The following is a 57,671-nucleotide window of genomic DNA, read 5'->3' on the forward strand; positions in this document are numbered from 1 at the left end:
GGTGCGCTGATGAGGAAACTGGTGCATTTGGCTTTTGGGATTTTAAAATCCCAAAAGCCTTTCGACCCAAATTATTTACTCGCGACCCCTTGACAGTTCAAGACAGTATCTACAATATTTTACGAATCTTTGATCGGCCGCATTGTCGGGAACATCACCGCATCGCGGATGCTTTGAGTATTAGTTAAAAGCATCACCAATCTGTCTACGCCGATGCCCATTCCCGCACAGTTAGGCATTCCCAAAGATAGCGCTTGAATAAAGTCTTCATCCATTGGATGCGCTTCGTCATCGCCGGCATTTTTCTGTGCTAACTGTTCCTCAAACCGCTTTCTTTGCTCTTTCGGATCGTTCAATTCTGAAAATCCGTTCGAGTATTCTGTACCGTTGATAAACAGCTCGAAACGTTCTACAAATCCCGGCTTGCTGCGATGTCCTTTTGCTAAGGGACTGACTTCAACAGGGTAGTCGATGATGAATGTAGGTTGAATTAGTTTAGGAACAACTAATTTGTCAAAAACTGCATAGAGGACGTAGCCTAAACTCTGTTGTTCTAACTTAGACAGGTGCAATTCTAGTTTGCTTGCAGAGGATATCGCACTTTCCAAGTCCAAACTGTCAAAATCCAGCCCACACTCGTCTCTGACAGCTTCTACCATCGTTTTCACTTGCCAGTGTTTGCCGCTGAAACCGGGATACTTTTCGCTGTAGTCGAACTTGCGTTCTAAACTAATCGTTTCCCCCTGGTTTTCAATTTCCTTGACATCCCCAAATACCGCCGCCGCTGCGAAACATATCACGTCTTCGACAACTGTTAAAATGTCGAAAACATCAGCATAAGCTTGGTAAACTTCTAAAGAGGTAAACTCTGGATTGTGGGTGCTGTCAATTCCCTCATTTCTAAATGCTTTCCCTAGTTCAAATACTCGCTCGAAACCCCCACAAATTGCTCTTTTTAAGAATAATTCTGGAGCCACTCGCAAATACAAATCTACCTCTAAAGCATTGTGGTGAGTGATGAATGGCTTAGCAGCAGCACCGCCGTAAATAGCTTGCAGTGTCGGCGTTTCTATTTCGTAAAAATTGGCTTGCCACAGATAGGAACGGATGCTTTGGACGATGCGGCTGCGAAGCATAAAACGGTTGAGCGCATCTTGGTTGCTTGCCAAATCCATTTCGCGGTGACGGCGGCAAACTTCGGGGTCGTTAATTCCATAATAAGAATCGGGAAATTGAATGGTAGCTTTTGATAAAAGCTTTAATTCCCTGACTAAAATAGAAAGTTCTCCCCTGGGGGTGCGGCAGCCGATACCTTCGACGCCGACAAAATCGCCGACATCGAGCAATTTTTTAATTTGTTCAAAGCTCAAACCAACTTCGCCGGTGACGATTGCTTTCTCGATTTTGAGTTGAATTTTGTCTGTGGCGTCTTTTAAATCGATGAAACCAATTTTGCCGCTGTCTCGCTTGGAAGTGATGCGGCCGGCTAATCGCAGGGAAATTTCTTCGGGGTCACTTTGTCCGTTTTCGAGTTCTTTTCCCGGCTGACTAAATATTTCGCGAACTTGCTTGGCTGTGTGCGATCGCGCGTAGGATTCACTGGGATACGGTTCTATGCCTTGCGATCGCAGTTCGTCTACTTTTTGACTGCGGACTTCGGCTTCACTCAGAGTCATTAGTTATTGCCTGATTAAAATTACAAATATCTGACATCTTGCACTATTCTGGCGATCGTGCGATCGGGCGTTGCTTTGAGCAACGCCCCACCATAAAATTCACTCTTTGTGGAACAGGCATCTTGCCTGTGCGTGACAAAGCTGCAAGATGTCAGAAACACCAAACTCTATCATAACAGGGTGGTTTTGAGAGCCAATTTGCCAAATAATTAAGTTACACCCTCTCGTAGCTCGATCGCACAGATCCGCACTCGCCCCAGAAATATCTCCGATAAAAATTTGCGATCGACTGCACAAAGCGACCGAAACATTAAAAAATTAAGTTGTCTGTCGATCGCAACAGGTGAGATGATATGTAGTGCAGCCTCACGGCAGTTCCACAGAAACTGAACAGCAGAAAGGCGAGCGATCGAACTCGGCTCATCGCACCTCTGTCAGAATCGACCACACACACTCTCTCTTAACATATAAAAACCAGAATTATGGCTGTTGCAACCCAATCACTCGAAGAACTCTGCATCAACTCTATCCGCTTTTTGGCCATCGATGCGGTAGAAAAAGCAAAATCAGGACACCCGGGACTGCCGATGGGCGCTGCCCCTATGGCCTTCGTGCTGTGGGATCGGTTCATGCGGTTCAACCCCAAAAACCCCAAGTGGTTTAATCGCGATCGCTTCGTCCTCTCCGCCGGCCACGGCTGTATGCTACAGTACGCCCTCATGTACTTGACCGGCTACGATAGCGTCACCCTCGACGACATCAAACAATTTCGCCAGTGGGAGTCCAAAACCCCCGGACACCCCGAAAACTTCATGACAGAAGGCGTAGAAGTTACCACTGGCCCCCTGGGACAAGGAATTGCTAATGCCGTCGGTTTGGCAATGGCAGAAGCTCACCTCGCTGCTAAGTTTAACAAGCCCGACCACAAAATTGTTGACCACTACACCTATGTGATCATGGGTGACGGCTGCCACATGGAAGGCATTTCTGGCGAAGCTTGTTCTTTGGCCGGACACCTCGGACTCGGCAAATTAATTGCCTTGTACGATGACAATCACATTTCTATTGAAGGCGACACAAGCTTGGCCTTTACTGAAGATGTCGGCAAGCGTTTTGAAGCTTACAATTGGCACGTTATTACAGTAGACAATACCGCTCTAGACGAAGATACTAACCTAGAAGCAGTTCACAAAGCTATTGAAGAAGCCAAAAAAGTCACGGACAAACCGTCCATGATTAAAGTCCGCACCATCATTGGTTACGGTTCTCCTAACAAGCGCAATTCTTACAGTTCTCACGGTGCTGCTTTGGGTACCGATGAAGTGAAAGCAACTCGCGATTTCTTGAAGTGGGAACACGCACCGTTTGAGATTCCTGATGATGCTTTGTCACACTTCCGCAAAGCAGTCGATCGCGGTGCTCAAGCTGAGCAAGAATGGCAGAAAGCTTTTGATGCTTATAAAGCAGCATATCCAGCAGAAGCTGCAGAATACGAGCGCACGGTTGCCGGCAAACTTCCCGAAGGTTGGGATAAAGTTTTGCCGACATACAAGCCGGAAGATAAGGCAGATTCGACTCGGAATCATTCTGGAAAATGTTTGAATGCTTTGGCAGGTGTGCTACCTGAATTGATCGGCGGTTCCGCTGACTTGGCATCTTCTAACATGACTTTGCTCAAGGGTGAAAAAGACTTCCAAAAAGGTCAGTACGAAGGACGTAACCTGCGGTTTGGTGTGCGGGAACACGGCATGGGTGCGATCGCCAACGGTATGCTTCTGCACGGCGGTTTAATTCCTTACTGCGCTACTTTCTTGGTATTTGCTGACTATATGCGGGGCGCAATTCGCCTCTCTGCACTCTCGGAAGCTGGAGTTATTTATGTAATGACTCACGACTCCGTAGCCTTGGGCGAAGATGGCCCGACTCACCAACCAGTTGAAACTTTAGCTTCTCTGCGAGTAATTCCCGATTTGTTGGTAATGCGCCCTGCGGATGGTAATGAAACATCCGGCGCTTACAAAGTGGCCGTTGAAAGCCGCACTCGCCCAACTTTAATGGCTTTGTCGCGCCAAAATCTGCCTAACTTGGCTGGAAGTTCGATCGAAGGAACCGCAAAAGGCGCTTACATTTTGTCTGACGACGGCGGCACCCCCGACATCATTTTAATCGGCACCGGCGGCGAAACATACCTCTGCGTTGATGCCGCTGAAAAATTGCGCGCCGCAGGCAATAAAGTGCGCGTAGTTTCGATGCCTTGCTGGGAATTGTTTGACTTACAAGATGCCGCTTACCGCGAATCTGTACTGCCGAAAGCTGTTACTAAGCGGTTGGCCGTTGAAGCAGCTTGTAGCTTCGGCTGGGGACGTTATTTGGGTTCCGAAGGCGACAGCCTCAGCATCGACACATTCGGCGCTTCTGCACCGGGCCCAGTTGCTTTAGAAAAGTTTGGCTACACCGTTGATAATGTGGTAGCTAAGGCTCAGGCGCTGTTGGGTTAATAGCAGCAGCATAATTTTTGGTGGGGCGGGCTTTGAGCTCGCCCCATTTTTTATAGAAGAAGGAAGAAGTTCGGCAAGGGATTCTGTAACGGATGTAACAGATGTAACAGATGGATGGAAGAAGGCTTTAGTTATCTAGGAGAGAAGGCTTTAGTTATCTAGAAGATAAGGAAGAAGGAAGGAAAAGCTAAAATCTAAAATCTCTAATCGGAATATTGGGTTTCACTTCGTTCTACCCAACCTAGAGCTCGCTACAGCTTGCGAATCATTGAGAATTGCTATATTAAGAGTTACGGAAGAAAAACCAGTTTCTACGACAATATTCGGTTTGGCAACAAGGCATCTAACCAGAAACCGGGTTTTTAGCCTCCGGTACGTTCAAGACTGTATCTTCCAAAAATTTGAGATAGGTTATAAGTCATTGGGTTAAATTACCAATTACCAATTCCCGCTTACCAATTACCAATTACCAATTCTCGATTACCCATTCCATTTATGATGATTTGGAAATTTTTAAATCACCTGTTATTTACCGGGAATTATATTCCTCAAGGCTACTGTTACCTTTGGCAGCGAGAGCTAGTCGCACTCCACATAGTCTCAGATTCTATCATTGCCCTGGCTTACTATTCAATACCCCTCTCGTTAATTTATTATTTTATATTTCAGCGAAAAGACTTGCCCTTTCGCAATATCTTTTGGCTGTTTGCAGCCTTTATTATCTCCGGCGGCACTACTCATATAATGGAAGTTTGGACGCTTTGGCATCCTGTTTATTGGGTTTCTGGCACTCTGAAAATTATTACCGCTGCGATTTCTGCTTACACCGCTTTTGCATTAATTCCTTTCGTTCCCCAAGCATTAACTCTGCTGAGTCCCACTCAATTAGGGATGATCGATTCAATACTGCAAAAAGAAATAATTGAACGCCGAGAAACGGAAGCTCGCTATCAAACTTTAACGGAAGCTTCGCCGGTAGGAATATTTTATGCAGATGCTGAAGGAGACTGCTTGTATGTCAACGAGCGCTGGTGTCAAATTTCGGGAATAACCTGTGATGAAGCTTTGGGGAAAGGGTGGTTGCAAGGCATTCATCCAGACGACCGCGATCGGGTTTTTTCTGAATGGTATAGCGCCGCGCAGGAGAAATTACCGTTTAAATCTGAGTACCGCTTTCAAGGCATTAATCACACTCAAATCAGTTGGGTATTCGGTCAATCTGTCGGTCAAATCGGAGAAAATGGGGAGGTTAAAAGTTATGTGTGTACTATTACTGATATTACAGAACGCAAGCAGGTAGAAGAGGAAAATCGACGGCTAAATGAAACTCTGGAGCATCGAGTTGCTGAGCGCACTGCTCAAATCGAAATTTCTAACCAACAATTGCAAAAAGAAATAGCTTACCGGGAAAAAATTGCGCTGACTTTGTTGGAATTGACGCAACTGCAAAATGCAATTCTTAATAGCGCTAACTACACAATTATTTCTACAGATCCCGACGGTACAATTAAAACATTTAATCGGGCGGCAGAACAACTTTTAGGTTATTCGCTAGAAGAAGTAGTGGGGAAAGTCACGCTAGCAATAATTCACGATCCTCTGGAGGTCGCTCAAAGAGCTGAAGTTCTTTCTCAAGAATTGGGAGTGAAAATAGAGCCGGGAATTCAAGTATTTTTTGCCTTGCCGTGCCGGGAAATCGCTGACGAAAATGAATGGACTTACATTCGCAAAGATGGTTCGCGGTTTCCAGTACTGCTGTCGGTGACTGCCTTATTTGATAGTAACGGAAATATTAACGGTTTTTTGGGTATCGGTCAGGATATTAGCGATCGCAAACAAGCTGAAAAAGAGCTGCGTGACCTAACCAGTGCCATGCAAAATGCGGTGGAAGGCATTTCACGGCTGGATATTGAGGGGCGCTACGTGAAGGTTAACCGAGCTTACGCTCATAAATGCGGTTACGAACCGGAACAAATGCTTGGCATGGAATGGCAGCTCACCGTACATCCGGGCGATGTTGAGATGATGCTCTCAGCTTATCAGGAAATGCTAATTTCTGGCAAAGTAGAAGTTGAAGCTAGAGGAGTCCGAAAAAATCGCTCGTTTTTTTATAAGCAATTAACGATGGTAAAAGCTTGCGACGCACAAGGGATTTTTAACGGTCATCACTGTTTTATGAAAGATATCACTGAGCGGAAACTAACTGAAACAGCTTTGCAGGAAAGCGAATTCAAGTACAGGCAAATAGTTGAATTAGCAGAAGAAGGTATTTGGGTAATTGACAGAAATAGCCTCACGACTTACGTGAACCACGCAATGGCGCGAATGCTCGGCTATAGTGAATTAGAAATGTTCGGGCGGTCGATTTTTGATTTTATGGACGAACGGGAAAAACCACAAGCTATTGAAAATGTCGAGCGGCGCAAGCAAGGTATTGGTGAACAACACGAATTTAAATTCAAAAGCAAGGACGGCAAAGATATTTGGACTGATATGTCTACCAGTCCAGTCATGGACTCCCAGGGTAATCTGCTGTCTTGTTGCGCCTTGGTTTACAACATTACAAGCCGCAAAGAAGCAGAGCAGCAAATGCTGCAACTGACAGAAGATTTGAAGCGTTCCAACGAGGAATTAGAACAATTTGCTTATGTGGCTTCCCACGATTTGCAAGAACCGCTCCGAGCCGTTACCAGTTACACTCAATTGCTGGCCCAGCGCTATCAAGGAAATTTGGACGATCGCGCAGATAAGTATATTAATTATATTGTCGATGGCGCCACTCGAATGCAGCAGTTAATTAACGATTTGTTGGCGTATTCGCGCCTGGGAACGAGGGGTCAGGAGTTTGAGCCGGCGGACTGCAACGCTGCTGTGCAGCAAAGTTTGTGTAATTTGCAAATTGCGATCGCCGAAACAAAAGCTGTAATCACCTGCGACGCGATGCCAACCGTGATGGCGGATGAATTTCAACTGGTGCAATTATTCCAAAATTTGCTCGCCAACAGCATCAAATTTTGTCGCCAAGATATCCCGTTGATTCATATCGCTGCCCGCAGGCAAGAGAGCGAATGGGTGTTCAGTGTCCGCGATAACGGCATTGGCATCGATCCGCAGTATGCCGATCGCATTTTTATCATTTTTGCGCGCCTGCACTCCCGCCGCCAATATTCCGGTACTGGTATAGGTTTGGCGATGTGCAAGCGCATTGTTGAACGCCACGGCGGTCGCATCTGGGTGGAATCTCAAGAGGGAAAAGGAGCGACTTTTTACTTCACTATTCCTATAATTAGTACCTGAAGCCTCAAAATTCAATTTTGTTTTTATACTTTAAAGGATACGCCGATTATGAGCGATCGAAGCACTGTTAGACCTATAGAGATTCTGCTGATTGAGGATTCTCCCAGCGATGCCGATTTGGCAATAGAAGTCCTCAGTCAGGGTAAAATATTGAATAACTTGCATTTTGTGGAGGATGGAGTCGAAGCAATCAAGTTTTTGCGCCGAAAAGAACCCTATCTCAGGGTACCTCGTCCCGATTTGATTTTGCTCGATTTGCATCTGCCAAAAAAAAGCGGTATTGAAGTGCTAGAAGAAATTAAAACTGACCCAAAGTTAAAATTAATTCCTGTAGTGATTCTCAGCACTTCAGCAGCTCCCGAAGATATTTTTAAGTCCTACTCGCTCCACGCCAACTGTTACATAACCAAGCCAGTAGACTTCGTAGAATTTACTAAAGTAGTCAGGTTAATTGAGGAATTCTGGCTGGCAGTCGTCAAACTTCCTCTAAATTAAACGAACAGATGCTTTGCTTATGAACGCTATAAAAGTTTTCAACCTATGGAAATTCGGCTGGTGGATGATACGCTTAGCGATGCTGAATGGACTTTATAAAAGCTGGCGACAAGCCAATCTTTAACACTTTGCAAATAGTATAAAATATGGTACAAGCAATAAATTTATTGAAGAAAGCCGGCTTTTCTGTTCGCCTTCTCGGTCTAATTTAATTCTGCTTAAGTTGATTTTGCCTAAAAAAATGGTGGTAAATATTGATATAAATTAACTCAGTCGTCAAGTTAAAAATGATTCCGGTGGTAATTATGACAACCTCAGCAGCCGATGAAGAGATGGTCAAGTTTTATGCCCTGTCAGCCCGGTGCTACATTGCTAAGCTTATCGATTTTAGTCAAGTCGCTAAGCTGGTGAGATCGATTAAGGATTGGTGGCTGGTGGTGGTGATAGTTCCCAAATAATAATTTTCAAGTTGAAAATGGTATGGGAAAGCGGAAAAGTTTAACCTAAGATTGGTAGAGTAAAATTTTTACAGTCAAAAACGTCTAAGCTATGTGGATTAAAATTCTGTTAGTAGAAGACAATCCGGCTGATGCTGATTTGCTTGCAGAACTGTTAGAAGTATCTGTGGGCGTCGAGTGGGAATTGGTGTCTGTTGAGTTCCTGCATGAGGCGATCGCACAACTGTGTAAAGAACCCTTTGATGTAGTTTTGCTCGACCTTTCTTTGCCCGACAGCCGCGGTTTGGAAACGCTAACTCGCCTGCGAGAAGTTGCTCCTGATGTGCCAATGGTGGTAATGACGGGCTTGGATGATGAGGCGATCGCCCTCGAATCAGTTCGCTTGGGAGCTCAAGACTATATTGTTAAAGGTCAAATTACTACTCAATTATTAGTGCGGACGATCCGCTATGCGATCGAACGTTCTCAAACCTTTCAAATGCTGCGGGAAAGCGAGCGCCGCTTTCGGGCGATTTTTGACTCATCATTTCAGCTAACCAAGCTGCTGACTCCCGAAGGAATTGTGCTGGAAGTGAACGAGACAGCCCTCGATTTTGCCGGATTGCGATCGGAGGGTATTGTGGGCCGCCCGATTTGGGAAATGGCGATTTGGGCCCAGTCGCCACAGGTTTCCGAACAATTGCAATGCGCGATCGGCAAAGCAAGTCGCGGCGAGTTTTTCCGCAGCGAAATCGACTTGTTAGGCAAAAGTGGCCAAATTATGACAGTTGATTTCTCACTGAAACCTGTTAAAAATGAGACAGGACAAGTTTTGCTGCTGATTGCGGAAGCCCGTGACATTAGCGATCGCAAACGAGCAGAAGCGGAAATTCTCAAAGCCCTCGCACGAGAAAAGGAACTTTCAGAACTGCGAGCTAAATTTGTCACAATGGTTTCCCATGAGTTCCGCACACCTTTGACAACCATCCAATTTTCCGCTGGATTGCTGCAAGATTACAGTTCTCAGTGGCCCCAAGATAAAAAATCTACTCATTTTGTGCGGATTCAATTAGCAATTAAACGCATGACAGAGTTATTAGAAGATATTCTCGTAATTGGCAAAATCGAAGCCAATACCTTGCAGTTTCAACCGGTTTCCTTAAACCTTGAAAAATTTTGCCGTCAACTGGTAGAAGAGCAGCAGCTCAACGACAGCAACCAACACCCGATCGCCTTTCAATATGAAGGCGGCAACTGCGAGGCTCAAATGGATGAAAAACTGCTGCAGCAAATCTTGGGAAATGTCCTCTCAAATGCCATCAAATATTCCCCCGTCGGCAGTACAGTTTCCTTGCACCTCAACTGTCAAAACAACGAAGCTGTGTTCCAAGTTCAAGACCAGGGCATCGGCATTCCCCAAGCCGATCGAGAGCGGATCTTAGAAACTTTTTACCGATCTCCCAATGTCGGCACTATTTCGGGAACAGGTCTGGGTTTAGCAATTGTGAAGAGGGCTGTGGAACTTCACGGCGGCCACCTCGCGATCGACAGTCAAGAAGGAAAAGGCACAACTTTCACTATTACCTTGCCTCTAATTTGCCCTCCCAGTCAATAACAACTGAATTATCAACTATACATATCCGCTACTTAACGATTAATTAAGCGCCTAACAAACAAACTTATCAAGTGTCTGAACCCAGAATTTTCCAACAAACTACTAACTAAAAGGAGCTATCACCGTGGCTAAGATTTTGGTAATAGAAGACGAAGAAGCGATTAGAGAGAATATTTTAGAGTTGCTGGAAGCCGAGAATTTTGAAGGAATAGGAGCGATTAACGGCAAAGTCGGCATCAAATTGGCTATCGAAAAAATCCCCGATTTAATTTTGTGCGACATGATGATGCCGGAAGTAGACGGTCACGGCGTCATCAAAGCTTTGCGCTCCGAACCATTGACGGCCACAATTCCGTTTATTTTCCTCACAGCTAAAGCCGATAAAGTTGACATTCGCAGGGGCATGGAACTGGGAGCAGACGATTACATTACTAAGCCGTGTACGCCGCAAGAACTGCTAAATGCCATTGCTATTAGACTTGAAAAACAAAAAACAATTAGCCGACAATCTCAAAAGACGCTAGACGAATTACGCACTAATATTAGTATGTCGCTGCCCCATGAATTGCGGACTCCTTTGAATGCAATTCTGGGTTTTTCTGAGCTGATTCTGTCAGAATATCAGGTATTAGAGGAATCAGATATCTTAGAGATGATCGGTCAAATTCAAACTTCCGGTCATCGCTTGTATCGGTTGATTCAGAACTTTTTGCTGTATGCAGAGCTGGAGATAGCAGCCACAAATCCCGAACTGCTAAAAGAGATGCGAAACAGCGAATTTAGCTGTGTAAAATCTTTGCTTAGTCAAAAAGCGCGGCAGCAAGCAAAACACGCGAATAGAACAGACGATTTACAATTAAACTTGCAAGATTCGTCGGTAGCGATTGATTCTGTCCGACTCGCAAAAATTGTTGAAGAACTATTGGACAATGCCTTCAAATTTTCTTTAGAAGGAACGCCAGTTTTATTAAGCACTTTAGTGAAAGATAAGACTTTTATTCTGTCTGTCAAAGACCAAGGCCGCGGTATGACTACCGATCAGATTGCACAGCTAGAAGCTTACAGGCAGTTCGATCGCAAACTTTATCAACAAGCAGGTTTGGGATTAGGTCTGGCTATTGTTCAACGCCTTGTAGAATTGCACGGAGGAGAATTTAAAATAGAAAGTTTGCCGCAGCAAGAAACCATAGTTTGCGTTTCCCTGCCTGTCTAAACAATGATTATACCAGTTTCCAAAAAGAATAAAACTGTAGGCAAACTCCCAACCCTTATGGCATAACTCATTCCCAATTCTCAAATCTCAACTCTCAAATGGTATTATGCAGGAGCGATCGCTCCTTTCAGACACCGCTGCATATAAATTTGAGCTACCTTATCATTAGGGTTGATTTCCAAGCAGGCCGAAAACAATCTTATAGCTTCGCCACACTTGTCACTATTGTAGAGTACCAAAGCTTGCTCAAAGATTGTCTTTGTCTCTAACTTTTTCTGTCGTAACTCTGGCGGATCGGCCGCAAATACTTCATAAAGTGTTACCATTCGCGATTTGCCTTTAACTGTTACGCGATCGATCAACCTCAAATCATAAATATCATTTAACTGTATAAAAGTATTGTGAGTAATTAACATCGAAACTTCATACTCTTTCGTCAAAGTTTCCACGCGGGAGGCTAAGTTTACCGCATCGCTAATCACCGTGCTGTCCATCCGACTTTGGCCGCCCACCGTGCCTAACATCAAAGAACCCGTATTGATGCCAATGCCAATTTGCAGCGGCGGGGAACCGACCTGATTACGACTAATATTATACTCGTTAAGCTCTTGTAGCATTGCAATTCCTGCTTTCACAGCATCGTCCGCACTGCCATCAAACAGCGCCATAATCGCATCACCAATGTATTTATCAATAAAACCAAAATTGTCAGTAATTGCCGGTTCCATCCGCGACAAATAACCATTAATAAATTGAAAATTTTCTTCGGGATTCATCCTTTCCGAAAGAGAAGTGAAATCGCGGATATCTGAAAACAGCACCGACATTTCTTTCTCTACCTGATCGCCTAATTTGACTTCCAGAATACTTTCATATCCCAGAAAGTGGAGAAATTCGTGCGGCACAAACCGCCCGTAAGCATCTGTTAATTTTTCTTCCGCTGCTAAAGCTTTTTGTAATTCGTCTGTGAATTGGCGGCGCTCGGTTTCTACCTCTTGACGTTCTGTGATGTCTTGAAAAGCAGCTATGGCGTAAACTATGTTTTTCCGTTCGTCGTAGATTGGAGTCGCCCAAACCTCGATCGGCACAATCCGATCCGACCCATGAACTTCTAGATCGTCCATACGCACAAATTCTCCCCGCAACGCCCGAACAATCGGTTGGCTATCTCTCGGATACAATTGATTAGTTCCAGCGTCGTAAAAATGATAAGCTTCAGGAAATTGGTCAGTACCCCCATCAAAAATTAAACCTTGGGCTAGTATCCTTTCGCCCCAAGAATTCATGTAAAAAGGTTTACCCTTACCATCCACTACAAATATTCCCACCGGCATCGCTTCCAGGAATTGAGTCAATCGGCTTTCGCTTTCTGACAGTGCCTCATTTAACTTTTCTTGAGCTGCCAAAGCTTTTTCTAAATCATTAGTAAACCTGATTCGTTCCACTTCCACCTGTCTTTGCAAACTAATATCCTTAGCAAAACCCTGATAGTAAAGCACTTCACCGTTAGCATCATAAACTGTGCGCGCATACTCAGAGATCCAGATAATGCTGCCATCTCGACAGTAAACCTGAGACTCAAACTCACACAGAGTACCGTGCTGTTTCAGCAGCGCCAGAAACTCTTGACGGCGGTTCGGTTTCACGTACAATTGCTGCTGAATATCATTAATACTTTCTATCAATTCTGATGCGGAATCGTAGCCGTAAATTTCTGCAAGAGCAGGATTCGCACTGATAAAATGTCCGTCTGGCGTCGTCTGAAATATACCTTCGAGAGCATTTTCAAATATCCCGCGATACTTCTCTTCAGCTTGAATTAGCGCCGCTTCAGCTTCTTTTCGTTCACTTATGTCACTAAAAGCAATAATCGCATAGGAAATTTCGCCTGTAGAATCATAAATTGGAGTTGCCCAACTCTCTACAGGAATAATCTTATTAGCTGTACGAATTTCTACACCCTCAGTCCGCACATTTTCGCCCCGAAGCGCCCGCATAATTGGCAATTCTTCCACGGGGCATCTCTGATTAGTACCGGTTTTATAAAATTGATAAATTGCTGCTTTTTGCTCTGAATTAATATGCGGCACAGTGCCTTTGCCAAATATATCCCGTGCTTTCTGGTTAGCGTAGAAAGATTGCCCGTTTGCATCAAGTACACACACGCCCAATGGCATAGCTTCTAGATATTGCGTCAAGCGACTTTCGTTTTCATGGAGTTTGGCAATCAGCATTGCCTGCTTGCGGTTTAATTTTACCAACTCCTGATTCATTTCCTGAAGTTCTCTTTGTTTTTCAGCTAATTGTTTATCTTGAAAATATTTATATATTGCCTCAGTGACAGTTAATTTTAAGTCATCACATTGCCAAGGTTTAGGTATATATCGGTACAATTTAGCATAGTTAATAGCATTGGCTACCGCCTCCAAATCAGCCTGCCCCGTCAGCATGATCTTGAGACAGTTCGGCGAGATAGCATGAACGCTCCTTAATAGTTCGTCTCCTTTCATACTAGGCATGATATGATCCGAAATAACCAAAGGAACTTCATACTGTTCTGCTAAAAGTTCTGACAGTAACTCTAAAGCTTCTTCGCCACTTTGAGCCGTTTCAATTAAATATTTATCTTCAAAGGCTTTGAGCAGGTCTATTTCCAGACTATCGAGTATAGTCTGCTCATCATCTACACAAATAATGACTGGTTTTTTCATAAATTTGCTAGACCAGACTTGATCGCTTCTATTAATTCTTGATTCCGCCAAGGTTTTTCTATGAAAGCATGAAGATTTGCTTGAGTTTTTGTGCGTTCGATTGCTTCTTGGTCTGCTTGTCCTGTCAGCATCACTTTCACAATTTGCGGATATTTTTGATGGATTTGAATCAGCAACTCATCTCCTTTCATTCCGGGCATCAACCAATCAGAGACAATCACTAGAATCTTAACCTCAGCTTCACATAGCTCTTCAATAATTTCCAGGGCTTCGGCAGCACTTTCAGCAAATTCGCAAAGATATTTACCGTTAAATGCCTGCTGCAGTTCAATTTCCAGACTTTCCAACACTCCTACTTCATCGTCCACACACAAAATTGCTGATTTAGACATCGCTAGTTTCCTTCTTTAGTGTGGCAGGGTGAACCCCCATGGGCAGTACACCGTTTTCCAAATTCTACATTCTGCGCGGGTAGACTGCAAATTTTCGCCCCATACTTCAGTCTCCGGCGCTTTAGCTACTCAGTTAAATTAATCGGCAAAGACACGGTAAATTCTGTTTTACCGGGCACCGACTCAACATCAATTTTACCCTGATGTTTTTCTATTATTTTTTTGACAATATCCAATCCCAACCCGCTGCCTTCTCCCGCAGGTTTAGTAGTAAAAAAAGGCTCAAAAATTTTCGGAATAATCTCCGGTTGAATTCCCTTACCGTTGTCAATGATTTTTACCAAAATGCTGGTATCTTGCTGTACGGCGTCAATTGTTAAAGTTCCTTGATTGTCCATCGCTTGTAAGGCATTGTGAATTAAATTTGTCCAAACTTGATTGAGTTCGTCGGGATAACACAGTACCACAGGCAATTGAGCTTGATAGTTTCTGACGACTTCCACACCCTGCTTGATTTGGTTTTGATAAAGAGTTAATACAGTTTCAATTCCATCGGTAATATTAACCTGTATTTTTTCCCCCTTTACATCATAACGCGCATAATTTTTCAGGGCAAATACCACTTTTGCCGCCCGTTCAGTAGCGGTAGCGATAGTTCGGGCGCTTCTGTGAATGCTAGCAAAGTCGTAGGCCGTTTTTATAATATTTTCGCTGTCAGGGTCTTTGAGCAACGGCAAGAATTCTTGCAGATTTTCCTGCAATCCGATATTGACTAAAATGCTAGCAAGGCTGTCAGCATTTTCAATCCCTTCCGACTCTAGTTGCTGCTTCACGCCTTTTTTAAATCCCCGTTTTTCTCGCGTAGATAAAGAGTAAGTTTGTTTGCTGGAACTGTACATCAAACTCATGAAATCCTGCTGGCGTTCGGTTGATAGTTCTTTAAAAAAAACTGGCAAACTTTCGAGATTTTTATCCAAAAAGCTGGTAATATTTCCAATAGACGATCTAATCGCCCCCAGCGGCGTATTAATTTCGTGAGCAATGCCCGCAATCAGTTGCCCTAAAGCGGCCATTTTTTCTGATTGCACTAATTGATTCTGAGTAGCTTGCAGTTGGTCTAAAGTGAGGGTCAGTTCATCGTTTTTTTGTTGGAGTTTTTTTTGCAACTGGCACATTGCTAAATGGGTTTCTACCCTAACTAGAACCTCTTCCACCTGAAAGGGCTTGGTAATATAATCTACCCCGCCCACAGCAAAAGCTTTGACCTTATCTAGTACGTCATTGATCGCGCTAATAAAAATCACCGGAATGTTGCGAGTGCGTTCGTCAGCTTTGATTTTTTCGCAAACTTCATACCCGTTCATTTCGGGCATCATAATATCCAGCAAAATCAAATCGGGAGGCATACCTTTTGCCGCCGAAAGCGCTAACTCGCCGCTAGGTACTGGGCGCACTTTATAGCCCTTGCCATTCAAAATTCCGGCTAGCAGCCGCAAATTAGCTGGGGTGTCGTCAACTACTAAAATATTACCGCGCTCGGTGCTAAGAATGTCGTTATTCATGTGATATTGCTTGAGATATTAACTTTAAAACTGTGTCGTACTCAAAATTTTCTATACAATTTGCGATCGCACCTGCCGTTACTGCATCCTTTAATCGAATTTGCTCTATCAAGGTATCAATTAAATCCATATCTGCATTCAGTATCGCTAGCTTTAAATTAGCTACCAGTGAATCAGGCAATTTTACGAAATCAGCCGCACTCATAGCGCGATCGCCCTCTTTGATTGCCGATAAATTAGTTTGACCCGGATCTTCATAAATATAGCGCACTCCGATATGTTTGTGCATCGCATCAAAAATATCGGCTTCCCGGAAAGGCTTTCTCATAAAAGCATCGCAGCCCGCCGACAAAATAACTGCCCGTTCTTCCTCCAAAACGCTCGCTGTCAGCGCAATAATCGCAGTAGCTTGACCTTTAATAGTACCTTTAATGTATTGCGTAGCTTCGTAGCCGTCCATCACAGGCATTCTCATGTCCATCCAAATTAGATGCGGTTCCCAACTGTCCCAAATCTCAATAGCTTCTTGACCGTTAGTAGCTTCTTTTAGTTCAAAACCCAGAGGATAGAGGATTTTAATTAACAGTTGACGGTTGAGCGGTTTATCGTCTACTATCAAAATTCGATAGGTGTGTTGGTTGGGAACTAGGCCAATAACGTTCCGGCTGGGTTTTGGGTTTTCAATATCAGCCGCATCGACCGCAATAACTTGAATTTCAAACTTAAAATTAGTTCCCTTGCCCACAGCAGAAGAGACGCTCATTTTCCCGCCCATTAATTCCACAAATTTGCGGCTGATTGGCAACCCCAAGCCTGTACCTTCTTGCGAATCTTTCCCTGTCTTGGTTTGCACGAAAGGTTCAAAAAGAGCGTCTAATTCATTGGTAGCAATACCGGAACCAGTATCTTCGACTTCAAAATGAAGTAAGAAGGAAGAGGTAGAAGCTGAATCGTCATTTGGCGTGGCAATAATCTGGTTGTTCGAGTGACTGAATTGAGATATTTTAAGACCATTAAGTGCTGGAGTTTCTGTATTTAGTGATAGTTCGGGGTGAGCAAATTTTCCCTCTTCTACCTGCTGATTTCTGCCTAATGGCTGCTTGCTAACTCTGACGGCTACACCCCCCTCATGGGTAAACTTAAGAGAGTTATTGAGCAGATTAATTAAGATTTGTCGCAACTTTACCTCGTCGGCTTCTACATATTGCGGCACGTCGGGACTGCGGTCAAAAACTAACTGCAACTGCTTGTCATCTGCTTTGAGTTCAAACATATCTTCCAAGTCGTTTAGCAGGCGATAGAGGTCAAATTTTTTGGGATTGAGGGTGGTGCGCCCGGATTCAATTTTAGATAAATCGAGCACGTTATTAATCAGGGTGAGCAGGTGTTCTCCGCTGCTGCTAATTATGCTAATGTTTTCTTGATGTTCTGGGCATAGAGTTTGGCTGCGAGTCATCAGTTGGGAAAAGCCGAGAATTGCATTGAGAGGCGATCGCAATTCGTGGCTCATGTTAGCAAGAAAGGTGCTTTTAGCTTGATTCGCTACTTCCGCTTTGTCTTTAGCTACAGCCAATTCTGCTGTCCGCTCTTGCACTCGCTGTTCTAAAGTTTCAAAAGAGTGTTGCAGTTGTTGAGCCATGCTGTTAAATGACTTGGCTAATTCCCCCAATTCGTCGGAGCGTTCACTTTCTACGGTTGTGTCCCATTCACCTTTAGCAATATTTTTTGCTGCTGCATTTAAGCGCAAAATAGGGTTTGTTACCCACCGAGAAGTCAGAATGCCGATCGCCACAGCTACTCCTAAAGCTGCGAAACAAAGCAAAACCGCTGTGCGGGTATTGGCATCGATTTCTTTGGTGAAATCTGCTTCGGGAACAACTACGACAATCAGCCAGTCTAAACCTTTGCCGTCTTGGAAGGGCAAGACTTTTAAAAATTGTCGCTTGTCATCTATTTCAAAGCTCAATAACTCGGATTTTTTAATTTGATCTAATTTTTTAAAATTTGCAGTCAAATATTTAGCTGTCGCTTGAGTAAAAGGGTTGCTGCTTTCTTCTACTTTAAACAATTGTCTTTCATTACCTTGAGTGCGAAACGGTTTTTCTCTAGTGGAAGTTGCTAACAAAGTACCCTGGCGATCTATAATAAAAGTTTGACCAGATTTGCCAACTTTGAGACTGTGGAGAAATCTCCCAAGATGGTCGAGACGCAAGGCAGTAAATAAGACTCCTTGTAGCTGATTTTTTTCGCTGTATACTGGTTGGAGAGCGCTGATAATTAAGGTCGGCTCTAGCAAGGAAACATAAACCGAACTCCAAGTAAGTTTCCCAGCTTTTACGGCACTTTTATACGCAATATTTTGCCTATTGTCAAAGTTTTCGACAATAGTGGCAACTGTAGTGCGATCGCCTCGCTCGTTCGTATTGTAAGAATAAAAATTTAACCCAGTAGATGTTTCTATCACATTAATCATTCGGGAGCCGTTAGACAGTTGTTCACCGGATCTATAATCTCCCTTATTGTTGCCAACGGAGGTAAAATTGATATAGGGATATAATTGTACTTGCCGCAAAAGATATTTCTCCCAAGCTGATAAGTTTTCCATCTTTAACAAGCCGAGCTTGACAGCATCCAGCTTGGTTTGATTGATTTGATGGGGAGTTGTCAGGTAAACTTGCAGATTTTGCTCCACACGCAAACTGACCTCGCTCATTAACTGACTGGCAAGGTTATTAACTGCTTTTTGTCCGTTTCTAAAAGAAAGATATCCTACGAGTCCCACGGCTCCCACGATTTGCAGTACAAATGGAACTATGAGAACAGTTCGCAGCGGTAATTTGTCTAAAATTTTAGAAACCATAAAATTGAGAGGTTTGGTGAACTTAGTCTAGAACCGTATTTGCACAACCGATCTTAATAGCAGCACCATTTATTTACTGCCGCTTAGCTAGGGGGAATTGATGCGGGCTATTTTAGCTGTGGTAGATGCTCGACCCCGCTCGAATGTGAACCTAATGTTTACTCGATTAAAGTCTATTATTTTACCCATTGTCGTATTATTGTTACCATTTAGGTAAAAGTTGCAGTCTCTGGCTTCGAGAACAGCCTGATATTTGATCGCGGGGGCGAGTTTAACCCGCATGGGTCAAGCGGTTTGGAGGCAGACCAGGAAATTTGCGATCGGCACTCGCCATTTTCCGCAAGACGTGTTATACTGTAAACAGTCGAGGGCACGTAGCTCAGTGGATAGAGCATCAGGTTCCGGTCCTGAGGGTCGGGGGTTCAAATCCCTCCGTGCTCATTTAAATTTATAAAATGACGGATTTTGAGAGACAGGGGACAAATTTTTGCCCCCTGTCTCAATTACTGTAATTTAAGCGTCAGTGTCAAAAATCGAATCGCCGCTGTAGTCGCAGGTCGCGGACTGATTGCGCCCCTGTTTCTTGGCACGGTACAGTGAACGATCGGCGATCGCAATCAAGTCAGCCGATGATAGTTCCGACGTCGGAATCAAGTTGGCGATACCCATACTAATAGTAACAACATCGCTCACATCAGAGGTTTTGTGAGGAAGATGTAAAGCTTTAATAGCAGCGTGAATCCGTTGGGCCACCGAACTCGCTCCTTCAAGATCAGTATTAGGCAAAATGATGGCAAATTCTTCTCCGCCGTAACGCGCCACCAAATCCGCTGGACGGTACACCACCTCTTGCACAGTCTGAGCAAGTTTGAACAGACAATCATCCCCCATTTGATGACCGTAGCAATCATTATAACGTTTGAAATAATCCACATCAAACAACAAAAGAGAAATAGGTTTTTGTTCTCGGTATAGCCGCTGCCATTCATGCTCTAAGCGGTCATTAAAACAGCGGCGATTAGCAATTTGAGTCAACCCATCAATATTTACCACTTGTTCTAAGAGGTGAGTAGCGCGGGCTAGCTCTTCGTTAGAGAGTGCCAGTTGTTGATTAATTTCTCTCATGCGCGCTTGGGCCTGCTGCCTTTCTGCCAATTCCTTCTGCAACTTATGAAAAATATCCGCTTGCTTAATGGCGATCGCTAACTGATTAGCAATTTGTTTAACAAGGTCAACTTCAAATTCTTCCCATTGCCGAGGAGCAGAACATTGATGAATACATAACAACCCCCACAAATCTTGTCCATTGAGCAACGGCGCAACTAAATTAGCCCGAACCGGAAATTGTTTCCAAAGAGCGCGGCAATAGTGTTGAAGGTCAATCTTCTTGATATCTTCAACTACCTGCATTCTCCATTCTTTATATGAATCAAGACCTTGTTCACCACCACATGGGTCGTTAAATTGATTTCTGTTTACCAATTTACATCCTTCACCTACAGATTCTGAAACAAACTCACCATATCCAAATTTACTGTCAGGATCGAACTTAAATATGCCGACGCGCTCGGCATCAAGAAACAGGCGAATCTCCTGCGAAGCAATCTCAAAAATTGTAGACAAATCAAGAGATTGACGAATGTGTAGAGTAATTTCTTGAAGTAATATCGCCTTGTCGTACTGTTTCCGCAGAGCTATTTCCGCTTGCTTTTGGGCGAGAATAGCTGCCTCTGCTGCTTTTTTTGCTTTAATAATTTCACCTTCGTACAGGATACGCTGGCGGATACAGAGCAAGATGCAATCGTTGACGAAGTTTCCCCCCTTCTCCCGACGCCTAGCGTTGATCAGCATAGGTATATCACTACCCTGCTTTGACCTTAATGAGAAGTAAATTTCCTCTACTTTACCGTCGAGCTTCAACAGGGGGAAGAAATGGGTTTGAAAAAAAATCCGGCTGGCCATTGGCAGAATGGAGTCCATTTTCCGTTCCCGCAGTTCATCGGTTTCGTATCCGAGTAATTGCAGTAATGTGGCGTTGACCATTAGGATCGTACCATCGTCAGCAAACGAGAGGAATCCACAGGGTGAGGTGTTGAGTAGCTCGTCTATCTGGTAGGTCATGTTTGCCATACAAATCAGGTAGTATGAGGTGCACTCAAATACTCCTTAATCATGTCGATCGTCTCTTGTGGATGACTCAGGTGCGGGCAATGTCCCGTAGCTTTCATCAGCCGTAGCCTACTTTTAGGCAGGTGGCGGTGGAGATAATGCCCTACCTCGGTGGGAGCTACCATGTCATCTCTACATTGCAATATCAGTGAAGGTACTGACGCATTCGGTAAATCACTGCGATTGTCAGAGTAAAAAGTCACCTCGGCAAAGCGACTTGCAACCACCGGATCGGTGGAGCAAAAGCTTGCCTCAAGTTCCTCACTTAACTCAGGACGATCCTGATTCTGCATCACCATTGGCGCCAGAAAGCTTGCCCAACCAATGTAATTTTTCTCCATGATATCGAGGAGCTCCTCAATATCTTTGCGCTCAAACCCTCCGTAATAATTTGGTAAATCATTGATGTAGCAGGGTGAAGGCCCTACCAAAATCAAGCGATTAAAGTAATTAGGAGCTTGAATTGAGGACAGAAGGCCGATCATACTGCTGACAGAATGACCGACAAAAATCACATCCGTCAACGCCAATTCTTCACAGATATCGAGGACATCCTGAACATAGCCATTGAGGTCGCTGTACCGTTCATAACTGTAGGCACTAATATCAGACTGTCCCGAACCTACATAATCAAATAGGAGGATTTTGTAGTCCTTCTCGAAGGCCGATGTTACGAAACGCCACATATTTTGATCGCACCCAAATCCATGAGCAAACATCATGGTCTGGGTGCCTTGTCCAAACACTTTTATATTATTCCGCCGTAAAATTGTTTGAGTCATTTGAGCGACACGAGCATTAAATTAATTATAAGACTTTTGCGCGCTTTGATGAGGGAGGATTGCTGATTCCACATAGTGGTAGACAACAATTCAGGATGTCGGATTAATTGAGTGGCAACCTCAGCAATGACCGGCTTCCTCAACATATACTGCCCAATTTCCTAGGTGCTCGCTTGTAACTATTCCCATTTCGCTGGGGTTTCCATTTCTTCGGCAATTGTGCTCAGATTTAAGCCCTGTGTGATTACAACTATGGGTTGGGCAATTCCGCGATCGCTCGCTCGGAACGCTGGCTAAATCGCGGACAAGTGAGGGATCAATTTTGAGCGACTTCACCAGAAAATTTTTCAGATTGTTAAAAACAGCATAGCCAGGCCCAAAATCATCGACATAAATCCCAATACCATGCTCGGATCATTGGCTCAAAAGATGGTAGGTAATGTCAACATTAAGCCTCATTGCCGTTCCCGTAATCTCTAGCCCTAGATATTTTGGCTTCATCTCGGTGCGCTCAACAATGCGATCGCTCTTAGCGATTAAAGTCGGTTGGCTGAGTTGACGTGCTGACAGATTCACCGTGATATTAGGCAGAATTAGTCCTGCTGCTAGCCACTGCTGATATTGCCACCAAGCTTGCTCTAAAATCAATTTGCCCCATAGCCAAATCAATCCAGTTTTTTCGGCGATGGCAATACATAGATGGCAATGAATCCAACCTAGTTCAGGAGAATACCCTCCTACTATAACTTTAACACCAGCAAGGCTACCTGTTTGCGAATCGAGCTGAGGTTGATCATACAGCAAGGATTCGCCTTCCAAGCACAATTCAAGAGATTTGCGATCGCCAGGGTATTAGATTTGGGCGAAGGTATTGTTGCTGTGTAAAAACTATAGGTATTGGGCCCAATTCCTTCACGTAATATAGGGAAATATCTGCATTTTTGAGCAATCTATCGAGATTCATTCCATCTTGTGGATATAGGGAGATGCCAATACTGGTGGTGATGTGTAAAGAATGATTTTTTAGAATAAAATTAGTGATAATATTTTTGTAGAGGTAATCCCTCCTGGTTCCCCTAATCCAGGAATAGTAGGGATAGGCACGGCCCGGCACAAAGCTGCTAGGCTAGAAAGATTTTCTGTTATTTCGAGGGTTCGATGGAGAGAGGATTTTTTGATTTTTTATACGTCATTGAAATATACAATTTAGATGCACAACAGCTTACACCTAGATTTTTACCACAACCTATTTACTGGGATTGCTATAGCATAAGGCGCTGATACAGAAGGCAATAAAAGCTCATATTTCAGCAATTAAGAACCTCCAAAAAATTGTCGCGGTTGCTATAAATATTCACAAACTCCTCAAATTAAAAAAGTTGGGTTTCCTAGCTCAACCCAACCTACTTTTAACAACGATGAATTACTGTTAACTCTCAAATATCCTCATCGTCTGGACCTTGCACACCCTGGAGAATCCGCGATAGCTCACTCTTCTCATTAATCGTAATCCGAGTCGGAGAACCGCTGATAATCCGTTCGTAACCACGGAACGAATCTTTAATTTGTGGGCCTCTTTCAGTAATTGTGTATTCCCGAATTCCTTTGTCATGCCACGAACCGCGCATCTTAAACACATTAATTGCCCGCGACATTTCTCCTCGAATCTCTACATACTGCAGCATAATAATCGTGTCAGTAATCGTAGAGATATGGGAGTCCGTAATCGAATTAGAACCCATAAACTGGTCGCTTGTATTCGTAAAAAAGCCGGTTATTTCTTCCTGCTTCGCAAAACCTGTCACTCCGATCACAAATTGCCTGAAAGCATTATTGCTGACACCCCTAGCTAAGGCAGACAGCGAGTCTATAGCAATTCGAGAAGGTTTGAACTCAGCAATTTCTGATTTAATAGTCTGCAAGTGGTCTTCCAAACCGGCAGATTCCGGGTAAGTACACAGCAGCTTCAGCATTCCTTTCTGTTCCATTTCCTCAAAATCAATGCCCCAAGAATAAGCATTGCGGAACAACTGAGCCCGCGACTCTTCATAGGCAAAAAGCAGCGCCCGATTACCGTTCATACAAGCATTCTGCAAGAACTTGCTCACCAACAGCGTTTTGCCGGTTCCCGTTGCACCCGTAGCCAAAATAATCGAGTCTTTGAAAAAGCCGCCGCCGCACATCTCGTCGAGAGTTTTATCGCCTGAAGAAACCCGCACGTTGGAAGACTTTTGAGTTAATCGCATCGCCCCCAATGGGAAAATATTAATTCCGTCATTAGTCATAGTAAAAGGATATTCGCCCTTCATGTGAGTTGTACCCCGCAACTTCAAAATTTCGATGGTGCGGCGGCGGCGTTCTCCTTCCAATACGTTGCGAACAATCACCACATTATCCGACACAAACTCTTCCACTCCAAACCGAGCAACCGGGCCGTATTCTTCCACCCGTTCCGTCGTCATAACTGTAGTTGCTCCGACTTGTTTGAGGCGTGCAACTAAGCGAAAAATTTCTCGGCGCACCACCGATGCAGCATCGTACTGCTGAAATACGGCGGTCACTGAATCTATAGAAACCCGCTTGGCTTTGTACTTGCGAATGGCGTACTGGATTCGCTCGATTAAGGCAGATAAATCAAAATTCCCTACGATATCTTGACCTTCCGGGTCCGGGGAAGCGTCCAAAATAAATAGCTTGCCTTCCTCGATTAACTGTGCCAGATCCCAACCGAAACTGCAAGCATTTTTAATAATATCTGCTGGAGATTCTTCAAAAGTTACGAACACTCCAGCTTCGTCAAAATGGGTAATTCCGTTATAGAGAAATTGTACGGCAAATAAAGTTTTTCCCGTTCCTGACGTGCCGCTGACTAGGGTGGTTCTGCCGAGCGGCATTCCGCCGTGACTGATGTCATCAAAACCCTCAATCATCGTGCGAATTTTTTCAACTCCTGCCGTTCCCAATCCTTCTCGTTGAACCGTTTGACTAATTTCATTCATGTCGATTTTTGTCAACTCTCAGTATTCTTTAGTTGTCACTCATTAACCGCCGATCATGAGTCTTTGTACCCAGCTTTTAGTTTTGGCTCTTGCTCAATAACTAATGACTGCTGACTGCTGACTAATGACCCCCGCCCAAAAACCGATACCGTGCCACGTACTCCTGTCGTGGAAAGATAAAAATTTTAGACTTTTGTTCAACCTCCCAGATTCATCTGTTGAGTAAATCTAAAATATAAAATCGTTCGACTGAGCGCGACTCGACGCTTCGACGCTCGCGCTCGCCGAACGTTTCACGCCAAACCGAAGTCTCAAATCTAAAATCGACTGACTCTCACCTGATTATCTTATGAATTCAGGTCTTCTTCGCGAAGTTCTTCATAGAGCAAGTCTAATCCTATCAGAACTTTCTCGCGATCGGACAAATCGCCAATAATTTTTCGTACCGGCGGCGGCAGGATTTTGGCCAGCGTTGGGGTTGCCAATATTTTGTCCTCTTCTGCTAGCTGAGGGTTTTTGAGAACATCTATGACTTTCAGCGCGTAGACGCCTTGAAATTCTTGTTCTAGGATGTCCTTTAGGGTTTTCAAAGCTCGCACGGAGTTGGGAGTATTCCCCGCAACGTACAGCTTCAGAACGTAGGTTTTCTTCAGAGGACTCATGAACTTTTTTAAATGTTGAGTATTAGTTGCCAGATGTTAGTTGTAGTTGTTATTTGTCTTAAATCCGCTGTTCTTTGTTATTTTATAATAATTTCCGCCTCGCCCTCGCGCGGCCGTTTGTCGGCTCCTTTCTTTTTTGTTAGATTCTACCTTCTACCTTTTCTTTCTTAAATTATGCCGAATCCCTTCTACATTCTACCTTGAGAGGTTTCTTTCGGAATCGATCGCCGATACATCTCGCACATATGAGCGATCGCGTCAATCAGGGTCAAGCGGTAATCGAGCAATATTTCCTCGCTGCGCCCTTCTATTTTTAGCTGTTTAGCAAACTCGTCCATCAATTCCATGTGAATTTCTACAATTTGAGTCACGGGAACGTCAGCAAAAAAAGCTAAATTCACAAATTCATCTATTTGATTGTTGACCGCAGTATCTTGAGAAAAATAATTCAAAACGATGTCGCGATAACTCGACTTGAGTTGCTCCAAAAACTTTTGTTTCTCTGGTCCCGACAGATTTCTCAAAAAAATGTGGGAATTTCTTTTATAATACACACCTAAGTATCCTAATCGCTCCCGTAATTTTTCCGCCAGCCGCCGCTGCTGTCGGCTGAGCAAACTTTGAGCAGTCAATTGGGCTGTCGCATCGACCGTTACGGATTGATAATTGACAGGAACCGGAGTTGAAAGCTTCAGAAATTGTGCGATCGCCCGATCGATACCTGCAGCTATTTCGCTCGATCGAGCGATTGCCAGTTGCACCTCACCAGGGTGATAAAAAAAAGCACAGCTTTCGTCTTGACTCTTGTTGGCGGTACTGGCTGCGGCCTCAAAACCATCTGAATATGGTGCTTCGGGCCTGCCATGTTGCGCGTGAGGCGAAAAAATCACAGCAGGCAAAAAGAGCGATCGTTCTTGCAGCTTGCCCAGAAGCGATCGCAGATCCCCATCCATCTCCAAAACCAAACAATCAAGGTGATAATTGTGCTTAAGGAACCCCAAAAGCTCCACTGCCGACTTAATGTGCGTTAAAGCATAGCGTTCGCCTCTCAAAAGCTCGATCGCAGAGGCTGCGATTTCCTCAGAGCGGACAAAAATACCGATAGAAAGTTGAGGAAGCAAAGCTGTAGGTGCACCACCTAAGTTGCCTGAAAGTGCTGGATCGCTCAGAGTTGATATCTCCTTTACAAAAAACTTAACATTTTAACAATCATCTCAACATTTATTTTAACCAATCTTAACCGCAAAATAAGTGATGCGCTTCTAGCAGAGGAAGAATCAAAGTGTACTCCTTGGTTGTTGTGTCAAGCACCCTGAGCGTGATTTCTGCAATTAAGCTTAAGCCTTAAAATAATTGCTAGTCGCCTCAAATCAGGCGTAGGCATCGAACTCCCCGGTCTCGGTGCGGATACCGAGCCTGATAGCGAACTGATATAAAACAAATAAGATACAGAAATTCGCAGCTACATTGAGCATCAAAAATATTACTGCTCTCGCGAGCAGACTCTCAGGTTTGTTATGCCACTCACCACCCCCAGTATCAAAAATTTTATCGAGCCAGTGCCGCTGTGCCTCCAAACGGCTGCGCTAGAATCGCTGCAGTCAATTTTCAGCTCCTGCAACTGCGATCGAGTCGCAGTAGTCAACGAACAGCTACAGCCGCTGGGATTAGTGTACCTCCGCAGTCTTTGGGCTTGGGGAGCAGATCGCACAAACGACGGGCAGCAACCTTTGTCAGAAAGCCCGATCGCGATCGAACCAGTCACGGCATTACCCGCCACTATGAGCGTCAGGGAATTCTGGCAGTACCTGCAAACAGAGGAACAGAACACCCCAACCCGGCAAAACCGCCAAACCGCCGGCATTTCCTCAAACAGCCCGATCGCCCTCACAGATGCCAGTGGTCAATTCTTAGGAATGCTAGACAGCCTGAGCCTGCTGCAATTCGCCGCACTCAACAGCAGCTCGCTCTGCAGCCTCACAGAGCCGGCAACAGCCGTCAAAGAAATCGAATTAAAAAAACCAATTTCCGAAGCAATCGCCACGGTCCTAGACGCTCAAGTGCGCTTTCTAGAAGCAGGATTGAAACCTTCGGAAAACCTGAACTCCCTAGTCGAACTACTGGAAAAACTGCCCCTGCCCCTAAGATTGCAAACCCCCACCGCACAAATAGTCAGCCAAAACGCAGCGTGGCGGATTTTGCTAGGAGCAGGCCCAGAACCAGTTCCAGAACCAGCAGCAAATTTGGGTAAACACTCGGCCCGCAAACCAAGCCATTTAACAAGCGAATACAAGAGCGTGCAGTTAGAGGGCATCACCAAAGAATGCAGGAGCCTAGTAGGAGCAAGTAGATCGAGCGATTCCCTGCGGGATAGCTTCGCCGCGCGTGATTCAGCAGCCACCAGTTGCCCGCTGCCCCTGTACGCTGCCGCCTCCCCCTCAACATTAACCGCTCCAGCTTGGTGTCCTATGGCCGGCAAACCAGACACCTACATTTGCGAGTGTCCCGTACAAAAAGGGCAAGAACGGATCTGGCAATTTGTCAAACAACCGCTCTCAGACCAGCTAATTTTAGTAATGGGACAAGATGTCACCGAAGAACATTTAGTCGCCAAAGAACTAGCAGCGAAAAACGCAGATTTAATCCACCTCAACCGACTAAAAGACGAATTTTTATCCTGCATCAGCCACGAACTAAAAACCCCGCTCACCGCCGTCCTCGGTTTGTCCAGCCTCCTCAAAGATAAATTGATCGGAGAACTTAACGATCGCCAAACACGCTACGCCAAACTAATCCATAAAAGCGGGCGGCATTTGATGACAATTGTTAACGATATATTAGACTTGACCCGGATGGAAACCGGGCAGCTAGAACTAATTCCTGAACCAGTCGAAATAGCATCAACCTGCCAAAGAGCCTTTGAACAAGCAAAACAACTGCAACAGCAAGAAGAAAAAAATCCTCCCGCCCCCAGCAAAACGGACGGTACAGAAAACGCAGAACCCTCGACCCAAATAGAATTTACACTCGAAATAGAACCGGGACTGAGCCACTTAATTGCCGACGAACTGCGGCTGCGGCAAATGCTGGTTAACCTCCTTTCCAACGCCCTAAAATTCACCGAACTCGGCGGCAAAATCGGATTGAAAGTAAATGTTTGGCAAGGCTGGATCGCATTCACAGTTTGGGACACTGGCATAGGCATCCCCGCCGACAAACAGCACCTGATCTTTCAGAAATTCCAACAGCTAGAAAGCCCCCTCACCAGGCGCTTTCAAGGAACCGGACTGGGACTGGTACTGACTCAACGCCTAGCTCGGCTCCACGGCGGAGACGTTTCATTTATTTCCTCCGAAAACCAAGGCTCTCAATTTACCCTGCTGCTGCCACCAAATCCTCCGGGAAACAGCAGTGAAGAAGTCCCGGTACCCGGAGCCGCTGAGGAAGAATTATTAAAACCCCAATATCCGACTCTGACGGCCAATTCTCGCTCTCGTTTAGTATTAATAGTCGAAGCAGTTCCCAAATATATCGAAGATTTAACCAACGTCATCTCAGGTTTGGGCTACCAAGTAATAGTCGCCCGTTCCGGCACCGAAGCGCTGGAAAAAGCTCGCAGGTTCAGTCCCGAAGCGATTTTCCTCAACCCGCTGCTGCCACTGCTGTCGGGTTGGGACGTGCTGACGCTGCTCAAGAGTGACCCGGATACCCGATCGATTCCGGCGATCGTCACGGCCACCAGAGGCGAAAAAGAACGGGCCAGTGTCAACAGGGCCGAAGGCTTTTTGAGCTTGCCGGTGGAAGAACCCGCTTTGCGGCGGCTGCTGACAGACTTGATCGGCCACAGTAATGGCAGTACGGGCAAAGTGAAGAGTTCTTTAACCGTGTTGTGGCTCAGCCCGCAAAACAGTTCCTCTCAAGGTTCCGCTTTACTGCTTAACCCCAACTACTGCCGGGTTTTAGAAGCAGACGACCTCGGCCAAGCAGAACTCGTGGCCAGAATTTGGCGGCCCGATGCGATCGTTTTAGACGGTACAAGTCAACTGCAAAACCCCTTAGCTTTTATCGAACAGTTAAGTCGGTCTAGAAATTTGGGTTCTCTTCCCTTGGTGACTTTAGACCCTCGAACTACCCAACTGGCCAATCAAGTCAAAGGATTGTCGGTATTTCCCTGTTTAGCCACTAGCAGTCCCGACGACAGTGAAACTTCACCAACCGGGTTAATGCCAAGTGCTTTGTGGCAAGTGATTCAAGTTGCTGCTGGCATGAGTTGGAAGCCCAGCATTTTATTTGCCGACATTTCGACTTTACCCGATTTGCACTCCTCTTCTGGGGGAAACCCGACGGAAGAATTGGAAGATTGCGATCGATCGACAAATGCCGAGATTCCCCTCCCCAATTCCCCGTTTTCTACTCCCAACTTTCAAGCTTTGATTCAGTACATCCACACGGCAGGATTTCGAGGGTCGATCGCTCTCTGCTGGACAGAAGTTTTGCAGCAGTTGCAATATCAAAGCGTTGACTTAGTTTTGCTATGTTTGCGAGATGCCCCCTCAGAATCCCCCGCTATGTTGCAGGCTCTATCGAACCTGCGTCAAATGGCAGTAAAACTGCCAATTTTAGTCTGGGATTATCGGTCTGCTGTAAATTCGGAATCCGAGGCGATCGACTTTCTCCTGCAAGAAGTATCTGCCAAAATTTTGCCTTCTTCCTTATCGGCAGCACAATTGTTAGATCGAATTCAACAGAGCATACAAGGGTAGCATCGGTTAACAAAAATTTACCCCATTATATTTACAATTACTCATGACCTCGCCTAAAATGACTCATTCATCATAAAAGTCGTTTGTAAGCGATTGACTGTTGGGTGGGGGCGGGTTTACTAGATTATTGGTTTTAGCTCAGATGTTGCACCACTTTCAATAATCCTTTTATGAAAAGGCTTTCCTGCCTGTTACACAAAAAAATTCATCTCTTGTGGAACGGGCCGGAGATCCCGTTCTTGAGAATGGTGCAAGATGTAAGTTTGAGGCAATTGTGATTTGTAAAGCCCGCTCCTACATCGCAAATTATACAATAACGCATCAGACGGACATGATATTAATTGTATAATTTGTGCGATCGAAGGGGCGGGTTTTACCAACTATCTATGTTGAAAACTAAGTATCTCATAAACCCGCCCCGCCCATACTACTGCTGTCATCAAACCAGGATTAAATAAACAATTGGAGGGAAATCTATGACGACAAGTACGCCTAAAATTTCGGAACTCGCCGTCATAGATTCGAGGGTAGAAGATTACTCAACTCTCACCGCCAGCCTCAAACCGGGAACAGAAGTAATTGTACTCAACCCCGAAACAGACGGCATTGCACAAATTGCCACCGCACTTAAAAACCGTACCGATATCAAAGCCGTTCACATCATCTCCCACGGTGAACCGGGTAGTTTGTTCTTAGGTTCAACAAAATTAAATTCAGACAATATCGACAGCTATCAAAAATCTCTCGAACAGTGGTTCTCGCCATCAGTTACAAATAACAATGGCAGCCAGACACAGATTTTGAACGCGGATACAGGGGCGATCGATGTAACGGCGAAAAATTCATCCATACTATCCGAGTCTGGCGTCCCCATTTCAAATTCGCCACCCGAAATTCTCCTGTACGGTTGCGAGGTTGGCAAAGGAGAGAAAGGCAATAATTTTCTCTCAAAATTCAGCGAACTCACAGGTGCAGATGTTGCAGCTTCCGACGACTTAACCGGGAATGCAAAATTAGGAGGCGACTGGATATTAGAAAAAGCAACCGGAAATATTGAAACGCCTTTAGCTTTTCAAATAGGAGTGATGGCAGCTTACCAAAGTGTTTTGGCTAATTTTAATGCCACAGACACAGCCACTCTTGCTAATGCAATTAATACTTCGGCTGACGGCGATACAGTAACTTTAGCCAACAACATTACTCTCAATGCTGACTTGCCAATTATTACTAAAAATCTCGATTTTATCGGCAACGGTTTCGGAGTTAGCGGTAACAATACCAGGCGAGTTTTTTGGATAGGAAACGATATTGCTCAGCCTCCGACTCTGACAACTCCTACTGTTAATTTTACTAATCTGAGAATTACCAACGGATTAGCTCAAGGCGGAAATGGCGGTAACGGTTTTACGGGTGGAGGTGGAGGTGCGGGATTAGGAGGCGGCGTTTTTATTCTGAATGGAAGTGTCACGTTTAATCGAGTAACATTTGATGGCAATAGGGCGATCGGCGGTAACGGCGGCAACGGCATTGCTGGCGTCAACGCTGGCGGTGGCGGCGGGGGAATGTTTGGCAACGGCGGTGACGGCGGTGCAACTGGTGGAGGGGGAGGTGGCGGTTTAGGAGGCAACGGTGCAAACGGTACGGCCAACGGCGGTAACGGCGGGAGTGGCGGTTTTCTTGGAGGACTTGCGGGTGTAGGCAGCACAGGCTTAAGTCCAGGTAGCGACGGCGGTAACGGGGCAGGTGGAGGTGGTGGTGGCGAAGGCCCTTATATTAACCTCGGGTTTGCTGGGGTTGGTGGTTTTGGCGGTGGCACCGGTGGGGGTGGTCGCAACGGTGACGGCGGCAGCTCGTTCACCACTGGGCCGTCCTTAAACTTTGGTGGGGGCGGTGGTGGTGCTGGTGGTACCAACGGTGGCTTTGTTGGCAGGCGCGGCTACGGTAATTTAGGAGGAGAAGGTGGTGGCAGTGGTTTTCCTAGTTTTTCCTTTCCAATAGGCGCCGGCGGTGATGGTGCTGGCTCTGGCGGTGGCGGTGGTCGAGGTATAGGAGGTGCCATCTTTATTGCATCTGGCTCTCTTACTATCGCCGACAGTACATTCACTAATAATGTGGCTACAGGTGGCGCAGGTGGTATGGGCACCGCTGGCAATAATGGTTCAGCAAATCTCGGTTCAGGAGGCGCGATCGCTATCCACAATCATTATATCGGCGGTGAGTTGAGAGATGCTAATGCAATTGTAACTAATAGCAATTTTTCAAACAATACAGCCAACAATTTAGCTGGCAATGGTTATAGTATTGGCGGTGCCATTCTGGTCTTGGGAAACCTCAGCTTGACCAACAGCAATATTTTCAATAATACGGCTAATTCAGGTGGTGGCATTTCTACTTTTGGTGGCACTACCACCGTAACTAATAGCACTATCTCCGGCAACACTGCTAGCGCTCCTCCTACTGGGGACACATTTATTAATGGAGGGGGTGGCATTGTGACTGATGGTCCAGCGAGACTCACCCTGATTAACAGCACTGTCTCTGGCAATACGGTAATTGCTAATACTAGCAATCCAATAAATGGTCGGGGAGGTGGGGTTTTGTTGATTGGAGGAATTTTTAACTATACAGCAAGTTTAATTAACAGCACTATTACTGGTAATACAAGTACAGATGGTGGCGGAGTTTTTAATTTCGGTTCTACCACCAATGTCAGCAACACTATTATCGCGGGTAATACTGCTACAACAAACCCAGATGTTTCTGGAGATTTTATCGGCAATAACAATAATTTAATTGGCAATCTTACAGGCAGCACAGGCTTCAATACCGCAGGCACTGACAAATCTTTCGCTACCCTCGGCATTACCAATATCAGTCAAGTTCTCAATCCAACTTTAGCTCTAAATAACGCGCCAACTGGTTCGCCTTTAACTCACGCATTGATTCCCAGCAGTCCTGCGATCGACACTGGAAATAATGCTAACATTCCCGCAGGAATTACTACCGACCAACGCGGGACTGGTTTTCCGCGCATTCAAAATGCTACTGTCGATATCGGTGCGTTTGAATTGCCACCGCCGATTATTTCTGTATCAGAAAGCGGTGTCAATATTCCCGATAATACTGGCAGTTTTAATTTTGGTGCGACTCCGATCGGCACTCCCATTACTAAAACTTTTACTGTTACGAATACGGGTGCAGCTAATGCAATTCTGACGCCTTTAATCGCCCCTGTTGGCTTCAGTTTGACCAGCAATTTCGGTGCGACAACTCTCGCCCCCGGTGCATCGACAACCTTTGCACTGACCTTTCCCGGGGCAATCAATATCAGCAGTAGGCTTCAGTTTGCAAACAATGTTAGCGGTCAAAATCCGTTTGATTTTACGATTAGCGGTAGTGTGGGGAATATTCCGACGGTTAGTTCGATCGCCCCTGCCACACCTAACCCGACAAATGCTGCTACGGTTAACTATACCGTCACTTTCAGCGAAAACGTTACCGGAGTTGACGCCACAGATTTTACAGTAACGGGGACGGGGGTAACTGGAAGTGCGATCGCATCTTTAACAGGCAGCGGCAATACCTACACAGTAACAGTCAACACAGGCACTGGCGACGGCACTTTAGGATTAAATCTTGTCGATGACGACAGCATCAAAAATGCTGCAAACCTGCCGCTAGGCGCTACGGGTGCGGGAAATGGCAATTTTACAGGACAGAGTTACACAATTGACAAAACTCCTCCGACTGCCAGTTTGACTCCGATTGCTGCGATTTCTGTGGCGGGCGGTATCAGTCAAAATTTAACTGTGACATACAGCGATACAAGTGCGATATCTTCCTCAACTTTCGACAGCAGCGACATCCTCGTCACAAATACCAGCGGTTTCAGTCAACAGGGAACACTGGTAAGTTTCGCACCTGCTGGGGATGGTACGCCTCGGACTGCAATTTATCAAATTCTACCCCCAGACGGCAGTTGGGACAGCGCCGATAACGGCACTTACAGCGTGCAGTTGCAAGCAAACCAGGTAAGCGATACTGTTGGCAATTTAGCGGTGGGCAACATTTTGGGAACTTTCGCTGTGAATGTTGCACCTCCAACTCCAACACCGACTCCGACTCCGACTCCAACGGAAACTCCAACACCGACTCCGACTCCGACTCCAACGGAAACTCCGACTCCAACGGAAACTCCGACTCCAACGGAAACTCCGACTCCAACGGAAACTCCAACGGAAACTCCGACGCCAACCCCAACTCCGACGCCAACTCCGACGCCAACGGAAACTCCGACGCCAACGGAAACTCCGACTCCAACGGAAACTCCAACTCCGACGCCAACTCCGACGCCAACGGAAACTCCGACGCCAACGGAAACTCCGACTCCAACGGAAACTCCAACTCCAACGGAAACTCCGACGCCAACGGAAACTCCGACACCCACTCCGACGCCAACCCCAACTCCAACTCCGACTCCGACGCCAACTCCGACTCCGACGCCAACGGAAACTCCGACACCCACTCCGACGCCAACCCCAACTCCAACTCCGACTCCGACACCCACTCCGACGCCAACTGATACTCCAACTCCAACGGAAACTCCGACGCCAACGGAAACTCCAACGGAAACTCCGACTCCGACTCCAACGGAAACTCCGACTCCGACTCCAACGGAAACTCCGACTCCGACTCCAACGGAAACTCCGACTCCGACTCCAACGGAAACTCCAACTCCGACTCCGACGCCAACGGAAACTCCGACGCCAACTCCGACACCAACTCCGACACCAACTCCGACACCAACTCCGACACCAACTGATACGCCAACTCCGACTGATACGCAGACGCCGACACCAGCGGAATTTCCCGCGCCGACGCCAACGCCGACTCCAGCCGATCGCACTTCAATTGACTGTATTTGCGATAACATCGATCGTCCCGATCTCGATCGACCTAATTCTGCCGATAATATTATTAACAGCAACGGCGGCACCGAAATTCAGTTGGGCACTGCGGGAAATGATGCTTTTTTCGGCAGCCTAAATCCGAATTTATTTGCAGCGACAACAGGCGACGACAATTTGATTGGCGGTGAAAGCAACGACACTTTAAACGGTAATGAAGACAATGATTTTATCGACGGGAATAAAGGAGATGATCTGCTTTTTGGTGGTAAAAATAGAGATATTATTATCGGCAATGAAGGTCAAGATACGAGCTATGGAAATCTCGGCAACGACTCACTTAATGGTGGAGAAGAAGACGATTTAATTAATGGCTGCGAAGGTGATGATTTTATCGATGGTGGCAAGGGAAATGACAGCTTGTTTGGCGGTAAAAATAGCGATCTAATTCTCGGCAGTCAAGGTGAAGATTCACTTTTTGGTAACATGGGCGACGATACTGTTTGCGGCGGAGAAGGTAACGATTTATTGAGGGGGTATGAAAATAACGATCTGTTAGATGGCAGTGCCGGAAATGACTGTATTTACGGTGGCGAAGATAGCGACACTCTGATCGGTTGCAGCGGTAACGATACTTTGAGCGGCGACTTGGGGAACGATCGCCTCTGGGGCGGCACAGGTAACGATGTATTTGTGTTAGTTTCCAATGGGGGATTCGATACAATTGGCGATTTCACTGTCGGTGAGGACAAGTTGGCATTAGCACCGGGATTGACGTTTGATATGCTGAGGATTACTCAAGCAGAAGGTGCGGCTTTTATTAGTTTGAGCAGTGGCGAAGGTTTGGCAACTATTTTAGGGGTGCAAGCCAGCGCGATCGCCATTAATATAATCTAGTCCTGCGAGGCTTATGTAGAGAATTATGGGTTATCATAGGCGATCGAGAAACCCTTATATTTTTTTCTGGGGCTGTACAGTGCCTAATCGCATTCCTTTAATATCTCTGCTACTCGCACTCGGTTTGGGGGCAATGCCCGAGCCTGCTGTTGCACAGGCACTCCTGCCTTACACCCTGCAAATCGACTCGGCCCAACTCGAACAAACGGCCTTGAGCCTTGCAGAAGAAGCCGTCCAGCTAGCCAGACTCCAGCAGTACCAACTCGCCGTACCTAGAGCCGAACTCGCCACACAGTTAGCCCCCAAAAATGCTCAAACTTGGACTTTGTTAGGTAGCTTGTACCTTCAAGTCGAGCAGTTTGACAAAGGCATTGAAGCTTTGGGGCAAGCTCAATCTCTGTCGCCAGAAAATCCCTCAATTAAATTTGTCTTGGGAGAAGCTCACTTTCGCAAAGCGAACTACGAGAAAGCAGCCGAATATTTGCAAGCAGGGTTAAAGTTAAAACCAGATACTCCAGGTGCATTATTTGATTTAGGCAATGCTTTTTATAAGCTGAAGCAGTTTGATCAGGCGATCGCCCAATACGAAAAAGCCTTTGCTTTAGAAAAAAATCTGTGGCCTGCTGTCAACAATATCGGATTAGTAAAATACGAAATGGGGGATGTTGATAGCGCCATCAAACGCTGGCAAGAAGCGATCGTGATCGACGACAAAGCAGCCGAAGCAATGCTAGCTTTAGCAGTAGCATTGTACACCAAAGGTGACAAAGAAAAAGGCTTAGCGATGGGAGAAGCAGCTCTGAAACTCGACAAACGCTATGCTACCGTAGAATATCTCAAAGAAAACCTCTGGGGCGATCGTTTAATCGCAGATACCCAAAAGTTGCTAGCCACTCCTGAAATGAAAGCAGCACTGGCTAAAATTCAAGACGCCCCACCCCCTCCCCAACTGTCGCCTTAATTGTAGTTAAGTTTGTAGTGAGGACTTGAGTCCTCAAAGCCTTTTTTAACTGAGAACCAACTATCTTATTCAAGACTAAGACCAAAAAATAGTTGAATACGCTATGGGTAGGGGTAAGGTGCGCGTACAGCGCACCCTACAGATAGAGTTGGTGCGTAAGTTCTATTATTGCCACGAAGCAGTCGCTGTCTTCAATTCTCCAATCTAAAATCTAAAATCTAAAATCTAAAATCGCATGACCCCCCTAAGCTGGACAGAATTAGAAGCCCTCACAGACTTTGAAGTCGATCGCGTCAACGGGCCAACCAACGCTCAAGCCTGCTTGCGCCTCTTTGGTAAAACCGAATCCGATGTGCGAGTCACCCTGTACCGCGATAACCATGCTTGGTGTCCCTACTGCCAAAAAATCTGGCTGTGGCTGGAAGAAAAACAAATCCCCTACCGCATTGAGAAAGTTACTATGTTCTGCTATGGGGAAAAGGAAAGTTGGTACAAGCGCAAAGTGCCATCGGGAATGCTACCGGCGATCGAACTAGACGGCCGCATCATCACCGAAAGCGACGATATCTTAATCGCCCTCGAACGAGTCTATGGCCCCTTGGGTTTGGGCATGGAAAACCCGGCAGTAATACCCATGCGACGGTTAGAGCGACTGCTATTTAGAGCCTGGTGCTCTTGGCTGTGCTACCCAGCAAGTTCAGCCAAAGTAGAACAACACAACCGCAACCAATTTATCAGCGTCATCGCCCAGGTAGAAAAGGCTCTCGGCAGCACCCCCGGGCCTTATTTCCTCGATGAATTTGGCACTGCGGATGTCATCTTTACGCCCTACGTCGAACGGATGAATGCCAGTCTTTACTACTACAAAGGCTACTCAATGCGGGAAGAAAACCCGCGCTTTGCTGACTGGTTTGCAGCGATGGAAAGCCGCCCTACCTATCGCGGCACTCAGAGCGATTTTCACACCCACGTCCACGATTTACCGCCTCAGATGGGCGGGTGTTATGAAAACGGCGAACCTCAGATGCTACTCAATAAAGCCCGCGTGGATAATGGGCCTTGGGCTGGACTGCCGGATGTGATGTATCCAGAACCGGAAACCTCCCGCGCTGAAGCACTTCACCGCGTCATTAAGCACTGGCGCAACATCGTTCGAGTCAATCCTGCTGATGACAACTTATTTGATGAGGCTTTGCGTTGTGCTTTAACTTTGATGATGACTGGCGAAGTTTGTACGCCGCCGAGTGGTTCTGATGCGGCTTTGCGGTATTTGCGCGATCGGGTGAATGTGCCCCGCGATATGTCGATCTACGCGGCCAAGCGATTGAGGGAAGCGTTGGAGGAAACGGCGGCTTTGGTGGGTGATGGCCAAGGTTCTCCGATTCTGCTGAAGCATCGGCGAGATCAAGATCCGGCTAATTTTGTGTAGGGGGCGTCTGGTGGATTTGCTCAAAGGTTTCTACAAACACGACATCAGAGATTTGTAAGGTACGATCGGATTATTTCCTAGACTGTTTCAGAGGCTATGGGTATGGTTTCAGTATCCAACAACCAACCAATCATTATTCGTACAGAGCGCGGACTGACAATTTCAGGTACGCGCATCACTCTCTATGATGTGATGGACTACCTGACGGCTGAGTATCCCCCGAAGTTTATCCGTTCCTTGTTTGACTTAACCGACGATCAGATTAACGTTGCTTTATCCTACATTGAGGCAAATCGTGCAGAAGTCGAAGCAGAATATCAAATTGTTTTAAGGCAAGCTAAGGAAATTCAGCATTACTGGGAAGAACGCAATCGCGAACATTCAGCCCGCGTTGCAGCGATGCCACCCAAACCCGGTCGAGAGGCTCTTTGGGCAAAACTTCAAGAGCAGAAAGCCAAACACGAACTAGAAGCATGAATTTTCTCATCGATCACAATCTCGGAGGTCATGCAGAGATTTTATTAGGAAATATTGCGAGTCAAGGCTGGTTAAATCTACTCCCAATTCGTTTTGTCACTTTCAAGCAGATGAATTTGTCGATCGACAGTAACGATCGAGTTGTTTGGCGACTTGCTCAGGCAAATCAGATGATTTTGCTTACTGCAAACCGCAGCATGAAGGGTGAAGACTCCCTGGAACAGGTGATCCGAGAAGAAAATACAGTGGATTCCCTTCCTGTAATTACAATTGGAGATGCCGATCGATTTTTAGCCGATCGAGTCTATCGAAATCGTTGTGTTGACCGTATTCTGGAAATCTTGCTGGATATCGAAACCTGGATGGGCGTTGGTCGTCTTTTTGTTCCGTAAGGTGAGCCAATAAGTAAGGTAGTGCTCCTAGCCGAACAAGCCAAAAAAACAGAGTTTCCAACACTATCGAGTATTTTTTATGAAAGTATCTATGTCAACAGAGATGGAATGCTCACTTTACCACCAAGATATCTATTCCGTTCGCTGCAACCAGGTTGTTAGCCTCCTAAGCCTCCTGTCAATACTTTTTGGCTTTAGGAGTGATCGTCAAGACTTACGTTGCCTCTTTTTGTGAGCAATTGTCAACTTCCTATTCTGAAATAGTCCGGTGGACTCCAAGCATAATCCCAAAATTCATTTGGAATGATTTCAGATAATGCAAAAATATACTGCCATTCTGCATAGTAAGCATTTACGATGTCCACGTCTTTGATATATGTAGCATTTTCTAAAGATCGCGTAGCATTATTAGTAAGGTTAAATGAGCCAGTCCAAACTGCTCTGGGTACGATCTCAATATGTCCCTCGTCAAAATCAGGCTCATTTCCAGTTACTGCGTCAATATCACAGAAAATTAAGAACTTATTGTGCATCCTGGGGAAAGCAGGTTTCTTTTCCCTATTAAAGTTTCCGACCCATCTAACAGGCTCAGATTCCCAACTGCTGTGGGAGTTCAGTGATGCCAATAAACTCCCCCACCGTTCACCCGTATCTGTCAAACCAGATGGGCCTAGAGGTAAAGAAGCATACATTTTTCTTAAATTATTACTTGACCAGTTGCCAGTATCAGGGCGTAAAAAGTCTTCTTTTTGAATAATGATAGAAACCCGTTTTCTACTGGATAGAGCATTAAGGATTCCTTCATGGGTTAACCAAGCAACGCATCCAACTACAACAGGATACTCGTTAATTTTACAAATCAATTCATTTTCTATATTGCGGAAATACACAGAAATTTGGGCGTCTGAAGAAGTAACGTTATTAGGTTGAGCAAACTTTTCAGCCGCCTCAGCCTCTCCAGCGTGACCACCATCAGGAATAATCCAATTGTTTAAGTTATCTTTTGTTGAGGTCATGGGCTTGTACGTGATAACTCTTCTCCCACAGTAATTTTAGCGCAGTGATTCACAATATCCACCAATTTGCTAGGGGGATTTTTGCGATCGCCATTTTCTCCAAACTGGAGTATTGCTATCTATATATATGGAGGGGTAAAAAGTTAAGCTTAAAAACTTAACTTTATAACTGATATTCAAGTAGCCTCGACGAACAAACCGCTTCGAGCAAACTCCTCTTCTTCAGGAGTGAAGACTGGAGCTTCATCCACAAGGTCAGGGTCAAAGTAATATGTCTCTTGTAGGAATTGTCCCGTGACGATCGCCTCGTCCAACTCCTGGATGTAATCTTGAGCAACTAAGCATACCTCCTTGATGCCTTCTGAGTCCCTCTTATCCAACAGCTTATGCAATATTGGTCTCACCCCTGTCAGTCGTGCTGCGGGCTTGAGGATACCGTAGAGGCGGTACATCCGATCGGTGGCAATGCTGATTTGTTTGAGGGCTTTGGCTTGTGCTAGCTCAGACTCAATGCTGGGCCAATAACGGGTGGTGTAGAATGCTTCCTCATCCTTTTGATACCACTCCTCGGATCGCGCAATTGATGAAGAGACAGTGTTGTGCAACTTCCAGAAGAATAAGCGCAGGGACGGGCCATCTACTACAGTGGACAGCTTTGCCTCCATTGATACCTCAAAGCTATTCAGACGCGGGTCGCGCCCAAGCACGAGGTACTCCACAGGGTAAATTTCCACCTCTTTATTCTGCACGACGTAGGCGTTGAGGTGGTGGCGGCAGTAGGGGCAGGGATACATATTGGCAAACAGGTTGAAGAAGTGCTTGAAGATGGTCACCAGAGTTTTTTGCTGTTCTGGGGTCTTGGTAGAGACTATCTCAGCCGTAGTGTGCAAGAAACGCCACACCGCAGGGCCAATATAGTAAGGGAAGCTGACCCGCATTTGTGAATTCTTTACTTCAGTGCGATCGATATACACATCGATGAACGCCACATATTGCGAGAGTTCCCCAGACTCCCGCCCCGACTCCAAGCGTTCGCGCCGTTTCTGTATCCCATTGAGGTAGTGGTGCGTCAAGCGCCATGCCTGTTGAAGCATCAGCTTCTGTTTAGGAGCGCATTTGGGAAAGCCTTCTGCAACATCCGCCCCATAGCGCCCAAATTCCCCTGACGTTTTAGTCGCTTCGTACCACTGGTTTAAAGCTGCTTCATCAGGCACCGTGTTGAAGGGAATGTCTGCTTCGGTAATGACGCTGAAGGCAGCCAGCAACTTCGGCATAAAGTCTTCATACCAATATGCTAGTGGCATCATCGCACCATCTATTTGCTCTAATGCCTCCGACAGGATGACGCGGTTCCACTTCTTCAGGTACTCTGTGGGATCTCCCTCGGATTTGGCTGGTGGCGCTGCCATGCTCTCACTCAGCTCCAGGTTTCGCAGTCGGTTGAGTTCGTTGATGGCTAGCACACCCTCGGCAATGTCACGCAAGTTGAGACTATCCTTTTTGATGGTCATTGCCAACTCGACTGCCGCCCCAAACTTCTCCTTGGCGGTGGCAGACTTATCCCGCGCCTGGAACATGGCTTGTTCTTGGGCCAACATTTCAGGAGTTTTTTCTATGGTTTTCCAGTTCTTGATGCGATGCTCTAGTCGGGCATATTCATCTTCGAGCGATTTAACTACAGCATCCAGTAGAGGGTTGCACGCCGACTCTACTACACCCAATCCTTTATAAAGCGCGATCGTACTCCTGACAAATCGCACAAAATCAGCAATTTTGTATGGCAAGTCTCTCACGCACAGGTGAGTCTCGTGGTTGGCACAGAAACTCTCGCGGAAGCTCCGGTAGGCTGCTCCCTGGATCAGACGAAACAAACCAATCTGCATCTCCAAGCGGGATGTACCGCGCTTCTTCTCAGCTTGTGGGTGTTGGGCGAGTAGTTCTTTTAGCCGCGCTATTTCTCGATTGCAAGCGGTAGGTGGTTCTTGTAGATCTTCTAGATTAGGTTCAATAGTGGCAGAAGCTGCCTCGTTGACAGCAGTGGTTATACTTTCGAGCGCAGCCACTGTACTATCTGAAATCTCGGTTGTCTGTGCACTGACAACCGGAACCGGCAAGTCTTGAGATTCTGTTGTGATATCTGACTCATCGGGTACCAGTGTGCAGAATTCCTCAAAGTCAATTAAGGCATTGCCGTCATGGTCTGCCTCTTTGATGATCTCATCGAGCTCTGGCTCTGTCAGCCCAAACGGGCTCATCACATCCTGCATCTCGTTTTTACTGATTTGACCGGTACCGTTTTCATCAAATACACTAAATGACATTTTGAGACGACTCTGGCGATCGCCTTGCTCGGACACCATCAGGATTTTGAATTCCTCAAAATCGATACTGCCCGACGAGTCTAAGTCCACTTCCTCGATCATTTCGCGCAGCTCGGTTTCGTTAGCACTCTGTCCTAGCGATCGCATCACTTGACCGAGTTCTTCAGATGAAATAGCACCGCTCCCGTCCGCGTCCAATACTTTGAACACTTCCCATAACTTTGCCTCCTCTTCTTCTGTCATGACTTTTTTTTCAATATCCACAGATGTCATACTAAATTTTCCCTGATTCTTTTATTTTATGTATATTAATTATGGCTAATATAAGTAGGCAAGCGCCAAAAAACAATAATCTTTTGTAAGGTCTTGCCGGGGCTGGTTTCGCCTAGTATCTATACTAAGAGAGATGTTATTAGTGCAAAAGCTGGTCTACCCTGTAATGTTTATTTAAACCCACTTATTTTAATTCCTGATAACTTACATAACTGTTACAAACGATACTATAACTATCCATAGTTGCCAGCGTCATCGCAATGGTTGGGCGTTTTAGTGGGTAAATTAAATAGTGAGAAAGCCATCTGTATTTAAGTCAATCAAGAGTTTTTATTGTTAACCTTTGACAGTTGACTGTGAGTCGATAAACTCAAATTAGCGCTGATATATCGAAAATACATATAGTTGCCACTTGACTCAACTTTGTAATTGCCATGAAGCACGGATTTGAGCTGAAGCGGTTAGAGTGCGATCTAGACTGAAGGGCGAAATCCTTTTGCATCAGGATGTGAGTTAAAAGTAGACGCAATATTCCGTCATAGTTGAGTGAATTTAAATCATCTATGATAAGTAAATCCACCTAATTAAACGTAAAATACTGATCGCGCAAAGGCTTGCTGTGTATCTCTTCTTCCTTCTTCCTTCTTCCTTCTTCCTTCTTCCTTCTACTTAGCAATCCCATTTCATTTGTGAACAATTTTTATGCCCTGCACGCGATCGAGTGGAGGAGGGGGTTTTAACGATTTCCCCCCTTCCCCTTATAGTTAAAAATCCCTCAGTTGAGCAGTTTGAACCGGAACTTCTTTAATCTGGGCACCGCGGCGCACCTTCAGTTGCAGAATTTGACCGATTTTGCTGTTTTCCACCAAATTTTGCAACTGTTCGGGTTCAGTTACTGCCTCGCCGTCAATTTGAACGATGACATCCCCCTTGCGAACTCCTGCTTCCTCAGCAGGCGTATTTGGCACAACTCGCATCACTAACACCCCTTGGACTTCCGGCACAATCAAAGGAGCATTGGGGTCAGAATTATTCTCTCTGGCCATTTCAGGAGTCAAAGCAATCATCTGAATCCCCAAAAACGGATGGCTGACTTGTTCTCCCTTGGCTAACTGCGCGTAGATGGCCTTGGCTTTGTCGATCGGAATCGCAAACCCAATACCCATTGCATCGGCTCGAATCGCCGTGTTGATGCCAATCACTTCTCCTCTGCTGTTTAACAGCGGGCCGCCGGAATTGCCGGGATTGATGGCGGCGTCGGTTTGAATGAAATCGAGCCGCTTGTCGGGAATGCCGACGGCTGCACTGGAGCGTTTGAGGGTGCTGATAATGCCCAAGGTGACGGTGTTGTCAAATCCCAGGGGGTTGCCCACAGCGATCGCCCAATCTCCCACTTTCACCGCGTCGGAATCTCCCAAGGTGGCCGTCGGCAGGTTTAATTGCTTGGTATTAATTTTGACAACAGCCAAATCTGTTACTTCGTCAGTACCTTGGACTTCTCCTGGAAATGTCCTGCCGTCGTTTAAGGTGACAGTCACTCGATCGGCGTTGTCAACTACGTGAGCGTTGGTTAAAACAATTCCGCTTTTGTCAATGATGAAGCCGGAACCTTGACCCCGCAAGCGTTCTTGTCTGGGGGTCAGGCTCCGCAAATCTTCTCCCAAAAATCTGCGGAAGAAGGGGTCTTCCATTAAGGGGTCGATGTTGCGGCTGACAGTGCGCTCGGTATCAATGCGGACAACTGCCGGCCCGACTCGATCGACTGCAGCCGTCACAAAACTGGCCGTATCCGCCGGGAGTTCCCCGCCCCGCAGCGCTAAAAGTTGCGGATTCGGGGGGGTGACGGGGGAACTCTGGAACTTTAAGTTGGGCGGATTTGTGCCATCAGCAGCGGCAGCGGGTGCAGCATTGATACCGAACGCACTCAGGGCGATCGTCATTCCTAAAATTAGGGCGAACCAACGAGCACCGATGCGAGGTGCGGGGCGAAAAAACTTAAATAGTCGCATAGCGTCAATCTTTGTTAGTCTGGGTTAGTCTGGTAAAGGTGTGCGATCGTGCGGGCTCAATAATCTGCCGCTATGAAGATCCTAAATATATTTTGACAGTTACAATACATGAGTCACCAGCCCGCACCCACTCAACATATTCTGAATTCTAACTTTTAAATTTCCTTCGTAACCCCAATGATTCTATCTGATACTTCTACTGACAAATCCTTGCCCTCCAATTCCCACCACCATCACGACGATAAATCAGCCCACCCTCACCATCACGATGAAGAATCGATGCGGCGGCTGGTAAATCGCTTGTCTCGGATTGAGGGACACGTCCGAGGTATTAAAACAATGGTGCAAGAAAACCGTCCCTGTCCCGAAGTTCTCGTGCAAGTTGCTGCGGTTCGAGGCGCGCTCGATCGCGTGGCGAGAATCATTCTTGACGAACATTTAACTGAGTGCATTGCCAGAGCCGCTAAAGAAGGTAATATCGATACGGAAATCGAAGAGTTGAAAGCGGCTTTGGATCGGTTTTTGCCTTAGCCGCTGCCAATTTTTACCTCCATATAACAAAACCTGCAAATTAGACAAAACTTGCAAGCGATGATTTATGGCTCATTTTTTAAGCATCTTTCACAAACAGGGGAAAAGCATCACATATTCTCCCCTTCACCCCAATTGCCACAACATATAATTTATATGCTCCGCAGTTTATGAGAGCGAGTTTTGTTAAAAAAGAATTTGTCAGGTTTGTCGTGATGACGCAAATCCTCAAAATCTTCAAAACCTGACGGCAAACAATTAGATAATCCGTGCTTAATCCGACGCGGTATGAACAGTCTAGACTTTCGTCAGCTTGGCTTTTAGGTGATATCTGACTGTTGCGTAAACGGCTTTATAGGAAGCCTCAATGCTGTATTCCTGCTGCAACCACTCTTGAATCTCTCCATAGCTTTTAAAACCTTCCTGGGGGTCGCTGAGGCGCATTGCCAAACTAGCGCGGGCCAGAGGAGGAATGGCCGGCTTACGGCCGCCGCTGTGCTTTGTTTCGAGGAGTCCTTCGAGTCCCTCAGAACGGTACTTTCTCAGCCACCGCTGCACTGTAATTCGATTGACCCCGATCGTCATTGCCAATTCTTTAACTGTCTTAACATGACAAATTTTGAACAGGTAAAGTGCTTGAATTTTTTGAAAGCCGCTTGCCGTTTTTTGTTCAGTTAACAGGTTTTTTAGCTCTTCACTTGTCTCTGTGATGCTAAGTTTACATACTCCAGCCATATCAATTACCTCACGATTCGCGTTCTACAATACCTTTTTTTGACAAGGGAGCGAAAGCTGCTCCTATCCTAAATGCTGACCTTTTGTTTGCCCTGAAGCAATACAAAAGCGATCGTTCTCATTAAACTTTTTCCTTCCTGGAGGCACTCGGACGCTCAGAAACCGGATTATTTTAACCTGGAGCAAGGTTGCAACGATTTTTTTGGTAAAAAACCAGCTTTCTGGGTCAGTTTTGTATTTGATGCACAAGCGTCATTGCTAATAGTGATAGCCGTTAACGGATCGACTGTAACATTAGTGGCAATAGGTGACTCTTAAGGAATACCATTTATTCTCTTTTTGTTAAACATCAATCATGGTTTTCCTGGTATTTATTGGTATTTTTTGTGAACGTATGGGCGATGTTTAGTCATTAGGTGCTAGCAAACAAGCGAATGTCTGTACACCAGCGATCGCATTTTTATACAGACATTCCCCTAGTCCCCGAACTGCATTTTTGGCTTTCGCTGTGCGAAAAATCCTTAGATATCAGCACTCTCATCGGTCAGAGCGGGTAGCGCCGAGTGACGTTGCAACCGACTTTCTTGCTGCGGGCAAGTATCGGTGAAACTACTGGCTTTATCGCCAATTGAGTAAAACACGACGAGGGTGGCATTGTCAATTTCTCAGCCTTACAGTATAAGTATCGGCTATTTTTGCCCGCCTGCTGTGATCGAAAGGGGGGTTTCTATGTGATCCTACTAACATAGGCTTGTGATCTTGGTCACAGTTTTACTCAGTAAGCTCAACTACCCACAAAAAGTTATGGGTTCGATCGGTGTTTCCACGTAGAATCTTGCGGATTTAGTTAGGAAGTGCGAGCAAACTTGTTGTTAAAATTTTTAAATATTAATTTTTATCCACAGGTAAAATAGAAAGCAGCTTTGTCCTTCACCCTCACCAAATCATCTAATTTATACTCAAACCTTGCAGATTGAGGGAAGTTTCAGGCTGGGTGTGAATATTTCCGAATCTAAAATTGCAGAACATCCGGTGCAACCAGCGTGCTAACAGTATTCTTCATTTAAAAGGTGTAGAGAAGCCACAATGAACGTTGACGAACTGCTCAAGCTATACGCAATAGGAGAAAGAAATTTTAGCGGGGTCTACCTGCACGAGGTCTACCTCTACGAAGCAGAATTGATTGGAGCCAATCTGTATGAAGCCGACCTGATTGGAGCCAATCTCAGCAAAGCGAAACTCAACAGAGTCAACTTTGGCAAAGCCAATTTGTGCAAGATTAATTTGAGCAAAGCAGACTTAGGTGGAGCGGACCTTACAGAAGCACTTTTAGTTGAAGCTAACCTGCATCGAGCTGAGTTGATGGGAGCGAACCTCAGCAAAGCAGACTTGAGCGGAGCTTCCCTGATCCAAGCAACTTTAATTGGAGCCAACATATCTCGGGCCACACTCAGCCGTGCAGACTTGCACGGAGTAAATCTTTACGGAGTAAACTTGCGTAGGGCGGTGCTCACAGAATGCGATTTAATTGGCGCAAACTTGAGCAAAGTAGACCTTAGCGGAGCCGACTTAATGGGGGCGAGTCTAATTAGGGCAGACTTGACTGAAGCGATTTTAAGTGCGTCAGACTTAAGCGGAGCAAACCTGTTGGGAGCAAACCTTACAAAAGTTAACCTGAGCGGAGTATATCTTAAGGGTACAACGATGCCCGACGGCACGATTCACGACTAATTTATTTGTTAATTTTTATGGTTGCCGAGAACAGCGGCTAAAGGGTAATGAGCTTTTCATAGAAAATCCTCGTTGGAAACCCTGCGTCTTTAGACCAGGGAGGAAAACGGATAGGCAGGATTCATCCTGCCATTTCGCTATATACTTATAACAGTAGCGAAAAGATGGTTATGTACCTGGCCCAGAAGAACCAAGTGCGAGAACTCAATAAGTCCGAGTTTTTGGCTCTCAAGGAATTGTGCCGACTGAGTAAGAACCTCTACAACCTTGGGCTTTACACAGTTCGACAATACTTCTTTGAGGAACGTAAGCACCTGCGCTACGAGTCGAACTACTACCAGTGTAAAGTTAACGAGAACTACCAATTGCTGAACACTGATATTGCTCAACAGACACTCAAGGTAGTAGACCGAACATTCAAAAGCTTCTACGGATTGATTAGTGCACTTAGGGAGGGAAGCTACCAACAGCGAGTTAAGCTTCCTCACTACTTGCCAAAAGACGGCTACTTCTTGCTGATAATTCCTTGTGGGTGGTCTAGCCGTAAGGACAAGACAAAAGTACCGAGACTGGTCATCAAAGACGGCAAGTTTCGGATACCCATGTCCAATCAGTTCAAGAAACAGTTTGGGGAAGTCTGGCTCAACTTTCCCGACCGCATTGACTACGAATCCCTCAAAGAGATTCGCATTCACCCCAAATACAACGGTCGATACTTCGAGGTTGAATTTATCAACGAAGTAGAACCAGAACCCGTAGAAGTCAATCCCAGTAGTGCGATTAGCATTGATTTGGGAGTAGACAACCTTGCTGCTTGTGTTGATACCAATGGGGCATCCTTCCTTGTGGATGGCAAACCAATGAAATCGATTAACCAGTGGTACAACAAACGCAATGCTTGTCTGCAATCCATCAAGGATAAGCAGGGAATTAAAGGTATTACCAACCAGCAAGTAAAGCTGGTGGCAAGGCGCAATAATCAGGTTAGAGATTACCTGAACAAGGCAGCACGGTTTATAGTCAACCACTGCATTGATAACCAGATTGCACAACTGATTGTTGGTTATAATCCTGGAATCAAACAGGAAATCAACATCGGAAAGTGCAACAACCAGAACTTTGTACAAATCCCGTTTCATTCTTTGCGTTCTAAGTTGAGAGCGCTGTGTGAGCGATACGGATTGGTTTACACCGAACAGGAAGAGTCGTATACCAGCAAGGCAAGTGCTATCGATGGTGATGAAGTACCTGTTTACAATGCCGACAATCCTAAGAATTACCAGTTCTCTGGTAAACGAATTAAGCGAGGATTGTATCGGACAAAAGAGGAACATCTGGTTAACAGTGACTTGAATGGTTCAGCAAATATCGGAAGAAAAAGTAAGCACAATGGCTTTGCCGGAGTGTCTAGGGGGTCATTGACTGCCCCAAGAAGGATTAATCTTCTGAAACTAGAGAGAAAATGTGAAGAAGCGCGGATTTATCCCGTTTCGTAACATCCTCTTAGAATCCCCTCGGCTTTAGCCAGGGGAGGGTCAATACCCTAATTTATTGGCAGCGAAATCTTTATTTGACACTCCGGAAAGGCGGATAACTTCAATTTAGGGTGCTGATGGCGCCCAGAACTCCTACATACGGCAGGTCAAAAGATTTGTTGGGTGAACTTGTGTTATGGTGATTTTCAATTGCTTCGATAAAAGCTATTTTAGATTTAATATTTTGGATTTTGGACGGTTAAAATGAAACTCAGAATCCTCGCTGCTGCAACGCTGCTAAGCGCGATCGCCCCGATTGCTCCTGCCGCCGCCGAGAACATCCAACACACGCAACAATTACTAGCCACCCGACAGTGCCCCAACTGCGACCTCAGCAGTGCGGGCTTGGTTTTAGCCAATTTAACAGGAGCCAATCTCAAAGGTGCTGACTTGAGGTTGGCTAACCTCAGTCGAGCCAACCTCACCGGGGCTGACCTCAGCGGTGCCAACCTCAGCGGCACCAGCCTGTTTGGCGTCAACCTGACAGGGGCAAACCTCAGCGGTGCGAACCTCAGCGGTGCTGACTTGAGAAGTGCCTATCTCAGCGACGCCAATTTGCAAGGCGCTAATTTAAATAACGCGCAACTGCTCGGAGTTAGAGGAATGCCAACCAATATCGGCACCGCTGAAGACTTCTACCGGTTGGGAGTGCTGGAAGCTCAAGCAGGAAACTACAGAAACGCCATTGATTATTACAATCAAGCGCTGAATCTGAAATCGGATTTAGCAGCCGTTTATTTTGCGCGCAGTATGTCTCGCGCTGACTTGGGAGACTTCGCCGGCGCGACTCAAGACGCCGAGCGAGCAAACCAACTCTTTGCAGCTCAAGGAAATCCCCAAGGTCAGGATTTGTCAAAGCAGTTAGCCGAAGCCATTGTTGCACGTCAAAAGCCTACGGAACCCCGCACGGGCGGCGGTGGCAACTTTATGAGTCTTCTGGGCTCGATCGGTTCTGTGCTGGTGAAGCTAATCTTGCCTTGACGGTTGCCTAATTCAGGGGAATCTCGATCCAGAACTCTGTACCATGACCGGGTACAGAAACACACTTTAGTACCCCTTGGTGTTTCTCAACTACAATTTGGTAACTGATAGACAGTCCTAAACCCGTGCCCCGACCTACGGGTTTAGTAGTAAAAAACGGATTAAAGATGTGAGAGATTAACTCTTTGGGGATGCCGTGACCGTTGTCGGCAATGCAAATTCCTACCGTTTTTTCATTGATTAATTCAGTGCGAATCCGAATGCAAGGGGATGGGAAATCAGGAATCAAACACTCGGTGGTGGCATTTATATCTCCTGACTCGATAGGCAGTATTTGGGAGCTTAAATGTGTCGCCGCTGCACTTGCCGCTTTAAATGGAAGATTCATACCTGGCTCTTTTTTTCCCATTTCTAGGGCGTCAAGGGCATTACCGATCAGATTCATAAATACTTGATTGAGCGAGCTGGCATAGCATTCTACTAAGGGCAAATTGGCGTATTCTTTAATAATTTCTACGGTGTTGTGATCGGAATTGGCTTTGATCCGGTGCTGCAAAATCAACAGGGTACTGTCTATGCCATCGTGAATGTCAACGGCTTTTTTCTCGGCTTGATCCGTCCGGGAAAAATTACGCAAAGATACAACTAACTGGCGGATGCGTTCAACTCCGACTGTCATGGAACCCAAAATTTTTGGCAAATCTTCGGCAAGAAATTCGATGTCGATTGCTTCGGAACACTCGCTAATTTCTGGGTTGGGATTGGGGTAGTGCTGGCGGTAAAGTTCCACCAAGCAGAGCAAATCTTTGGTGTATTCGCTGGCGTGGGACAGATTGCCGTAGATAAAGTTAACGGGGTTATTGATTTCGTGGGCGACTCCGGCCAGGAGTTGTCCGAGACTGGACATTTTTTCGGTTTGAATCAGTTGGGCTTGGGTATTGTGCAGTTCTGTGACTGTTTTAGCTAGCTGTTCGGCTTTTAATCGATCGGCAATTGCTGCATTGAGACTTTCTTGATAAAGTTCTGCTTGGTGAATGGCGATCGCAGCTTGAGCAGCTAAATGTTGCACCAATTCCTGTTCTGCTGTTTGCCAAACTCTCGGCCCCGAACACTCATGGGCAATCAGCAACCCCCACAATTGGGAATCTTTGCCTCTCATCGGCACAATTAAACTTCCTCTCACCTCCAACTCTTCCAAAAATTCGCGGTGACAGGGTGTTAAATCCTCAGTATAAATATCATTAATTGCTCGCACCCCTCCGGATCGATAAAAGCACTCTGAGCCTTCGGGAAAGCATCTTTGTGGAGATGTGACACCTAAAATTGACCGCCACTGGCCGCAAACAGCTTCGACAACTACCTCGCCCTGTTTGTCGGCTGCAAATTGGTAGATTACCGTGCGATCGGTATCCAACAAAACTCTGACTTCTCGCACAATAGTTTGCAGTATGATTTTTAAATCTAAGGTGCTGCGAATCTGGTCTCTAACTCGCGTCAATACTTTGGCAAAGTCCAAGGATTTTTGCAATTGGGCGGTGCGTTCTTGAACTTGGCGCTCCAAGTTGGCATTCAGGGTTTGCACTTCTTTATAAAGAACGTACTGCCCAATGGCAGAACAAAATTGGCTGCCTATAGCTAAAGCTTGCTCAATTTCCTCGTACTTCCACTCCGGCGACTGACCTTTTTTTATTTCTCGCCAGACTTCAAAGGATTGTCTGGGAAGGGTTTGTGCAGCGCTGGTGTCAAAGCGCCCCGCCCACATTTTTTCGGTATCTATTGCATTGCGAAAAATGGTCAAACAGCCAACTACTTGTTGTTTGTAGTGGAGGGGAATTACCAGCAAACCCCTAATTTTAGTAAATTGGAAAGCGGGAACTAAAACTCTAAATAGAGGTTCTTTGTATAAGTCGGTAATTATCAAAACTGGGAATTGACAGTTAGTAAAAATTGAAATTTTGGGAATTTCTTCAGTATTCTTAAATCCTTTGGTTAGCCATTCCTGCCAGAGGGGATGAGCTTCGAGCGCCTTAACTTTTTCCCAGTTGGGAAGTGTCGGTTGTTCTCCTGTGGTGAACAGTTCAAAGGTAGCATCACTGTGGGCCGGGGCAGTTGGCAATCCTCCCTCAATCTTGGGAGCGGATAAATTTTCACCGTTGATTTTCGGCGGGTTGAGATAGAGTCTGCCACCGCTGCCGCCCAAAGCGGTGACGGTAGCTTCTAAACCTTGCTGCAGTTGAATGTTGACGTGACCATACAACAGGGCTGCTATGCGGCTCACGGTAGCTTCGCGGGCGGCTTGAGAGCGGGTTTGCTGCAGGAGGAGCGCGTGGGCTATAGCGCTAGACAATTGATCTGATACGAGCTGAACTACTTCTAAATCTGCTGGTGAAATATTGAGGGGCGCGGAGTTGTGAGACACTAAAAGTCCCCACAGTTCGATGTGAATTTTTTGATTATTTCCTGGTTCGTATCGAGTCAGACACGTGGCCGCCTCGCAGATATCTGTTTTGCTGTTTTCCGACGCTATTCTGCGGTGCAAAATCGGTACGACTAAGGAAGATTGCACTCCCATTGCCATCAGGTAAGCTGTGTGGCAAGGATCGAGCGCTCGGTAGTGCATCTCTTCCTTTACTAAAGGTTGACCGGTGTCTGCAGCATCGAGGGGACTCAGGACGATCGTCCCTGAGTTAACATCTATTATTGTCCGCTGGCGCAAAGCGACATACATCTCCCTGGCGCTGGCGGGAATGTCGTCTGCTGGAAAGTGCAGGCCTTTCAAGGAAGGGAGATGGTTGTTATTAATTGACTCAGCAACAACTTCTCCACTGCCGTCAGCACTAAACCTGTAAATCATAATGCGATCTGTTTTCAAAAAAGACCGCACTTCTGCTACCGTACTGGTTAAAATATCTTCTAATTCTAGAGATTGGCGGATGCGTTCTGTTATCCGCCGTATCAAAACTTCTCTGTCTAGTTTATAATGTAATTCTTGCGTATTTTCTCTGAGTTGCATAAATCTCCTTTTGTACTTAATACAATGATAATAAGAAGTTTTGAGGTGCTGTGGTCGCGAGCCTACTCCAATGCCTCACCCTGAGTTTTTGACTCAACCGATCTGTACAATTAATGGCTAGCGCACCGTTGAGAGACGACGGTGTATCGCCTCTGGCGCACTGGCGTAAGGAAAATCTGCGATCGCACCAGTTTAATCCTTGCCTTCAACAGGCAGAGCGAGTTAAGCAAATAATTATTATTATTTTAATGCTCTTATAAATTTATCGCAATCTTAAACTCTCCCTATGAGAATTATTCATTGTTAGGATAACTTGACATTTGTTGTATAACTTCATATAATGATAATTAACGAAAGAATTTGAGTTTCTATCAGCGCGCAAGGCGCTGACTAATTTCTTGGCGCACGCTCATCAGAATTTTACCCAAATGATTTTGACCGGTTCGGTCGCAGCCACACCCCCAGTAGTAATCCGTTGGCGAATCCTCGACAATCACTCGATCCCCTGTGGCGAGGAGAATCGCTTGAATGTCTGTATGAGTGAGAAACTTAGTTAAAACTGCTTCGCGCATAATGGGAATTTTCACAGCTTCCCAATCAGCGCGAATCCGGTGGTTGGGATCGCGACCTAATTTAGCGGCTTCTTGAGGAGTTGCTACGGCTTGAATCGCCGCCACTAATCTTTTATCCGTGCTGAAAAATTTTTGGGCTTGATAGTAATGTTCCACAGTCAACCAATATTGGCCGTGCAGAGAAATGTCGTGTAGTGAAAAATTAGAAAAGCAGCCGTAAGGCTCCTCTACTTTATAAAAATAAATTATCATTAGATTTGAGACTTTATATTTTACAGGATTTAGGTAGAATGTAATTATTTAAGCTGCCCCGGAAGCGCCTTACCGCGCTCTTAGTAACGTGTCAAACCAGTTTTTCCCTCCCACCGGAGTATTTGAGATTGATTGTATAAGCAGCGCGGGGCTTGTATAAAAAAAACCTCGCATAGACTTTATTTAAAATAGCAGTTAGGCTTTTAAACCCAGTTTATTGGAAAAAAGCGGGTTCGGCAAGGAAAAATCTAGGAATCAACTGGCTTTGTGAGGAATAATGTGTAATTCCTATTTTTAAATTAACGATTAAGAATTGGAAATGAAGAATAAGCAATGGGGATTTAACAATATGCGTTCTTCCCTCGGACTTCCTTCTAAAACGGCATCAGCTTGTTAAAAGCGCGGTTAGCGATATCGGCATAATGCAGTTCGCCACACAAAATTTTGCTCATCAACTGAGTAGTCATCGGCAATTTGACGCCCGCTCTATAAGCAGCTCCTGTAAACTGATAGAATGCCTTAGCCAACCGACTGGCCCAAACCATATCAGTGTCCCATTCTTGGGCGATCGATTCAGTGTACTGCTCCTTAGCGTTGTCGGCACCTCCCAGAACTCGATCTATCGCCTGAGCGGCATTAAATCCGCTGAATATGGCAGGTCGAATTACCTCACCGGACAGGGGGTCGGCGAGACAGGCTGCGTCTCCTGCGAGCCGCGCATTTTGCGAGTGCAATTTCCGATCGCCATTCCACAGACTCAGGGGGTGTTCCCGCAGGTTGCTGACACGAACATCCGCACCGCACTTAGTTGCGTAGTCGGTCAAAATTTTCTTGATATCTTTTAGCTTGTCACAACGCATTGCAGCAATACTCAAAGAGTAGCCGTCAGCTTTGGGAAAGCTCCAGATAAAACCTTTTTTTATAGTACCAAAATCGAAATTGATGGCGTTGCCCTTGATTGAGCGAGTTGCTAAACTTGCGGTCAAAAAAACTTTTGGTTCTTTCCATCCTAGCCACTTAGTCATCGGCCCGCCGGCACCGTCAGCAGCAATCAAATAGCGGCCAGAAACAGGTTCTGAGTTTGTTTTAACTTCCCAAACATAATGTTTAAGCTTTATTCCTTTAACTTGTGTAAAGCGTCTAAGTTCCGCACCAATTTTTTGAGATTGTTTAATTAAAAAGTCGTCCAATACATCTTGCTGTACCATCCACATTGGGGAATTTATCGGAACCTGCACCAGATATGCCATTTTCGATGTGTAGGTAATTTTGTTAGCTTTCATCCAAATAGCTGGCGTCAGGTCAAAATCGAGCCATTGGGCGATAGCCCCAGAAACGTCGCCACTACAAGGCTGATTACAGGGCAAAGATGCTTTTTCTACTACCAAAACAGAATGTCTGTGCTTTGCTAGGCCATCGGCTGCTGTACGACCTGCCGGGCCTGCACCGACAATAATGCAATCAAACATTTTGGGTAATGGGTAGCTGGTAATGGGTAATTGGTCATGGGGCCGGAGGAATTGGTAAGTTAATGAGTGTTAAATCTTGAGTTTTTAACTCACAACTCACAAATCATTAAGCGTCTGCTCGTTGTTCGCGGTCGGATCTCGGCAATCTCAAAACTATTCCTATTCCCCCGGCCCAATTTCCCATTCCCTAAACAGTCGTGATATCTTTCTCTTTCGCTGCCAGAACTTCTTCTATTTTGGCAATGTACTTGTCCGTCAGCTTTTGAATTTTATCTTGCAAGTCGCGGGATTCATCTTTAGAGATATCGCTGCTTTTTTCCTGCTTGCGAATCGAGTCAACGGCATCGCGGCGGATATTGCGAATTGCAACTTTACCTTCTTCAGCAAACTTCCCAGCCATTTTGACAAATTCTTGGCGTCTGTCGCTCGTCAGCGGCGGAATGTTCAAGCGAATAACTGAACCGTCGTTGTTGGGAACGAGTCCTACATCGGACAGGGAAATTGCTTTTTCGATCGAGTTGAGTGCTGTGCGATCGAACGGTTGAATGGTGATCGTAGTCGCATCCGGGGTGCCGATGTTGGCAAGGGATTTGATCGGAGTTGGAGAGCCGTAGTAGTCTACCATGACTCGATCGAGGAGAGAGGCGTTGGCCCGTCCCGTCCGAATAGTATTAAAAGACCGTTGAGTAGCCTCAACTGCCTTTTGCATATGATCTTCTGCGTCAGCTAACTTCACAAAAACCTCCGACAAGAGTTCCAATAGATTCTCCCATTACAGCTCGGTAGATGTTGCCCGACACCGAGAGGTCAAATACCATAATAGGAATATTATTTTCTTTGCACAGGGCGATCGCCGTACTGTCCATCACCCGCAAATCTTGATTCAAGACGTGGGCATAGGTGAGGGTTTGATACCTGCGCGCGTTGGGGTTGAGGTGGGGGTCGGAATCGTACACCCCATCTACCTTAGTAGCTTTAAAAATCACCTCTGCATCAATTTCAGCCGCCCGCAAAGCGGCTGTTGTATCAGTAGTAAAAAAAGGGTTGCCAGAACCGGCACCAAAAATCACTACTCGTTTTTTTTCGAGGTGGCGAATTGCCCGCCGCCGGATGTAGGGTTCAGCTACTTCTTGCATGGCGATCGCCGATTGCACCCTCGTTGGCACTCCTGCTTGTTCCAGGGCATCCTGCAAAGTGATAGCATTCATCACCGTAGCAATCATGCCCACATAATCAGCCGTTGCCCGATCCATCCCTGCCGAAGCAGCTTTCACCCCGCGAAAAATGTTGCCGCCACCGACAACAATCGCGATTTGAATGCCTTGTGACACGACTTTGGCAACTTCCTGGGCGATCGACTGAACGACTACCGGATCGATACCGTAGCCCAAGCTGCCCATAAGCGCTTCACCGCTGAGCTTCAGCAAAACTCGCTGATATACCATCCCCATGCCGCCACTATTTTTTTACTCTTTTTGCCTCCACCATAAGATAGCAGTACGGGTGCATTTTGAACATCAATTACCCAGAACACGCATCCTGCTTGTGTTGCAAGAGAATTTGTTTGTGGCGCGGGCTGCTAGGTGAACAGGCAAGATGCCTGTTCCACAACCGGATTTATTTTTTCTCAGTGAATGCTAGGTGAACAGGCAAGATACCTGTTCCACAACCGGATTGATTTTTTGTGGGGAGTAGGGGTTGGGCTTCTAGCTAGCCCCTAAAAGAATCAATCCTTGGGGACGAAATTAAGAGCAGCAGAATTCATGCAGTAACGCTGACCGGTAGGTTTGGGCCCGTCGTTAAATACGTGACCGAGATGAGCGTCGCAAACAGCGCACAGTACCTCTGTTCGGCGCATGAACAAGCTGTTATCCGACTCGCACTTGACATTTTCTTCGCTAACGGGAGCGTAGAAACTCGGCCAACCGGTACCGGAATCGTACTTGGTTTCTGATTTAAATAGCTCTGTGCCACAGCAAATACACTTATAAATTCCGGTTTTTTTGTTGTCGTGATATTCGCCGCTAAAAGCTCTTTCC

At 45.8% G+C, this 57,671-nt stretch carries 41 protein-coding genes, 1 tRNA gene and 1 pseudogene (1 of these 43 running past the window's edge); 19 read left to right on the forward strand and 24 right to left on the reverse strand.

From position 1 onward, the window contains the following. Positions 1 to 119: 119 nt before the first annotated feature. From lysS to NDI35_RS15265, 3 genes are all read right to left on the reverse strand, one after another. Positions 120 to 1,676 carry a lysine--tRNA ligase gene (gene lysS, locus NDI35_RS15255; RefSeq protein ID WP_445313480.1) on the reverse strand — a complete coding sequence of 519 codons (1,557 nt, stop codon included), beginning with the start codon at positions 1,674 to 1,676 and terminating at the stop codon, positions 120 to 122. Positions 1,677 to 1,696: 20 nt separating this feature from the next. Beyond that, positions 1,697 to 1,837 carry a hypothetical protein gene (locus NDI35_RS15260; RefSeq protein WP_445313481.1) on the reverse strand — a complete coding sequence of 47 codons (141 nt, stop codon included), beginning with the start codon at positions 1,835 to 1,837 and terminating at the stop codon, positions 1,697 to 1,699. A gap of 149 nt (positions 1,838 to 1,986) precedes the next feature. Beyond that, positions 1,987 to 2,124 carry a hypothetical protein gene (locus NDI35_RS15265; protein ID WP_333110366.1) on the reverse strand — a complete coding sequence of 46 codons (138 nt, stop codon included), beginning with the start codon at positions 2,122 to 2,124 and terminating at the stop codon, positions 1,987 to 1,989. A gap of 34 nt (positions 2,125 to 2,158) precedes the next feature. On the opposite strand from NDI35_RS15265, the gene tkt reads away from it, so the two are divergent. The 6 genes from tkt (at position 2,159) to NDI35_RS15295 (ending at position 11,231) form a co-directional block, all read left to right on the forward strand. Continuing rightward, positions 2,159 to 4,174 (forward strand): transketolase, encoded by a 2,016-nt coding sequence (gene tkt, locus NDI35_RS15270; protein ID WP_445313482.1) that lies wholly within the window; start codon positions 2,159 to 2,161, stop codon positions 4,172 to 4,174. 495 nt (positions 4,175 to 4,669) lie between these two features. Further along, positions 4,670 to 7,471 (forward strand): PAS domain-containing sensor histidine kinase, encoded by a 2,802-nt coding sequence (locus NDI35_RS15275; RefSeq protein WP_445313483.1) that lies wholly within the window; start codon positions 4,670 to 4,672, stop codon positions 7,469 to 7,471. 48 nt (positions 7,472 to 7,519) lie between these two features. Continuing rightward, complete coding sequence (locus tag NDI35_RS15280; protein ID WP_333081177.1) at positions 7,520 to 7,966, forward strand: response regulator; 447 nt, start codon at positions 7,520 to 7,522, stop codon at positions 7,964 to 7,966. 305 nt (positions 7,967 to 8,271) lie between these two features. Then, positions 8,272 to 8,424: a response regulator gene (locus NDI35_RS15285; RefSeq protein ID WP_445313484.1), complete on the forward strand. Its 153-nt coding sequence runs from the start codon at positions 8,272 to 8,274 to the stop codon at positions 8,422 to 8,424. A gap of 91 nt (positions 8,425 to 8,515) precedes the next feature. Continuing rightward, the gene (locus NDI35_RS15290; protein WP_445313485.1) at positions 8,516 to 10,018 is read left to right on the forward strand and encodes a sensor histidine kinase; all 1,503 of its coding nucleotides are present in this window, start codon (positions 8,516 to 8,518) and stop codon (positions 10,016 to 10,018) included. A gap of 124 nt (positions 10,019 to 10,142) precedes the next feature. Beyond that, the gene (locus NDI35_RS15295) at positions 10,143 to 11,231 is read left to right on the forward strand and encodes a hybrid sensor histidine kinase/response regulator (RefSeq protein WP_445313486.1); all 1,089 of its coding nucleotides are present in this window, start codon (positions 10,143 to 10,145) and stop codon (positions 11,229 to 11,231) included. A gap of 104 nt (positions 11,232 to 11,335) precedes the next feature. On the opposite strand, the gene NDI35_RS15300 is transcribed toward NDI35_RS15295, so the two are convergent. From NDI35_RS15300 to NDI35_RS15315, 4 genes are all read right to left on the reverse strand, one after another. Beyond that, complete coding sequence (locus NDI35_RS15300; protein ID WP_445313487.1) at positions 11,336 to 13,942, reverse strand: PAS domain S-box protein; 2,607 nt, start codon at positions 13,940 to 13,942, stop codon at positions 11,336 to 11,338. Beyond that, positions 13,939 to 14,334: a response regulator gene (locus NDI35_RS15305; RefSeq protein WP_445313488.1), complete on the reverse strand. Its 396-nt coding sequence runs from the start codon at positions 14,332 to 14,334 to the stop codon at positions 13,939 to 13,941. Before NDI35_RS15305 ends, NDI35_RS15300 begins: the two co-directional genes overlap by 4 nt. A gap of 125 nt (positions 14,335 to 14,459) precedes the next feature. After that, positions 14,460 to 15,896 (reverse strand): response regulator, encoded by a 1,437-nt coding sequence (locus tag NDI35_RS15310; RefSeq protein ID WP_445313489.1) that lies wholly within the window; start codon positions 15,894 to 15,896, stop codon positions 14,460 to 14,462. Next, positions 15,889 to 18,756, reverse strand: coding sequence for an ATP-binding protein (locus NDI35_RS15315; RefSeq protein WP_445313490.1), 2,868 nt, complete (start codon positions 18,754 to 18,756; stop codon positions 15,889 to 15,891). Before NDI35_RS15315 ends, NDI35_RS15310 begins: the two co-directional genes overlap by 8 nt. 368 nt (positions 18,757 to 19,124) lie before the next feature. Here NDI35_RS15315 and NDI35_RS15320 point away from each other — a divergent pair. Further along, a tRNA-Arg gene (locus NDI35_RS15320) sits at positions 19,125 to 19,197 on the forward strand. 72 nt (positions 19,198 to 19,269) lie between these two features. Here NDI35_RS15320 and NDI35_RS15325 read toward each other — a convergent pair. From NDI35_RS15325 to NDI35_RS15355, 7 genes and pseudogenes are all read right to left on the reverse strand, one after another. Then, positions 19,270 to 20,886, reverse strand: a complete 1,617-nt coding sequence (locus NDI35_RS15325) for a diguanylate cyclase domain-containing protein (protein WP_445313491.1) — start codon at positions 20,884 to 20,886, stop codon at positions 19,270 to 19,272. Between the two features lie 5 nt (positions 20,887 to 20,891). After that, on the reverse strand, positions 20,892 to 21,647 hold the full coding sequence (locus tag NDI35_RS15330; protein ID WP_445313492.1) for an alpha/beta fold hydrolase: 756 nt from the start codon (positions 21,645 to 21,647) through the stop codon (positions 20,892 to 20,894). Between the two features lie 180 nt (positions 21,648 to 21,827). Then, positions 21,828 to 22,532: pseudogene (locus NDI35_RS15335) on the reverse strand (EAL domain-containing protein). Between the two features lies 1 nt (position 22,533). Continuing rightward, positions 22,534 to 22,821, reverse strand: a complete 288-nt coding sequence (locus NDI35_RS15340; protein WP_445313493.1) for a diguanylate cyclase domain-containing protein — start codon at positions 22,819 to 22,821, stop codon at positions 22,534 to 22,536. Between the two features lie 322 nt (positions 22,822 to 23,143). Further along, positions 23,144 to 24,706 (reverse strand): circadian clock protein KaiC, encoded by a 1,563-nt coding sequence (kaiC, locus tag NDI35_RS15345; protein WP_445313494.1) that lies wholly within the window; start codon positions 24,704 to 24,706, stop codon positions 23,144 to 23,146. Positions 24,707 to 25,053: 347 nt separating this feature from the next. Next, positions 25,054 to 25,368: a circadian clock protein KaiB gene (kaiB, locus tag NDI35_RS15350; protein ID WP_006632119.1), complete on the reverse strand. Its 315-nt coding sequence runs from the start codon at positions 25,366 to 25,368 to the stop codon at positions 25,054 to 25,056. A 188-nt stretch (positions 25,369 to 25,556) separates the two neighbouring features. Next, positions 25,557 to 26,489, reverse strand: a complete 933-nt coding sequence (locus NDI35_RS15355; RefSeq protein WP_445313495.1) for a circadian clock protein KaiA — start codon at positions 26,487 to 26,489, stop codon at positions 25,557 to 25,559. A 396-nt stretch (positions 26,490 to 26,885) separates the two neighbouring features. On the opposite strand from NDI35_RS15355, the gene NDI35_RS15360 reads away from it, so the two are divergent. The 6 genes from NDI35_RS15360 to NDI35_RS15385 all read left to right on the forward strand — a co-directional run bounded on the left by NDI35_RS15360 (position 26,886) and on the right by NDI35_RS15385 (position 39,194). Beyond that, positions 26,886 to 30,131, forward strand: coding sequence for an ATP-binding response regulator (locus NDI35_RS15360; RefSeq protein WP_445313496.1), 3,246 nt, complete (start codon positions 26,886 to 26,888; stop codon positions 30,129 to 30,131). Positions 30,132 to 30,607: 476 nt separating this feature from the next. Next, positions 30,608 to 35,935, forward strand: a complete 5,328-nt coding sequence (locus NDI35_RS15365) for a DUF4347 domain-containing protein (protein ID WP_445313497.1) — start codon at positions 30,608 to 30,610, stop codon at positions 35,933 to 35,935. Positions 35,936 to 36,014: 79 nt separating this feature from the next. Next, positions 36,015 to 36,896, forward strand: coding sequence for a tetratricopeptide repeat protein (locus NDI35_RS15370; RefSeq protein WP_445313498.1), 882 nt, complete (start codon positions 36,015 to 36,017; stop codon positions 36,894 to 36,896). Positions 36,897 to 37,131: 235 nt separating this feature from the next. Next, positions 37,132 to 38,325: a glutathione S-transferase family protein gene (locus tag NDI35_RS15375; RefSeq protein ID WP_445313499.1), complete on the forward strand. Its 1,194-nt coding sequence runs from the start codon at positions 37,132 to 37,134 to the stop codon at positions 38,323 to 38,325. Between the two features lie 102 nt (positions 38,326 to 38,427). Beyond that, positions 38,428 to 38,802, forward strand: coding sequence for a DUF433 domain-containing protein (locus NDI35_RS15380; RefSeq protein ID WP_445313500.1), 375 nt, complete (start codon positions 38,428 to 38,430; stop codon positions 38,800 to 38,802). After that, on the forward strand, positions 38,799 to 39,194 hold the full coding sequence (locus NDI35_RS15385; protein WP_242723071.1) for an ACP S-malonyltransferase: 396 nt from the start codon (positions 38,799 to 38,801) through the stop codon (positions 39,192 to 39,194). Before NDI35_RS15380 ends, NDI35_RS15385 begins: the two co-directional genes overlap by 4 nt. Before the next feature lie 242 nt (positions 39,195 to 39,436). On the opposite strand, the gene NDI35_RS15390 is transcribed toward NDI35_RS15385, so the two are convergent. The 3 genes from NDI35_RS15390 to NDI35_RS15400 all read right to left on the reverse strand — a co-directional run bounded on the left by NDI35_RS15390 (position 39,437) and on the right by NDI35_RS15400 (position 44,813). Beyond that, the gene (locus NDI35_RS15390) at positions 39,437 to 40,210 is read right to left on the reverse strand and encodes a phospholipase D-like domain-containing protein (protein ID WP_445313501.1); all 774 of its coding nucleotides are present in this window, start codon (positions 40,208 to 40,210) and stop codon (positions 39,437 to 39,439) included. Between the two features lie 176 nt (positions 40,211 to 40,386). Continuing rightward, on the reverse strand, positions 40,387 to 42,774 hold the full coding sequence (locus NDI35_RS15395; protein WP_445313502.1) for an EF-hand domain-containing protein: 2,388 nt from the start codon (positions 42,772 to 42,774) through the stop codon (positions 40,387 to 40,389). Between the two features lie 794 nt (positions 42,775 to 43,568). After that, a complete protein-coding gene (locus NDI35_RS15400; RefSeq protein WP_445313503.1) occupies positions 43,569 to 44,813 on the reverse strand; it encodes an HhoA/HhoB/HtrA family serine endopeptidase in 1,245 nt (414 codons plus the stop codon). A 177-nt stretch (positions 44,814 to 44,990) separates the two neighbouring features. Between NDI35_RS15400 and NDI35_RS15405 the strand changes: the two genes are divergently transcribed. Beyond that, entirely contained in the window at positions 44,991 to 45,344 is a 354-nt protein-coding gene (locus NDI35_RS15405; RefSeq protein WP_242723064.1) for a metal-sensing transcriptional repressor, read from the forward strand. 297 nt (positions 45,345 to 45,641) lie between these two features. On the opposite strand, the gene NDI35_RS15410 is transcribed toward NDI35_RS15405, so the two are convergent. Then, positions 45,642 to 46,079, reverse strand: a complete 438-nt coding sequence (locus NDI35_RS15410; protein WP_445313504.1) for a helix-turn-helix domain-containing protein — start codon at positions 46,077 to 46,079, stop codon at positions 45,642 to 45,644. A gap of 434 nt (positions 46,080 to 46,513) precedes the next feature. Between NDI35_RS15410 and NDI35_RS15415 the strand changes: the two genes are divergently transcribed. The 4 genes from NDI35_RS15415 to NDI35_RS15430 all read left to right on the forward strand — a co-directional run bounded on the left by NDI35_RS15415 (position 46,514) and on the right by NDI35_RS15430 (position 50,326). After that, positions 46,514 to 46,636 (forward strand): hypothetical protein, encoded by a 123-nt coding sequence (locus tag NDI35_RS15415; RefSeq protein WP_333393163.1) that lies wholly within the window; start codon positions 46,514 to 46,516, stop codon positions 46,634 to 46,636. 529 nt (positions 46,637 to 47,165) lie between these two features. Continuing rightward, positions 47,166 to 47,810 carry a pentapeptide repeat-containing protein gene (locus NDI35_RS15420; RefSeq protein WP_445313505.1) on the forward strand — a complete coding sequence of 215 codons (645 nt, stop codon included), beginning with the start codon at positions 47,166 to 47,168 and terminating at the stop codon, positions 47,808 to 47,810. Between the two features lie 164 nt (positions 47,811 to 47,974). Continuing rightward, complete coding sequence (locus NDI35_RS15425; RefSeq protein WP_445313506.1) at positions 47,975 to 49,306, forward strand: RNA-guided endonuclease InsQ/TnpB family protein; 1,332 nt, start codon at positions 47,975 to 47,977, stop codon at positions 49,304 to 49,306. A gap of 243 nt (positions 49,307 to 49,549) precedes the next feature. After that, complete coding sequence (locus NDI35_RS15430) at positions 49,550 to 50,326, forward strand: pentapeptide repeat-containing protein (protein ID WP_445313507.1); 777 nt, start codon at positions 49,550 to 49,552, stop codon at positions 50,324 to 50,326. 7 nt (positions 50,327 to 50,333) lie between these two features. On the opposite strand, the gene NDI35_RS15435 is transcribed toward NDI35_RS15430, so the two are convergent. Further along, on the reverse strand, positions 50,334 to 53,339 hold the full coding sequence (locus tag NDI35_RS15435) for a GAF domain-containing protein (RefSeq protein WP_445313508.1): 3,006 nt from the start codon (positions 53,337 to 53,339) through the stop codon (positions 50,334 to 50,336). A 113-nt stretch (positions 53,340 to 53,452) separates the two neighbouring features. On the opposite strand from NDI35_RS15435, the gene NDI35_RS15440 reads away from it, so the two are divergent. Next, on the forward strand, positions 53,453 to 53,599 hold the full coding sequence (locus tag NDI35_RS15440) for a hypothetical protein (protein ID WP_445313509.1): 147 nt from the start codon (positions 53,453 to 53,455) through the stop codon (positions 53,597 to 53,599). A 111-nt stretch (positions 53,600 to 53,710) separates the two neighbouring features. On the opposite strand, the gene ybiA is transcribed toward NDI35_RS15440, so the two are convergent. The 5 genes from ybiA to msrB form a co-directional block, all read right to left on the reverse strand. After that, positions 53,711 to 54,163 carry a riboflavin biosynthesis intermediates N-glycosidase gene (ybiA, locus tag NDI35_RS15445; protein WP_445313510.1) on the reverse strand — a complete coding sequence of 151 codons (453 nt, stop codon included), beginning with the start codon at positions 54,161 to 54,163 and terminating at the stop codon, positions 53,711 to 53,713. A 374-nt stretch (positions 54,164 to 54,537) separates the two neighbouring features. Beyond that, entirely contained in the window at positions 54,538 to 55,632 is a 1,095-nt protein-coding gene (locus NDI35_RS15450; RefSeq protein WP_445313511.1) for a geranylgeranyl reductase family protein, read from the reverse strand. Positions 55,633 to 55,819: 187 nt separating this feature from the next. Beyond that, entirely contained in the window at positions 55,820 to 56,368 is a 549-nt protein-coding gene (gene frr / locus NDI35_RS15455) for a ribosome recycling factor (RefSeq protein WP_333076368.1), read from the reverse strand. After that, positions 56,355 to 57,083 carry a UMP kinase gene (gene pyrH, locus NDI35_RS15460; RefSeq protein ID WP_071884014.1) on the reverse strand — a complete coding sequence of 243 codons (729 nt, stop codon included), beginning with the start codon at positions 57,081 to 57,083 and terminating at the stop codon, positions 56,355 to 56,357. The genes frr and pyrH overlap by 14 nt, the downstream gene beginning before the upstream one ends. A gap of 275 nt (positions 57,084 to 57,358) precedes the next feature. Beyond that, positions 57,359 to 57,671, reverse strand: the 3' portion of a protein-coding gene (gene msrB, locus NDI35_RS15465) for a peptide-methionine (R)-S-oxide reductase MsrB (RefSeq protein WP_445313512.1). It continues 86 nt past the right edge of the window; 313 of the gene's 399 nt are visible here — the last part of the coding sequence; its start codon lies off the right edge, out of view — the gene reads right to left on this strand; the stop codon is at positions 57,359 to 57,361.

The sequence above is a fragment of the Microcoleus vaginatus FACHB-2002 genome, from assembly GCF_040004035.1.
GTDB classification, from domain to species: domain Bacteria; phylum Cyanobacteriota; class Cyanobacteriia; order Cyanobacteriales; family Microcoleaceae; genus Microcoleus; species Microcoleus vaginatus_C.

Bases quoted from the DNA above. Each gene is read 5' to 3' on its own strand.
- lysS (WP_445313480.1), bottom strand. From the start codon at position 1,676: ATGACTCTGAGTGAAGCCGAAGTCCGCAGTCAAAAAGTAGACGAACTG.
- tkt (WP_445313482.1), top strand. From the start codon at position 2,159: ATGGCTGTTGCAACCCAATCACTCGAAGAACTCTGCATCAACTCTATC.
- NDI35_RS15275 (WP_445313483.1), top strand. From the start codon at position 4,670: ATGATGATTTGGAAATTTTTAAATCACCTGTTATTTACCGGGAATTAT.
- NDI35_RS15280 (WP_333081177.1), top strand. From the start codon at position 7,520: ATGAGCGATCGAAGCACTGTTAGACCTATAGAGATTCTGCTGATTGAG.
- NDI35_RS15285 (WP_445313484.1), top strand. From the start codon at position 8,272: ATGACAACCTCAGCAGCCGATGAAGAGATGGTCAAGTTTTATGCCCTG.
- NDI35_RS15290 (WP_445313485.1), top strand. From the start codon at position 8,516: ATGTGGATTAAAATTCTGTTAGTAGAAGACAATCCGGCTGATGCTGAT.
- NDI35_RS15300 (WP_445313487.1), bottom strand. From the start codon at position 13,942: ATGAAAAAACCAGTCATTATTTGTGTAGATGATGAGCAGACTATACTC.
- NDI35_RS15305 (WP_445313488.1), bottom strand. From the start codon at position 14,334: ATGTCTAAATCAGCAATTTTGTGTGTGGACGATGAAGTAGGAGTGTTG.
- NDI35_RS15310 (WP_445313489.1), bottom strand. From the start codon at position 15,896: ATGAATAACGACATTCTTAGCACCGAGCGCGGTAATATTTTAGTAGTT.
- NDI35_RS15315 (WP_445313490.1), bottom strand. From the start codon at position 18,756: ATGGTTTCTAAAATTTTAGACAAATTACCGCTGCGAACTGTTCTCATA.
- NDI35_RS15325 (WP_445313491.1), bottom strand. From the start codon at position 20,886: ATGGCAAACATGACCTACCAGATAGACGAGCTACTCAACACCTCACCC.
- NDI35_RS15330 (WP_445313492.1), bottom strand. From the start codon at position 21,647: ATGATGTTTGCTCATGGATTTGGGTGCGATCAAAATATGTGGCGTTTC.
- kaiC (WP_445313494.1), bottom strand. From the start codon at position 24,706: ATGAATGAAATTAGTCAAACGGTTCAACGAGAAGGATTGGGAACGGCA.
- kaiB (WP_006632119.1), bottom strand. From the start codon at position 25,368: ATGAGTCCTCTGAAGAAAACCTACGTTCTGAAGCTGTACGTTGCGGGG.
- NDI35_RS15360 (WP_445313496.1), top strand. From the start codon at position 26,886: ATGCCACTCACCACCCCCAGTATCAAAAATTTTATCGAGCCAGTGCCG.
- NDI35_RS15365 (WP_445313497.1), top strand. From the start codon at position 30,608: ATGACGACAAGTACGCCTAAAATTTCGGAACTCGCCGTCATAGATTCG.
- NDI35_RS15375 (WP_445313499.1), top strand. From the start codon at position 37,132: ATGACCCCCCTAAGCTGGACAGAATTAGAAGCCCTCACAGACTTTGAA.
- NDI35_RS15380 (WP_445313500.1), top strand. From the start codon at position 38,428: ATGGTTTCAGTATCCAACAACCAACCAATCATTATTCGTACAGAGCGC.
- NDI35_RS15385 (WP_242723071.1), top strand. From the start codon at position 38,799: ATGAATTTTCTCATCGATCACAATCTCGGAGGTCATGCAGAGATTTTA.
- NDI35_RS15390 (WP_445313501.1), bottom strand. From the start codon at position 40,210: ATGACCTCAACAAAAGATAACTTAAACAATTGGATTATTCCTGATGGT.
- NDI35_RS15395 (WP_445313502.1), bottom strand. From the start codon at position 42,774: ATGACAGAAGAAGAGGAGGCAAAGTTATGGGAAGTGTTCAAAGTATTG.
- NDI35_RS15400 (WP_445313503.1), bottom strand. From the start codon at position 44,813: ATGCGACTATTTAAGTTTTTTCGCCCCGCACCTCGCATCGGTGCTCGT.
- NDI35_RS15405 (WP_242723064.1), top strand. From the start codon at position 44,991: ATGATTCTATCTGATACTTCTACTGACAAATCCTTGCCCTCCAATTCC.
- NDI35_RS15410 (WP_445313504.1), bottom strand. From the start codon at position 46,079: ATGGCTGGAGTATGTAAACTTAGCATCACAGAGACAAGTGAAGAGCTA.
- NDI35_RS15415 (WP_333393163.1), top strand. From the start codon at position 46,514: ATGTCTGTACACCAGCGATCGCATTTTTATACAGACATTCCCCTAGTC.
- NDI35_RS15420 (WP_445313505.1), top strand. From the start codon at position 47,166: ATGAACGTTGACGAACTGCTCAAGCTATACGCAATAGGAGAAAGAAAT.
- NDI35_RS15425 (WP_445313506.1), top strand. From the start codon at position 47,975: ATGGTTATGTACCTGGCCCAGAAGAACCAAGTGCGAGAACTCAATAAG.
- NDI35_RS15430 (WP_445313507.1), top strand. From the start codon at position 49,550: ATGAAACTCAGAATCCTCGCTGCTGCAACGCTGCTAAGCGCGATCGCC.
- NDI35_RS15435 (WP_445313508.1), bottom strand. From the start codon at position 53,339: ATGCAACTCAGAGAAAATACGCAAGAATTACATTATAAACTAGACAGA.
- NDI35_RS15440 (WP_445313509.1), top strand. From the start codon at position 53,453: ATGGCTAGCGCACCGTTGAGAGACGACGGTGTATCGCCTCTGGCGCAC.
- ybiA (WP_445313510.1), bottom strand. From the start codon at position 54,163: ATGATAATTTATTTTTATAAAGTAGAGGAGCCTTACGGCTGCTTTTCT.
- NDI35_RS15450 (WP_445313511.1), bottom strand. From the start codon at position 55,632: ATGTTTGATTGCATTATTGTCGGTGCAGGCCCGGCAGGTCGTACAGCA.
- pyrH (WP_071884014.1), bottom strand. From the start codon at position 57,083: ATGGGGATGGTATATCAGCGAGTTTTGCTGAAGCTCAGCGGTGAAGCG.